The organism is Oceanobacillus oncorhynchi, assembly GCF_000821065.1.
In the GTDB taxonomy this organism is placed as follows: domain Bacteria; phylum Bacillota; class Bacilli; order Bacillales; family Amphibacillaceae; genus Oceanobacillus; species Oceanobacillus oncorhynchi.
Genome location: NZ_CDGG01000001.1, coordinates 4,552,399 through 4,608,004, shown reverse-complemented (window position 1 = coordinate 4,608,004; position 55,606 = coordinate 4,552,399). Strand labels below are relative to the sequence as shown.

The following is a 55,606-nucleotide window of genomic DNA, read 5'->3' as shown; positions in this document are numbered from 1 at the left end:
ATATTTTATTGTCTGGTGGCGAGAGCGAAGAGGTCACACCTGTTCCCATGCCGAACACAGAAGTTAAGTTCTTCAGCGCCAATGGTAGTTGGGGGCTTCCCCCTGCGAGAGTAGGACGTTGCCAGGCAGCATATTGAAAAAGAGTTAAGCATCATGCTTAGCTCTTTTTTTGTTTAGAAATATATGAAAGAATGTTACTGAACGAAAAATCGCTAGGATAAACATCGACCAAGCATTCTATTTATAAGCTAGCATTAATACAAGTTTTTAGTACTTCTATTTAGCTGTTATTATAATCATACATAAAAAATAGAATTTTATTGGTGTACTGTCTTTGAAATATACGTGCTGTATGGTGAACCTCTTCAAATGTGTATGTATTATTTGAAGACATTCATAAAAATCCACGATAAGAAACATATACAATGAAGGACTTTCTTTATATTGAATATATCTCATAAATCCATTCTATACCGATTATCCGGGAGAGGAAAATGAGTGTATTTTTTTGTGGCATAGGAAATTATAGAATTATTGCTTTGTGGATAACTATTTATAGAAAAAAGCCGCGTCCAGCTCCGGGCGCCAAACTTTAGAGACTTCGCGTTGTACCCTGCGATAAAGAAGACTCAGCGATTAGCGAAACGACAGACAGAGCTAAAGTCGCGCTTATGCTTCGAGGGTAAAAAAGAAATTCGCTTTTTTTCTGCGAGATCTTTGCCCTGGGCCCGGGACTGCGATTACTCGTCTCATCGAAAACCGTCGTAGCGGACATCTTCTTGGCAAGCACACCGAAGTTTTAAAGAACAAGCTGTATTCTTGTTTTTTTAACTTCGTTCCTCTTCGATATTTGAATTTTAAATTACATACTAAAAAGACGAGAAGTATCCAGGTTTAATGGTACTTCTCGTCTTTTTCCTTATTTAGATATATTCCATCGGTTATTAATGGAATCTGTTATACTTGTAATCGCTCCGTCTCCGGTAACATTACATGCTGTACCTAAGCTGTCTTGAGCAAGATATAGTGCAATCATTAAGGATACCATTGTCGGCCCGAAGCCTAACATGGATTCAAGCAGGCCGATAGAAGCCATAACAGCTCCGCCAGGTACCCCAGGCGCTGCAATCATCGTCACTCCCAATACAAGTAAGAAAGGAAAAACAGATCCAAATGTGATGGAGTCTCCCTGTAAAAATAAAACTGCAGTTGCACAGCTTAACAGGGTAATAGTGCTTCCTGATAAATGAATATTAGCAAGTAAAGGAATCGTGAAATCAGCAATATTGCTTTTTACCTTTAATTTTTTGGACTGTGCTAATGTAACAGGTATTGTAGCAGCGGAGGATTGAGTTCCAAGCGCTGTGAAATAAGCCGGCAGCATGGTTTTTAACATCCGGAAAGGATTCTGTTTACTCAATGCTCCAGCAACTGAATACTGAAAGATTAAATATAAAACATGTAACAGAATAATCATCACAAAGACAACTGCGAATACTTGTAAAATAGAAGCGACCTGTCCTGCATGTGTCATGTTGGCAAAGATTCCAAAAATATGAATTGGCAGTAATGGAATAATTGCTTTGCTGATAACTAATTCGACAATAGAGCGAAAATCAGTAAATACTTTTAATAACGTATCATTTTTTAATGCTGCCATTCCAATTCCTAAAATAAACGAAAGAATAAGTGCGGTAATTACTTCAAAAGGCGGATGAATCTCAAAATCCAAAAAACCTTCCAGCAGTGCGCCGCTTGGGTCATTAAACATTGTTAATGACTGTCCGCTTAAAATAGATGGATACAGATTGCTTGCAGCTGTATATGCTACAATACCAGCGAAGATAGTTGATACATAAGCAATTAAAGCTGTAATCGATAATAATTTTCCGGCTCCTTTTCCCATATAACCAATTCCGGGTGCGATAAACCCTAAAATAATTAGCGGGATGATAAAGCTGAGGAATCCGCCAAAAATATCATTAAATGTGGCGAACAATCGAATAAGCCAATCATTTGCAATTATTCCGACAATAATACCGAGAGCAATTGCAATAATAATACGAAATAATAAACCAAAGCGTTGCATAAGAAACTCTCCAATCTGGTTTGTAAATAATATGTAACGGACATAGTATAACTCAAAATTAAGACGATAGCCAGACTTTATTAAGTAAAACGAATGGAAAAAGAAAGGAAGTCAGCTATTTATTCATATGTTTCAAATGGTTTAGAAATGCAGCCCAAGATTATTATTTTTTGTAGAATATAGAAAAGAGAAGCATCCCGGAGGATACTTCCCAGTCTGAGATATTAACTCATTCCAAATGGTCCTAATGTTTCCGTCTCCTTGTTTCCTGAACCTGATTTTTGTTTAGAGCTGAAAAAAGGAGCTGCTTGCTGCAAAGCCTGACCTACATTTTGTTGTTGATTGGTCATAGAATAAAAAGTGGCTGCACCAATACCGACAGAGGCAACCAATGGAAGCCAAATTGAGTTTTTTTCCATACTAATCCTTCCTTTCAACATATGTGAAAAAGACAGTTAGTAAAAGCTGGCCAGTTGATAGATGGCCAGCTCAGACAGACTTATTATTTCCAGAGGAAAATAAATTATGAAAGACATTAATTAACAGCATCTATAGTTGTATCTAAGGCTGCATTCATGCCGGCTATTCTTCCGGTAACGAGTGCAGAAGTAATATTATACCCGCCTGTATAGCCATGTATATCTAAAATTTCTCCGCAAAAATATAGGCCATGCATGATTTTTGATTTCATGGTGTTTGGTACAATTTCTTTAATTGAAATACCTCCGCCAGTAACAAAAGCTTTTTCCATTGGAAGACTGCCGTGTACTTGGAAGGAGAAATTTTTAATTTCTTTTGTAAATTGAAGCATGGTGTTTTTCGAGATATTGGCACATTTTTGTTCAGAGCCGATGTCATGCGTTTCCATTAAATAGTCAAGAAGACGTTCAGGAATCAGTCCTTTGACTGCATTTTTAAACGCTTTTTTTGGATTATCTTCAAGGGTATGCATGATTTGTTTAAATAAATCATCTTCGGTTATTTCGGCTAAAATATCGAGATGCATTTCTACAGCATCTCTGCCCCGCATCAGCTCTTTAACGACAAACTGGGAACAGCGCAAAACGGCAGGACCGGAAATACCAAAATGAGTGAAAATCATATCCATCTGATGGGTGATAATTGGTTTTCCCCGTTTATTTAATACGCTTAAACGAATATCTCTTAGAGATAAGCCTTGAAGTTTTTTTTGCTTAATAAAGGCTTCTTTCGAGGTGAGCGCTACTTCTGTCGGGTAAAGTGTCGTTACCGTATGACCGGCAATTTTAGCCCATGGATAAGCATCACCTGTCGAGCCAGTGTGAGGTACCGCTTTTCCGCCGGCTGCCAGAACGATGGCGGCAGCTTCTATAGAAGGTTCTTCATCGAAGTGTACCTTGTGCAGATTCTCCCCATATTCTATTGCAGCTGCTTTTGTATTCATTTTTACGGTGACACCTTGTTCTTTTAATTGATTAATAAGTGCATTAACCACATCCATTGCTTTGTTGGATTCTGGAAACATTCTGCCATGATCTTCCTCCTTTAAAGCAATCCCGAGACCTTCAAAATAATCGATAATATCATAATTATTAAACACTGAAAAAGCACTATATAAAAATTTACCATTGCCAGGAATATGTTTTATTACTTCCTCCTGCGGTAAACGGTTTGTTACATTACAGCGGCCTCCGCCGGAGATGGCTAATTTCTTGCCCAGCTTTTTTCCTTTTTCAATCAGCAGTGTTTTGGCGCCGTGCTCTGCAGCAGATATAGCTGCCATTAATCCAGATGGTCCTCCGCCGATGACGACAACATCATAATCCAAGGTTTCTCATTCCTTTCTTTTCCTTCCGTATCGTAGCACTTTCTATAAAAATGTACAATCCTGATAAAAAATTTCTTCTATATATCATAAGGGAAATGAGGGCTGCTTAGGATGTAATAGAATGAAATGAAATTTATTTGTCGTTTTTTAGCAGATTAAATCAAGCAATGTAGACAAAAAGTATGCTAAAATTAATAGGAAGTGCTAAAATAAAGCAATCTATTTTATTAATCTAATTGTAGGTGAAAAAGTTACAATGTCAAATATGCTACGAGGAACGATGCTTTTATCAGGTGCGTCGTTCCTGTCCAAGTTTTTAGGAATGATTTTTGTTATCCCGTTTTTTGCAATCGTTGGTACGACAGGTAATGCGCTGTTTGTATATGCGTACACACCTTACAGTATTTTTATTAGTTTATCCACAGTCGGCATACCGGCGGCAGTATCAAAATTTGTATCCAAATATAACGCTTTAGGTGATTATCAAATTGGGATGCGGATGTTCCGTGCCGGCAGTGCATTAATGCTAGTCACTGGCGTTGTTGCATTCCTTGTGATGTTTTTATCAGCTGATTGGATAGGAGCACAACAAATTAAAGGAGAAGGCGGACCAATAACCCCGGATGATATCGCCTTTGTTATCCGTATGGTCAGCTTTGCACTGATTGTTATTCCGGCAATGAGTATTGTCCGGGGATTTTTTCAGGGGAATCAGTCCATGGGGCCGACGGCTATCTCCCAAACCATAGAACAAATTGTGCGCATTATAGCTATTCTGCTCGGCTCTTATATTATTGTAAATTACTTTAACGGGTCGATTACTTTAGCAGTAGGTTTTGCTGCATTTGCAGCTTTAATCGGCGCCCTGGCAGCTTGTTTGGTTCTTTTCTGGTATTGGAGAAAAAGAAAACCGTTTATTGATAAGAAAATTGCAAACCAGAAGACGACACATGATTTTCGCACGGTCGATTTATTTAAGGAATTATTTCGATATGCCGGTCCATTTGTATTAGTTGGTCTAGCTATCCCGCTATATCAGCTTGTTGATCAGTTTACATTTCAGCCTGCCATGGTTGCCAGCGGCAGAGGAGCAACATATGATACAGAATTGGCTGTTATCAATAACTTGGGACATAAAATAGTTATTATACCGATGACTATCGCTACAGGGTTATCTATGGCGATGCTGCCATCGTTAACGAATGCTTTTACACAAAACGATCAAACTACTTATACAAAACTAATTAACCAGGCTTTACAGGTTATCATGGTATTTGTCATTCCGGCAGCTGCAGGAATTGCAATTCTTTCCGATGAAATTTTTGGTTCGTTATTTACGCTGGAAGATATTGAGATTACAGGGAAATTGATGGCCTTATATGCTCCAGTGGCATTGCTCTTTGGCCTGATTACAGTAACAGCTGGGATGCTGCAGGGTCTTGATCAGCAAAATTATGCGGTTATCAGTTTATTGGCCGGTCTTTTGGTAAAAGTATTATTCAACAGTCAGTTTATTCATATGTTCGGCGGACAAGGAGCCATTTTAGGTACGGCAATTGCAGCAGGTATTGCTGTTTTGCTTAATTTAATCCGAATAAAAAGAAGTGCTGATTTTTCTTATAAACAAACAGTAAAGCGAACGATTTTAATTTTGATTTTTACAGGAATGATGTGCTTCGTTATTGCAGTGTTAAAATTTGGTTTCAGCTTCTTTCTGCCATATCAGGAGGAACGCTGGGCAACGACGATGATGCTTTTCATCGGTATATCTGCAGGCGGACTATTCTATCTATTTTTAGCGTATAAATCAACATTGTTAGAACATATCTTTCAAGGGAATATACCAGGCTTAAATCGATTGAAACGCAAAAAATAAGGAGTTCTCCTATGCGATTAGATAAATTATTGGCAAATATGGCTGTTGGAAGCAGGAAAGAAGTAAAACAGCTGTTAAAAGCGAAAAAAGTCACTTTAAATAATCATGTGGTCAAAGACGGTTCGATAAAAGTAAATCCAGATATAGACAATATCCATGTAGATGGAGAGCCTGTCATTTATCAGGAATTTATTTATTTGATGCTTCACAAGCCTCCCGGAGTTGTATCGGCAACGGTCGATGCAAAGGATAAGACGGTCATTGACTTGTTATCCGAACAGGAAAGACATTTCCAGCCTTTCCCAGTGGGGAGGCTGGATAAAGATACAGAAGGTTTATTATTAATTACAAATGATGGAGATTTAGGCCACCACCTGACTTCTCCGAATAAAAATATACCGAAAATGTATCGTGCCAAGGTGAAGGGGGATCTGCCTCGGGATGTAATCCAACAATTTGCTGATGGAGTTACGCTGGAAGATGGTTACTTTACTAAACCAGCTAAACTGGAAATATTATCTGTAGATGAAGAATCGGGGATTTCTGAAGTACAAATAGAAATTACGGAAGGAAAATTTCATCAGATTAAACGGATGTTTGAAGCGGTTCAGGGGAAGGTTATCTATTTAAAGCGACATCGAATGGGAGAATTAACCCTAGATGACCAATTGGCGCGGGGAGCTTACCGCCCGCTGACCGAGGAGGAAGTAGCTTATTGCTACAGTTTAAAGAAATAAGGAGTTATGACCATGTCTCATTATTTTATAGGTATCCAGGTAAAGCCATTGTTGGCAGAGCAGCTGACAGAATGGCAGAAGCATTTCATGCAGCATCTTCCTTATAAGCAATGGACGGATAAGGAAGATTTTCATATTACGCTTGCTTTTTTAGGAGAAGTAGATGAAAAGTCGATAGAAACTCTCCGGAATGAGCTTTATTCTATCACAGCTTACACAGCATTTAATTTAAACAGAACAGGCTTAGGTACTTTTGGAAATAAACATCAGCCAAGGGTTTTATGGCTGGGGGTGGAAAATAATCCAATGTTGAACCGCATACAGCAGCAAGTAGTACAGATTTGTGAAATTATCGGCTATAAAAATGAGAAGAGAGCGTATACTCCGCATATTACTATCGCTAAGAAATGGGCAGATCAAAAGAAAACCGTAACAGAAGACAGCTGGAATAAAATAATATCCAATATGCCTTCCTTAGCTGAAGCATTTAACGTGGATGCGGTGGAGCTATACAAGATACATCCTTCTTCCACTCCGAAATATGAAATCATTCAGCGTTTTCCATTGCGTCATGAGTCATTTAGCTGAATCTCATTTACAAATAAGTGTGTGAAGGGACAGTTTGCAGACCTTTCAATGGCAACTAGAAGCGTAGCAGGTTTTCTGATGAGAAAAAGGAGAGAATAGGATGGCACAGTTAATTAAGCTACAGGATTATATTTCCAGATATGAGTGGGATACCTATCGTTACCCCACTCAATATATCAGACAAAAGAAAGAACAGTGGGAACAGTTCCATTCGGAATGGCTTGATCCATCTCTGAAGGAGGAGACCAAACAAGAGGCACAGCCGGAAGCAGAAGAGGTAAAAGAAAAAAACTCACTGCTGCAAAAATGGAAAGAACGATTTATCAAATCACCGGTTGTTGTAGAGGATTTGACTCCAGACGAAGAAATCGTAAAACGGAATAAACCGTTATTAAAGCTCCCTGATACGGAAGAAGAATTAAAGCAGGTTTTTCTGGATCGCATATTGGAAATTCAGATGAAATGGGCATCATCCACTGTTTCGCAGGTTTCTGTCGTTGATTCGAATTATTATAATGATCCATTATTACGATTTTTGCTGCAGCGGTTTCCAGATACATATCTTGTGATGTACCGTCCTATATTTGAAGTGAAGCAAGCGGCAGTGGAGACAGATATTATACTTATCACACCAATTGGAGTAGAAATACTATCATTTGTTGAACTGGATACAGACGAAGTAATTATGGCTGGAGACGAACGTACCTGGACCATTACTGCTAAAAATAATGAAGAGCCGGGGCGGCTGGTCAATCCATTAATTTCGTTAAAACGGTCGGAAAAATGGATTGAACGTTTTCTGAAGGAAGAGAATATCGATATTCCGATTAAAAAAACAGTGATATCCAGAATTAATCGTATTTTATATGCCACCGCACCTTACCAGACAGAAATTATCGATAAGCTCTCCTTCCCGGAATGGTTTAAAGAGAAGCGATCTATTCATTTACCGCTGAAAAAGAGGCAGCTCAGTGTGGCTGAATCCTTGTTAAGAAACAGCTTATCGCATTCTTTTCTGAGACCGGAATGGGAAGCAGAGTAAGCTGACGATGTATTTATTGATTGTGAATCCCCATGCTGGGAATGGGAAAGCAAAGCAGGCCTTTGAGCGTATTCAAAAGATGGAAAGTTTTCACAGCATCGAGCAAAAAACTTTATTTACTGACGCACCTGGGGAGGGCAAAGTGATTGCTGCAAATTATTCCGGGGATAGAAGGATAAAGCATGTTATCGTTATCGGCGGAGACGGAACCATGCATGAAGTAATGAATGGCTGGGTGAACCAAGAAGTGCCGGTTTCTTTTATTCCGACCGGTTCTGGAAATGATTTTGCCAGAGGGACCGGTCAAAATCGGAATGCAGAGAAGCAATGGCAGAAAATCATTTCAAGTCCGGATAGGTACTGCTATTGGAATGGCAGGGTTCAACTGGACAACAGTGAGAACAAAAAATTTATCAATAGTATCGGTGTCGGGATAGATGCAATAACGACAGAAGCAGCAAATAAATCTCGATTAAAGGGCTGGCTCAATCGTCTGGGTTTGGGGAAGCTGATTTACCTGATTGCATTAATCCGGGTAATCTGGAGCTTTCAACCGATGAATATTCGTTTGAAATACGATGGAAAGGTAAGGACATTGCAAAATGTCTGGCTCATTTCTGCAGCAAATCATCCCTATTGCGGCGGAGGGTTAAAGGTAGTACCACATGCAGTCCTGCATCAGGAATATCTGTCCATACTGATTGTTCATCAGATATCCAGAAAGAAAATTCTATTATTATTCCTGCTGATTATTTTTGGCCTGCATCGTTTTTTAAAGGAAGTAGAATTATTTCGGACGAAGGAGCTGGTGATAGAGGCTGATTCACCAGTCCGCTATCAGGCAGATGGAGAAACTGGAAGGCTCCGTACTTGTCTGATTACAAAGGATCAACGGGCAGTACATATTATATAAATAGAAACTTCATTCAGTAGGAGATTTACAGACGATTCTCCATGATAAATAGTAGAAAAAGCAGATTGATTGAAATTTTATTATATTTTAATATTATTGATAATGCATGTAGATATTGTAATTTTGATCATTTCTAGATACAATAAAGACTTAACACATGAAAAAGAATCATATTATTTATCGGAAATAGAGAAGGATTGCTTGTCTATCTGATTTATAACCAGATAAAAAGCAAGAATGGTCTATTGATGAATAAAGATTTTTCGGATGTTTCTTGAACACGCACTTGAATGCTAATTTTGAAAGATGGGAAGACATTATGATTAACTGGCTCGAACATGCTTTAGGTACAGGATGGCTTGTCAGACCGGCTGGAGGTTTGACCGGCGAGGCATTTATAGCTGAAAAAAATGGAAAGCGATTGTTTTTGAAACGGAACACATCGCCTTTCTTAGCTGTACTCTCTGCAGAAGGAATTGTACCAAAGCTTATTTGGACAAAGCGAATAGAAAATGGTGATGTTATTACCGCTCAAGAATGGCTGGAAGGGCGTTCTTTGAATGAAGAAGAAATGAAGCAGCAATCTGTGGCTGATTTATTGTATAAAATACATCATTCCTCGGAATTAATGCATATGCTGTTAAAAATGGGGAAAAAACCGGTAACCTCAGATGAAAGCTTCACCCAGCTTTGTTTACAATTAGAAAATAATGGCTTAATGCATGAGCGGGAAGAGGTACTGGAAGCAATTGGTTTGCTGGAAATGATGCTTCCTTATACAAGGAACCAAAGGCTCGCTGTATGTCATTGTGACATGAACCATAATAATTTAATCTTAACAAAAGAAAACATCATTTATTTAATTGATTGGGATAATGGAACCATTGCTGATCCTGCAACGGATATTGGTATGCTCTTAAAATGGTATATTCCAAAGGAAGATTGGAAAGAGTGGCTTATCAATTACGGAATAGAGCCGGACAGACAATGGTTTATTCGTATGTACTGGTATCTCCTGCAGGACAACCTCCAATTCTTATGCTGGCACTTTGACCGTAATGAGAAAGGGAAAGTCCAGCAAAGATTGAAGGAATTACAGGAAATCAACCAATCGATTAAAGATTTTATTGTTTCTTAGCATATCGGGATACCAATCAGAGGTTTTGCTGGACCGTATTGATCCAATGCTGAAACTGATCTTGATGATCACCAATATGTTTTGTCAGATCGGATGCAGCAGCCCCATCTTTACCATATTGGTAAATGCGCGTCAGGACGTCCTGGATATCCTGATCAGATAATTCTTGTTGAGCTAATAGGGAAGCAGTGAGCCTTTCTAACTGAGCATGTTCATTCGGAGACACAGAGGAATCAGATTGATGCTCGTCTAAAATATCACACAGTAATTGCAATTTGTTTTGCAGAGATAGTTGCATCTAAATTCACCTCGTTCCTGAGCATAGTTTAAACGGATAATGCATTATTATTCACATCATCAAAAGCTATAAAAGTGAGGAAAGCGTATATGAGACAAAGATATAAACCATGGGCAGATGATTATTTAAAGGAAAAAAATTATATTGTATTAGAGAAACCGAGCTTACATAAAGGGGAATGGAAAAAAGTTTTTGGCAACAATAATCCGATTCATGTAGAAATTGGTTCGGGTAAGGGGCAATTCATTACAGGAATGGCAAAGCAGCACCCGGATATAAACTTTATCGGCATCGAGGTAGCGAAAAGTATTATTGTTTCTACAGTTCAAAAAGTGGATGAAGAAACGTTAGATAATGTTCGCCTATTGAATGAAGATGCGAATGATTTGCTTGCTATATTTGAAGAAAATGAAATCGGGCAAATTTATTTAAATTTCTCCGATCCTTGGCCAAAAAATCGTCATGAGAAGCGTCGCTTGACCTTTAGAAGCTTCTTGGAGCAATACCAGCATATTTTGCCGGATTCAGGTCAAATCGTTCTCAAAACCGATAATCGCGGATTATTCGAGTATTCATTAGTCAGCTTTTCCGACTATGGAATGAAGCTGAAAGAAGTGAATTTAGATTTGCATGCTATTGAGGATGAAGCGAATGTGAAGACAGAGTATGAAGAAAAATTCGCTTCCATGGGACATGTCATCTATCGCTGTACAGCACAATTTTCATCTTAATAAAGAAAGCTTGATGATTCGCAAGTCTTCCAGTGCGAGACGCGTTTAAGTTCCAGAGGATGAAAATAAATGATTGACAGTACTTCTGTTTATTTGTCATAATATATACGATATGAATGGATTTGATGAACCTTTAATTCAGTCCCGCGAGGCTGGTAAGGAAAACGGATGAAGCAAAATAAATATGTCCTTTAAAGAGACGTTTCCAAAGCTTAATAAAAATGATGTTTAAGATTCTATGGTCTTTTTTATCATCCTTTTGGAACACATATTTAATGGATAATGTTCCTTTGTGTATTCTGACACCTTACCCCGGACTGGTAAGGTGTTTTTAGCTAGAGAGCAATTGGATATAGAATACATACAGAAGGGACAGGTATTGATGAAATCAAGAGAAATACAAGTACATGAACGGCTGCCATTATTACAGAGCTTGCCTTTAAGTTTGCAGCATTTATTTGCAATGTTTGGTTCCACAGTTTTAGTACCGCTTTTATTTAACGTAGATCCAGCAACTATTTTAATGATGAATGGGTTTGGCACACTGCTGTATATTTTTATAACGAAAGGGAAAATTCCTGCTTATTTAGGATCGAGCTTTGCTTTTATCGCACCAGTTACGTTAGTTCTGACAGATGGAGGAGGCTATGGTGCCGCCTTGGGTGGTTTCTTCGTAGTAGGCCTTGTTTTGACTCTGATCGGGGTGATTGTGAAATATGCGGGTACAAGCTGGATTGATGTTATTTTTCCGCCGGCAGCGATGGGAGCTATTGTAGCCGTTATTGGGTTGGAGCTTGTGCCTACAGCAGCAGATATGGCTGGATTGTTGCCGGGGGCGGATGTTCCAAGAGATATGACTGCGATAACGGTATCTTTGCTGACGCTGGGGGCAACGATTGTTTATTGGGTGACTTTAAGAGGATTTCTGAAAATTATTCCGATTCTTCTCGGTATAGTAACTGGTTATCTGATTGCGGCGATGTTTGGAATTGTTGACTTTACAACCGTACGGGAGGCTGCCTGGATTCAAATGCCGACCTATTATCAGATTAAGTTCAACTGGTCTGACATCCTTATTATTTTACCGGCTGCGCTTGTTCTTGTGCCTGAACACATTGGACATTTAGTAGTTACAGGCAATATTGTGAAGAAGGATATGGTAAAGGATCCGGGCTTAGACCGTTCTTTATTTGGTAATGGTATTTCTACGATGCTTTCCAGCTTTTTCGGATCGACACCAAATACAACATATGGTGAAAATATTGGAGTTCTTGCGATAACAAGAGTATATTCTACATGGATTATCGGCGGAGCTGCGGTGTTAGCAATTATCCTTTCCTTCTGCGGAAAGCTTGCTGCTTTAATTTCATCTATTCCAACACCGGTTATGGGCGGTATTTCTTTACTGCTTTTCGGGATTATCGCGGTAAGCGGTTTGCGTATGCTTGTAGAGCAGCAGATTGATTATAATAATTCGCAAAATCTTATCCTGACCTGTGTAGTATTGGCAATTGGTGTCAGCGGAGCCAGCATTGAACTTGGTGCAGTAGAATTGACAGGAATGGGGCTGGCGACCATTGTTGCCATTTTAATCAGCTTATTCTTTAAACTGCTGGATGCTTTAAACTTATCGAATGAGGATAAGTAAATAAATATATGAATGAGGCATAGAAAGAAAACTGCACTCGAATGAAATTGGAGAGAATTTCATATAGAGCGGCAGTTTTCTTTTTCAAATAACAATTTTTGCAATAAGAAAGCATAAACAATGAAAAATAGAAAGCGATAACAACTCCTATACAGTCGTTGTTTGATATAAAAAGTAGAATAGAAACGCACCATACCAGCCTGGAAGCTGGTTAAATTTTTTATTGACGAACCATCTGTTTGGTGATAATATTTCGATTATCACTAAAATAGTTTCGTTATTGATAGAAGATTCGAAGCAGTTCCATACGCTTGTGGACTGCATTTTACACTATAGACTATGAATTTTCTTCAAAAGAATCATAAAAGTATGAAATCATTTAAAACTCTTTTAATAGTCTGAAAAATATGTGAATATATACACATCTATAGGCGTAATTCACAGAATCTTTCATATAACGGAACCATTTAAACAGTTAGCCGATTGTCTTTGGGCATAGAAATGTTCATAATCTCTTAGAGGACAGACAGCAGGAAAAACATAATTTAATTAATTGGAGGATGAATGAACATGGCACAAATGCTTGCATTAGTTCTTATTGTATTGATTTTATATATTGGAGACGTGGTTGCTGCCAAAACCAAGGCTTGGGTACCGTCGATTTTTGTCTGTGCCGTTCTGTTTTTAGCGGGTTATTGGACCTTTTTCCCGCAGGATATAGTTGAAATAGCAGGTATACCTCCTGTAGTTGCTACAGTGCTGATGTACATGCTGATTGTAAATATGGGGACACTATTATCCTTAAAGGAGCTGAAGCAGCAATGGCGTACGATTTTAATCGCTCTCGGCGGTGTTTTAGGTGTTGTTGCCTTTCTGCTTAGCTTTGGCACCTTACTTTTCGGATTTCAGGCTATGGTTGTCGCCGTTCCACCGTTAGTGGGAGGGCTGGTATCCTCACTGATTATGTCAGAAGGTGCTGCAGAAGCAGGTCTGGTAAGCTTATCTGTATTTGCAATCGTTATTTATGTGATGCAAGGCTTTGCAGGTTATCCTTTAACATCTGTGATGTTGAAAAAAGAAGGAAAGCAATTATTGAATAAAATACGCAGCGGTGAATTAAAAGAAGCTGATACATCGAATAAAACAGCAGCTGAAGAGTACGAAGGTGCAAAGTTATTTAGGAATCTCCCGGAACAATATAATACCAGTTATTTTATATTTTTTAGATTAGCTGTTACCGGGTTCCTTGCTTATCAGATATCTGCATGGCTGGAGCCAGTCGTATCTGTCAGTCCGATGGTCCTTTGTCTGTTATTCGGTGTTATCGGCAGAAGTGCCGGCTTCTTGGAAAAGCAGGCGCTGCAGAAGGCAAACGGGTTTGGTTTTGCGATGTTGGGGCTGATGCTTTATATTCTTGACGGATTAAGAAATGCTACCCCGGATATGATGCTTGACATTATCTACTTATTAGTCGGAAGTATTCTTTTAGCTGTAATCGGAATGTATATCTTCTCCTTTATTGTTGGCAGGCTGTTTAAGGTCAGCAAAGCAATGGCATATGCAATATCCTTAACTGCCTTTTACGGGTTTCCAGCGGATTATGTAATTACCAATGAGGTGATCACCTCATTGACGAAGGATACAAAGGAAAGAGAAATATTGACGAGCCATATGCTCCCTCCGATGCTGGTTGGCGGATTTGTGACCGTAACGATTGTTTCTGTTATACTAGCAGGAGTATTTGTCAGTTTCTTGTAGATTGAAGGAGGAATCATTACGTGAAAGCAAACCAGGAACGCATTGAAAAACATATTAAAGCATTAAGCAGATATACAGCGACGCCGAATGAAGGAACCACCCGCTTGACTTACAGTGAAGAAGATTTACAAGCCCGTATCTATATTAAAGAGCAGATGGAAGCATATGGGTTAGAAGTAAGAGAAGACGGTCTCGGCAACATTTTTGGCAAGCTGGAAGGTGAAAAGAAGGATGCGCCAAGTGTAATCGTAGGATCTCACTTTGACAGTGTTCCTCATGGCGGAGATTATGACGGTCCGGCTGGTGTGATTGCCGGTCTAGAAATCGCTGCATTATTCCAGGATAATCAAGTTAAGCCGGTATATCCATTAGAAATTATTGCGATGATTGAAGAAGAAGGATCAAGGTTTGGCGGCGGTTTAATGGGCTCCAGAGGAATTGCCGGATATCTTTCAAAGGATGATGTTCAAGAGACCAAAGATAAGGACGGTATCTCTGTCCCCGAGGCAATGAAAAAGATTGGTTTGGATCCTTCATTAGAGGTGAAACGAGATCCAGAAACAATCAAAGCATTTTTAGAAATGCATATTGAACAGGGGCCTATTCTAGAAGAAGAGCAGATTTCCGTGGGAGTGGTGGAATCTATTGTCGGATTAACACAATTAGAGGTAACGATTGACGGGAAAGCAGGACATGCTGGTACAACACCGATGGATCGGCGCTCTGATGCGTTAGTAGCGGCTGCCAATATCATTTCCAAGCTTCCGCAGATTGCAATGGAAGAAGGAGAAGGAGCGGTGACAACGGTAGGAAGACATCAGGTATTTCCAAACGGAGCAAATGTAATTCCGGATAAAGTTGTTTTCTCTGTGGATATCCGTTCCAGCAAAGAAGCACATGTAAAAAATGTCGTGCAGAAAGTAAAAAATCTGGTTCGCTCTTGGGAAGCCAATGGTATTCAGACTGCAGTAGAGCAGTCCTTATACATGCAGCCTAAGGAACTGAACAAGAAAATTCGTTCTATACTTGAAGCATCATGTGCGCAGTTAGGTACCTCTTTTATCAACATGCACAGCGGAGCGGGACATGATGCGATGGTCCTTTCCGATATAACGGATGTCGGATTGATTTTTGTGCCGAGTAAAGACGGTCTCAGTCACTGCCCGGAGGAATGGACCGCAATCCATGAGCTTGCTGCAGGCATCGAAGTATTATACGAAACTGCATTAAAATTAACGGAAAAATCCTAGTGTCGATTTGGCACTGGGATTTTTTTAATAGGTTATATCATATATGTTATGATAATAAAAAGAAGAAACGATGGAGTAAACATGGTCAAAAAAAAGCCTGCTGAAAAATTCAAGCCGGCTTTTGCAGATGTATTGATTAATTTATGTAATGATGGTAAAATATAAAAGTTAAAGATATACTGAATAATATATATCCATATATTATAATTATACATTATAATAATAAGTATGTCAACAGTTGTTTTCGGAAATAAAGGGGGAAGTTGATGGATAAGCAAAGGGATAGCCACGAATTTGAATATCAGCGACTAGAGAAGGTATTAGATATTATTGATAAGAAACAACATGCTTTGAAGGAACAATCCTCCAAGGTGAAGGAAGATGTCGTTGAATTACGTAAAACATTCTGGGATGATATTACCGTTAATATGGATGAAATGGATGACATTATTGAGACACAGGAAAGTATTAAGCAGCAATCCAATATCCTCGCACAGAAAGAGCGGCATTACGGGAAAAATTATCAGCGGATGAACCAATTAGAACGCCTGAAAAACCAGCCTTACTTTGGGAGAGTTGATTTTCAGGAAGAAGGCAGTGAAGAAATCGAGAAAATTTATATTGGTACTTCTTCGTTAATGGATGAAGAAGAGAAGGATTTTCTTATTTATGACTGGCGGGCTCCGATTTCCAGTATTTATTATGACTATGCTCCAGGCCCGGTAGAGTACCGGACGGAGGAAGAAACAGTGAATGGCGACATGAGCTTAAAACGACAATATATGATCCGGAATGGAAAAATGAAAGGAATCTTTGACACCTCCGTAACTATTATAGATGAGATGCTCCAGGAAAGCTTGAGCGGGGCGGCTGATACACAAATGAAATCGGTTGTTTCTACGATTCAGCAAGAGCAAAATGCCGTTATCCGTCATCGCGGCAGTAAGGTGCTTGTTGTACAAGGTGCAGCGGGAAGCGGAAAAACATCTGCAGCATTACAGCGCATTGCCTATTTGCTTTATCATCATCGGACTAATTTGACAGCGGACCAGGTGCTGCTTTTATCTCCAAATGATTTATTCTCAAGCTATGTAGCAAATGTGCTCCCTGAATTGGGCGAGGAGCCGGTCAACCAGCAAACCTTTCATCAATTCGTTCTCAAAGGAACAGATAAAGCATTACATGTAGACACCCCCTTTGAACAGATTGAAAAGCTGATGGGGTTAGAAGAAGAAAAACAGAAATCATTAAGGGATGCAATTCAGTATTTTTCCAGTACGGCTTTTATGGACACAATTAATCAGCATTTAGAGAAATTAAATCAAACAAATCTTGTTTTCCGCTCTATCCGTTTTCGAAATGAATTACTCATTGATAAGACGGAGATTGAAGATTATTTTGCATCCTTGGAGAAGGATATGCGTCTTCCAAATAAAATGGAGCAGTTAAGAAATTGGCTGCTGCAGCGCATTCGTGCATTTCAAAAGGAAGAAATCGAAAAAGATTGGGTTTTGGATCAAATCCAGCTGTTAACCAAAGATGACTATATGAAAGCTTATCATGAAGCAGAGAATGAACATGAAGAAAGCAGTATCCAGGATGAAGAAAAGGTTTTGAGAGAGAAAATTATTCGTAAAACATTTGCTCCATTGCAAAATATGATCCGTCAGAACCGTTTTATTAATACATTTAAAATGTATATGGACTTTATCGCAGAATTGAATGGAACCAGTGCGCTTCAACAATATAAAGCAGAAGCAATTAGGCAGCTCCGGAAAAAACAGCTTCCATGGGAATTGGCAACTGCTTATAACTACTTTAAAGGGGAAATGATTGGCCACCAGGTTAACCGGCCTGTGCATCTGATTGTAATGGATGAGGCACAGGATTATACGCCTTTTCAATTTGCTTATTTAAGGCATCTTTATCCGTATGCCAGTTTTACACTGCTTGGGGATGTAAATCAGGCAATTTATTCCTATGCATCGGAGGAAAATCCGATTCAGAAGAATATTTCGTTTAAGGAAAGTACGGAGCGGATCGTATTAACGAAAAGCTATCGCTCAACGAAGCCGATTGCAGATTTCACATCATACTTTTCACCGAGCAGTGAACCGGTTGAACCCTTTGAACGCAGTGGTTCACTTCCAGAGGTCATTCATTTGACAAAATCCATTTCTGAAAAGGATGCATTGCTTCATAAAATAGAAGAGAAGCAGCAAAATGGATATGAAACGATTGCCATTATTGCAAAGACGGCAGGCGCCTGTGATAAAATATATCAACAGCTGCGTAAAGAAATAGATATCAAACAGATTAATGAGCATACCAAAACCTATCAAAAAGGGATTGTGGTTGTTCCTGTCTATTTAGCAAAGGGGATTGAATTTGATGCGGTGATTCTTGCAGATGCTTCCAGTGAAGTGTATTCACACCCTACAGATAAATATTTGCTTTATACCGCGTGCACCCGTGCTATGCATGATTTGACCTTATTGTACTCTGATAAAATATCTCCTTTTTTAAGTGAGGTTCCTAAAGAGAAATACAGGTATGCGACGATTGTGGAAAGGTGAGAAAGAGTGTGAAGAAGGATTTCCGTACCTTGCGATAAAGGTTTGGAAATCCTTTTTTATTGCAGTGTAACTGACTGTGCGATTTTCAATATCGAGACACAAGGAAAATCCGAAGTTGCAGTTTTTTTTCTCTGGAGATTGGCAAATAATAAAAACGGAGACAGAATGATATCCAATCTTGTCTCCATTTTTTCTTATTGATAATTATTTGTCTCAAAAAGGTCAATCAGCTCAATATCTGGATTTTTATCTTTAAACCAGTTTAATGCAAATTCATTTCGGAACAGCACGAGCGGCTGATCATGACGGTCACGTACCAGCAGATTTCCAGAATCAAACAAGGAAGCATCTGCCTGCTCAGGATTTAGCCATCTTGGAATCCGTTCACCAATTGGCTCCATGATTACTTCGGCGTTGTACTCATTTTCCATGCGGTAGGTGAAGACCTGATATTGCAATTCTCCGACGGCGCCTAAAATAAAGGAATCTGTTAATTTGTCCCGGAACAGCTGAATAGCGCCTTCCTGAACAAGCTGTTCAATTCCTTTACGAAACTGCTTCGATTTCAATGCATTTTTCGCCATGACTTTTTTAAAGATTTCCGGCGGGAATTGCGGCAGTTCATCAAATTCATATTTTTCTTTGCCGGTCAGCAGTGTATCTCCAATTTGGTAGGCATTGGGATCATAAATACCGATAATATCGCCGGCATATGCTTCCTCGATGGTTTCTCTGGAAGACGCCACCATTTGTTGGGATTGAGCAAGTTTTAATTCTTTCCCGGTCCGTGCTAACGCAACACTCATCCCGCGTGTGAATTTTCCGGAACAAACACGTAGAAAAGCAATTCGATCACGATGGGCAGGATTCATATTGGCTTGGATTTTAAAAATAAATCCAGAGAAGTCTTCTTCTTCCGGTTTTACGGCACCTTTGGTCGACTTACGCGGTGTCGGACTCGGTGCTAAGCGGATAAAGGAATCAAAAAATGTTTGCACGCCGAATGGGGAAAGTGCGCTTCCGAAGAAAACAGGTGTAAGTTCGCCGTTTAAAATGGCTTCTTCAGAATAAGTATTTCCAGCTTCCTCAACAAGCTCCAGTTCATTGACTGCATCTTGGTAGGTTCCATTTTCAGTTAACTCTGGGTGATTTTCTAATTCTTTATAAGGGATATAGCTTTCCTCTGCTCCTGGATGATGCTGTACAAATTGTTCATTTTCCCGGTCAAAAATTCCGAGGAAGCCTTTTCCCATGCCAGCCGGCCAGTTCATTGGATACGTATCGATTTCTAATACCTCTTCTAATTCCTCCAATAAAGCTAATGGCTCTTTTCCTTCCCGGTCTAATTTATTCATAAAAGTAAAGATAGGAATTCCGCGCATCCGGCAAACCTTGAACAGTTTGATGGTCTGTGCTTCAATTCCTTTCGTAGAATCAATAATCATCACAACACTGTCAACAGCGGTTAAAGTCCGGTACGTATCCTCACTGAAATCTTCGTGTCCCGGGGTATCTAAAATATTGATATGAAAACCCTCATATTCAAAGTTCATGACACTGGATGTAACCGAAATACCACGTTGTTTCTCAATTTCCATCCAGTCGGATGTAGCGAATTTGCCGGATTTTTTCCCTTTGACTGTTCCTGCTGAACGGATAAGGTTGCCATATAACAGTAATTTTTCTGTCATTGTTGTCTTCCCGGCATCGGGATGCGAGATAATCGCAAATGTTTTTCTTTTCTGTACTTCTTCTTGAATTGACATAGTGAAATCCTTTCTATCATAGACTGATCCATCTTTTACAGCTTTATACGTGTTTGGTTATAGATCAGAAGCTAATGTTTAAAAATCATCATTTGTTTATTAGATGTTTGCCTATTGTTGCTTTATAATATGCAATAGATATATCATACTACAATTTAACCTCTTTCGTGAAATAGAAATCAGGTAATATAATAAAAAAGTCAATCAGATATTAATTCTGACAGCGTGAATTTAAAATATGTGAAATGAATGAAAAGGTCGTGCAGGAAATGGTATGGGTACCCAAACAAGAAATAAAAGAACGATGCGGAGAGTTGTCTTATAAATATGGAGAACGTCTGTGGAAAAAGGGAAATGTGCAGTTAACCTTTTTGGAACAGCAGCTGATTGGAACGGTCAGAACTACGGATGATTTTCATATTACAGTCACGTATCGAAATAATAAAATAGAGAGCACTGCGTGCAGCTGTCCGAAGCTCGGATCTTATACATTAGATTGTCAGCATATCGCTGCGGTCTTAATCGGTATCCACGAAACAGGAGAGCCGGAAGCTGCCACACCGTCGCTGACAGGAAAGCCGGATAAGGAATTTCGTCAGCGCGGCTATTTTGAGACAAGGCAGGCTATTCCGGTTCATTTTTACCTGCGTATTCCAGCAGAACCGGAACGGGCCGCATTGCAAATGGCTGTTCAAATCGATGGAAAAATTGTCCATGATATTATTGCTTTTTTAGAAGCATTGAAAAGCGGAAGGCATTTTTCAATTGCTGATAATCTATCCTTTGATGCAAGCAAATTTTATTTTGAAGATGATTGCAATCAGATTTTAGAACAGCTTATCCATATCTATGAGGACCAGCAGATGATTGGCAAGCTCTTTGAGGATAAAACAAGCTGGGTTTCGGTCCCGGCTTCAGCTTGGGACCGTATGGAGAAATTACTATCTGCAAGCCCGCTGGTATCCCTTTATATGGAGGCAAATGATTATCATAAGCAGCCATTACATTTTTATGATGCACTGCCTCCGCTTTCTTTTCGTGTCTATCAGTCAGATGCAGATTATTCCATCGCTTTTCGAGAAAGAAAAGCTACATTTTTTTTGCTTGCTTATCAGCTTATTTATCAGAGCGGATCCCTTTATTTATTAACAGAAGAAGAAAAGCAGCTGATTACTTTATGCGAGCAGCTATGGCAAAAGCAAACACAAACCATCGTTGTCAGCAGGGAGCAAATGGTTTCTATCTCAGCACTTTTAGAGCGGATTGGTGAAGTGGAGGATAGGACAGGAATGCTAAAGCATCTTAATACTCCGCTGAAAGCTGGTGTTTATATAGATCGGGTCCATAATCGTCTTCTGGCTGGTGTGGAATTCCAATATGGAGATAAAAAGATAACGCCATTTGAGAAAACAAGTCTGATTCGCCGGGATAAAGAAAAGGAAGCAGAAATTATTGCTTTTCTGGAAAGAAGTGGATTTGCGAATACGGGAGGCAGTTTTATTCTGCAAAATGAACAGCTGGAATATGATTTCTTATATCATCATTTACCAGTATTGTATAAGATGGCCGATGTTTTTGTAACGAATGCCGTTCGTAATCAAATCAGCAAGAAGCGGTTTCAGCCAATTGTACGTGTGAAGCATAAGCGTGACAGAACAAATTGGCTTTCCTTTGCCTTTCAAGTGAAAGGTTTTTGGGAGCAGGAGGTTCGACAGATTCTGGAAGCGATAGAAGAAAAGCGGCCTTACTATCGCTTAAAGGATGGTTCTTTTCTGACATTGGAAACAGAGGAGGTAAAAGAATTAGAAAAATATCTGCTTTCCGTTTCGATGACCCCTTCTGAAATTCTGGAGGAAATTGAGCTGTCGCTGAAGGAGGGTTTGTCATTTGCGCATCGGATGGAGGATAACGGTTATCTGGCTGATGGAGCAGCTGTGAAGGAAATGATTCATGCTATTCAGGTACCGGCAAAGGAGAAGTATCCAATCGCAAAAGAAATTAAGCCGATTTTAAAGCCTTATCAGCAGGACGGCGTGCGCTGGATGCTGGCGGTGGCTGAATCTGGTCTGGGCGGCGTGCTGGCAGATGAAATGGGGTTAGGGAAAACCGTGCAGGCTATCGCTTTTTGTATCACGAAATTTCAGCAGCAAAAGAAAAAAGCATCTATTCTGATTGTCTGTCCGACCTCGCTGAGCCATCAGTGGAAGCAGGAATGGGAATTATTTGCCCCGGCTTTTTCCGTTGATATATTGGAAGGTACCGTTAAGGAAAGAAATCAACAAAAGAAAGCATTTAAAGAACAGGATGTATGGATTGTTTCCTATGGTGTATTGAAAAATGAAATCGATTGGCTGAAGAAGGCTGCTTTCCAGACGATTATTTTTGACGAGGCGCAAACCTTTAAAAATCCTGCGACACAGGTTTTCCGTACAGTAAAGAAATTAACAGCCGATTATCAGTTTGCGTTAACAGGTACGCCATTAGAAAATAAAGTAGAGGATGTATGGGCGATTTTTCATGTTATATTTCCTGAATTGCTCGGCGGCTTGAAGGATTTTTCCTGGCTTACTAATGATCAGGTGCTGAGAAGAGTTCACCCATTTATGCTGCGGAGAGAGAAAAAGGATGTGCTCCAGGACTTGCCGGCCAAAACGGAATATATTGAACGTGTTCCGCTGACGGAAGAACAAAAACAAATCTATATTTCCTATTTATCCAAGTTAAGACATCCGAAATTTAAACATTTGGATCGTGCAACGATTCGTAAAAATCGTATTCGTATCTTAGCGGGACTGACCCGGTTAAGACAAATTTGTTGTGACCCGGCATTATTTGTACGGGATTATCATGGAGAGTCAGCTAAACTTAAGCGGCTGATGGAAATTGTGAAGGATGCCAAACGTTCCGGAAAACGGCTGTTGATTTTTTCTCAATTTACGCAAATGCTGCAGCGAATAGGTGATTTATTAAGGGCAGAGGAAATTTCCTACTTTTATTTGGACGGGCAAACACCTGCTGAGGAACGGATCCAACTTTGCCGCGCTTTTAATCAGGGGAAGAATGATATTTGCCTGATATCGCTGAAAGCTGGCGGTACTGGATTAAATTTAGTGGGTGCTGATACGGTTATTTTATACGATACATGGTGGAACCCGGCAGTAGAAGACCAGGCAATCGATCGTGCACACCGAATCGGACAAACAGATGATGTTACCGTTATTAGGATGCTGGCCGAAGGAACCATTGAAGATAAAATGTTCGAGCTCCAGCAGAAAAAAAGAAATCTGATTGAACAGATGGTACAGACGAAGGACTTATGGAATAATCAGCTGACAGATGAAGACGTAGAGAAACTGCTCCTGGGAACGCTGGAATAAAAGAAATGGCTTAAAAAGAAGAGGTAAGGCCTCTTCTCTTTTAAATTCTTAAAAATATAGTTGGAAAATATAATTAAATGTGATATAAGCAGCTGGCTAGCGTAGTGTATTTCCGTAGCGGCCGCTTACAGCAAATTTATATCTATTATGTTACCCATGGATTTTGGTGAAGTGAAAAAAAGAAAATAAATATATCTAATCAAAATGAAGCTTGACGTTTTGTTAAACAAATGATTATGCTTAAGAAGAGAACGAATAACTTTGCATGAAATCAAGGGAGGCTGCTTATTATGGTGACATCAAAAGAAGTCATGGAACTTACCTCTGCCTATGGTGCAAATAACTACCATCCATTGCCGGTAGTTGTTGCAGAGGCAGAAGGAGTCTGGGTGAAGGATCCTGAAGGAAATAAATACATGGATATGCTAAGTGCATACTCTGCTGTCAATCAGGGACATCGGCACCCAAAGATTATTCAAGCACTGAAAGATCAGGCAGATAAAGTCACACTTACTTCAAGAGCTTTTCATAATGAATTATTAGGGCCTTGGACAGAGCGCCTTGCGAAATTAACCAATAAAGATAAAGTCCTGCCGATGAATACCGGAGCAGAAGCAGTAGAAACAGCGATAAAAGCAGCGCGCAGGTGGGCATATGAAAAAAAGGATGTTGACGCGAATCAAGCGGAGATTATTGCAGCAAAAGGAAATTTCCATGGCAGAACAATGAATGCGATTTCATTATCGAATGATCTGGATGCAACTACAAATTATGGCCCCTTTGTGCCAGGGATATATAAGATAAATTATGGAGATATTCAAGCGTTAAAAGAAACCATCACACCAAATACAGCAGCAATTATTATCGAACCGATTCAAGGAGAAGCAGGTATTCTCATCCCGCCGGAAGGCTATTTGCAGGAAGTTCGAAAAATATGTGATGAAGAAAATATATTATTTATTGCCGATGAAGTACAGACTGGTTTTGCCCGCACTGGAAAAATGTTTGCCTGTGAATGGGAAAATGTAGAGCCAGATATTTATGTGATGGGGAAAGCATTAGGCGGAGGTGTGCTCCCTATCTCTGCCATTGCTGCTAATAAAGCGGTTATGGATGTTTTTACGCCCGGTTCACATGGCTCAACATTTGGAGGTAATCCATTAGCCTGTGCTGTTTCGATGGCAGCATTGGATGTAATTGAAGAAGAAGAACTGGTTGATAAATCACTTGAACTGGGCGAATACTTTGCAATTGAATTATCTGCTATCAGCCACCCTGATTTGAAGGAGGTCCGGGCTAGAGGATTATTTATCGGTGTAGAATTTACGAAGCCTGTCCGGCCGATTTGTGAAGCATTGAAGGAAAACGGCATTTTGTGTAAAGAAACCCATGAAACCACCATTCGTTTTGCACCGCCGTTAGTGATTACAAAAGAAGAGCTTGACTGGGCACTGGATAAAATAAAGAAAGTGCTCCAGGCGAATTAAATATATTCTTTACGTCCCAATGAATTTTCATTGGGGCTTTTTTTATGGTGTGCCGGCCTTCTCTGAGGCAGTACGTTATTAATTCCCAAACAGTGCCAGTATGGAAATAAATCATTAGGCAAAAGATAAGCTGTGAGGAGGTGAGAAACAGTGAAAACACTACATGCAATTGCAGTTACGTTATTGATTATTGGTGCTATTAACTGGGGACTGATTGGATTTTTTCAATTTGATCTAGTATCCGCAATTTTTGGCGGACAGACGGCTGTTCTTTCTCGAATTATTTATGGACTCGTTGGAATTAGTGCTATTTATTATCTTACCACTTTATTCTCTGGAGTTGGTGAACCTGTTCAGGATTCAGATCATTTGCAGACCGGCTTCCAAACAGAGTTCAGTGAAGAACATGGCATTGAAGAAGAAATTGACGATAAATAATGAAACAAAAATAACCTTTTGAATAAATAAAATACGGCTGCCTTTTCACCCATTACTGTTTTTTTCGCTTTAAAACAGCTTAAAGCGGTAATTGGATAGGGCAGCCGACATTATCAGGAAGTGGGGAAGAACCTCCGGAAATGATGTTTTATTTTATTCGGAAGGTTTTTTTTCCTCTAAATCCTCGATTGTTTCAGCAAATTGCTTTCTTTCTTGCGCGGTAGGCAGGCGGCAGCTTTGTTTTTTCTCAAACCATTTATGCCTGTTGCGTGCCACAAAATCATAGAGAGTATCCCGGATAAAATATGGAAGAAATTTACCAGCTGTCAGCATTCTCCAGGGAAACGATATATATTTTGCCACTTGTAAAGCAGCGTCTGATTTGATAAAAATTTTCTCCCCATCGATCAGCAGTACACTGTCGATGTCATCCGGCACCCGATATTTCCTTCTTATAAATTCTCCTGCCTCACTTTGCAGAGAAATAAAAAGAAATTGATTTTCTTTATCTTTATTTAAAATAAACTGCACGAAGCTGTCGCAAATATGACATTCTCCATCAAATACGATAAGTTTCACTTGCATCACCTCACACAATCCTTCTTTACAAATATCCTACAACTTCACTGTAACATAGAAAAATTGTTTTTATAAAGCATTAACGATAAGTCCTTTCTGTATAAACTCCATAGAGACTGTGATATGATAGCATTTGTATATTTTTTGTGTACTGAAGGAGTAGAAAATTTTGGAAGGGTTTCAGCAGCAATTTATTATTTCTGTATTTATTATTTTACTTGGTTATTTCTTTAAAAGGACAAAAATTTTAAAGGAATCGGATGGACAGACGATAGCCAGAATCGTTTTTAATATTACTTTGCCTGCGTTAGTGCTTGTTACTTTTAATCAAATGGAGATAACGCTGCCGCTTGTTTCTCTTATTGTCATTGCGATTTTATTTGGACTTGTCGCTGCTGCGGCCGGTTTTTTTGTCTTTCGCTCTGCAGATACTGATTTAAAAGGAATGGCAATCATGATGATGCCAGGTGTCAATGTCGGCTTATTTGCCTTTCCTCTTGTAGAAGCTATCTGGGGCAGAGAAGGTATCCAATATTTTGGTATGTTTGATGTAGGTAATGCTGTGATTGTATTCGGATTATGTTTCTTTATTGCCAGTTATTTTGCAAATGGATCATCGAAATTTTATTTGCGGGAAACAGTCAGTCCATTACTGCGGTCTATTCCATTTTTAACCTATATGTTTGTCGTTGCTTTAAACATATTTGATTTTCATTTGCCAACGTTCTTATTGGATACCGCAGAAATTATATCTGGGGCGAATATGCCCTTGTCCTTATTGTTACTGGGTCTTTATTTAAACTTTTCCTTTGAGAAATCATGGTTTCCTCTGATAGGGAAGTATTTAGCTGTGAAGTATGGAACTGGACTGGTTCTCGGTCTCAGCCTCTTTTGGCTGTTTTCAGATTATCCGATGCTTGCAAATACGGTTTTAATCGGTTTTATTCTGCCAACATCCACAACAGCTGTGGTGTATGCAATAAGATACAGATATAACGCAAAAATAGCCGGAACTATAGTGAATATAACGATCATTTTAAGCTTTCTGCTGATTTGGGTGCTTGCAAGCTTTGTGGCATATCATTAGTTTCTTATAATGCTTTTACATCCAATGTCTGAACAAAATCAACAAACGCCCGGACAATATTCATTTGTAAGGTATCTTCCTGATAGTACATCCAGGTTTGTCTCTTTAAAGGCTCACCGGACGCCCCTGTAATTGGTTTAATAAACAGATCGGAGTGGGGGCGGACGACCAGATTAGCGACAATCGCATAGCCGAGTCCATGAACAACCATCTCTTTGCAAGTCTCTACTTGATTGACATGGATGGTAATATTCGGCTGTTCGATGTAATTTTGATGCCACCAGTCATCTAATAGCATACGCATATGCTCATCTGTGTAATAGTCTACTCTTGGGAGCTTGGGGAGTGTATCCCATGCAAAATCCCAAGGAGAGGCAACACAGATTTCCTCCTCATATAACAGCGCTTTCTTTTCCTTCCAAGCATAATTTCCTTTAATAAAGCTGATATGTACATCATGATTTAATAAAAGGCGGTGCATATCACTGCTCCATCCAGTAACAACTTGGCATTCTACCTCCGGATATTTTTCTTTAAACAGCTGCAGCAGCTTCGGCATTTTATTTGCTGCAAAGAAATTAGAAACACCGACCCGTAACGTTCCCTTCACTTCCTCCTGCATGTTGCTGAGTTTTTCCTCCATTTTACGCTGTTCCAGCAGCATTCTTTTTGCGTGCTGTGCCAGTTCTTCCCCTTCTGGAGTAAACATGATGCCTCGCCGCTTCCTTAGAATAAGCGGGACGCCATAATGATTTTCCAGCTTTTGAATTCTTGCAGTTAAGGTTGGCTGAGATAAAAATAATTGATGTGCTGCCAGTGTGATATTTTCTGTTTCGTAAAGGGCGGCAAGCATTTTCCAGTCTTGTAAATTCAAGGCTTCTCCTCCTATTATTAAGATATAGAAAAAATCTATCGTTATTAATTTGAATTATATATTTTTCTAATATTCTATTCAAGGTTATACTGGATATAGGAAAACGTTTTATTGGGGATTTTTATTCAACACATGCTTCTCTATGCTTTGCTACCTGCATAAGTGAACCAATGGCTTGGCAACTATAAGCTCTGTTTATCTCAAAAGAATAAATGATGACGCTTTCAAATTGAAGGAGGAGAAATAATGCGTACAAGTGAAGGTTTTGTTCCTGGTTTAGATGGTGTGATTGCGGCGCGAACAGAAATTTCTTTTTTAGATGTTGATCGGGAAAAAATAGTTATTCGCGGAGAGGATTTAATTGCATTAGCGAAAGATAAAACGTATTTTGATGTCGTCCATTTATTACTGGAAGGATATATTCCAAGCCAGGAGGAAAAGAGCAGTCTGGAAGATAATATTAAAGGGTATTATAGCCTGCCTGAAGATACCTTGCCTGTATTTAATCTGCTGCCAAAGGGCATGCATCCAATGGATGGGATGCGTACGGTTATCTCATTATTAGCCGGATACGATACGGACCTTGAAAACCGTTCGAACAAGGAAAATAAACAGCGGGCCTATGAATTGTTAGGTCAATTGCCTTTTATTACGGTAAACAGCTATTTTGCTACAGAGGGCAAAGCGATTGCCAGCTCGGATGAAAGTCTCGGCTATAGCGCCAATTTCCTCTATATGATTACAGGAAAAAAACCGTCCAATCTGGAGGTGGAAATTTTTGATCAGCTCTTATTACTCTACAGTGAGCATGAGATGCCTAATTCAACCTTTGCCTCCCGTGTGATTGCTTCTACAAACGCTGATATGTACGGCGCGCTGACTGGAGCTATATCTTCCCTAAAAGGACATTTACATGGCGGAGCAAATGAAGCAGTCATGTATATGCTGCAGGAAGTCGATTCTGTAGACGGGTTTGAAGCGCTCATTCGCCATAAGCTTCAAAATAAGGAAAAAATCATGGGGTTTGGGCATCGGGTGTATATGAAGAAAATGGATCCCCGGGCAACAATTACAAAAGAAGCGCTGCGGAAACTATGTGAAAGAGATAATGATGATACGCTTTTAAAGATGTGTGAAGCTGGGGAAGAAATCATGAGGGAAGAGAAGGGGCTATATCCTAACTTAGATTATTATGCAGCTCCGGTTTATTGGAAGCTGGGTATTCCAATACCGCTTTATACACCAATTTTCTTCAGTGCCAGAACAGCAGGGCTTGCGGCACATATTATTGAACAGCATGATAATAATCGGATTTTCAGACCGAGAGTAGAATACACAGGAAAAAGTTATTAGAGGGAGGACATTCAAATGGAATCAGTAAAAACAAATCAGACCGATCAACTTTTAGAAGAAATTGCGGACTATGTATTAAATAAGGAAATTACAAGTGAAGAGGCTTATAAAACAGCGCATCATGTACTGATTGATACGATTGGCTGCGGTATTCTTGCTTTAAATTACCCGGAATGTACGAAGCTGTTAGGACCTATTGTTCCAGGCACTGTAGTTCCAAATGGCGTGAGAGTACCAGGAACACCGCATGTTCTTGATCCTGTGCAGGGAGCATTTAATATCGGGACAATGATACGCTGGCTGGACTATAATGATACTTGGCTTGCAGCGGAGTGGGGGCACCCTTCCGATAACTTGGGAGGCATTTTAGCTGTGGCTGATTATGTGAGTCAGCTGCGGCGGCAAAAAGGAGAAGCTCCCTTAACTGTAGAAGAGGTTTTAGAGATGTCGATTAAAGCACATGAAATACAAGGTATCCTTGCTTTAGAAAACAGCTTGAACCGTGTTGGCCTGGACCATGTCTTATACGTTAAAATTGCAACAACCGCAGTAGTGACTAAAATGCTGGGCGGCGGAAAAGAAGAAATTGTCAATGCATTATCCAATGCCTGGATTGATAATTCCAGCTTGCGGACGTATCGTCATTTTCCGAATACAGGTTCCAGGAAATCGTGGGCAGCAGGAGATGCGACAAGCCGTGCAGTTCGCCTGGCATTAATGGCCATTAAAGGAGAAATGGGCTATCAGACTGCTTTGAGTGCAGAAGGATGGGGTTTTCAAGACGTGCTTTTCAAAGGGAAGGATATCGTATTAAGCAGACCGTTTGAAAGCTATGTCATGGAAAATGTATTGTTCAAGGTATCTTTTCCGGCAGAATTTCATGCGCAGACAGCAGCAGAAGCAGCTGTTCAATTACATCCTGAAGTAGTTGACCGCATGGATGAAATTAAAGAAATTACGATAGCTACACATGAATCAGCTATCCGTATCATCGATAAAAAAGGACCGCTGCATAATCCGGCGGACAGAGACCATTGTCTGCAGTATATTACTGCGGTTGGGTTATTAAAAGGAAATATTGTAGCGGAGGATTATGAGGATGATGCGGCAAAAGACCCGCGTATTGATGAACTTCGTGATAAAATGACGGTAACCGAAAATAAACGTTATACGGAAGAATATTTAGATTCGGAGAAGCGTTCCATTGCAAATGCGGTACAGGTTCATTTTACAGATGGCACTTCCACAGATATGGTGGATTGTGAATATCCTTTAGGTCACCGGTTCCGTCGAGAGGAAGCATTTCCGCAAATAATCAAAAAATACGAAGCGAATGTAGCAACTCAATTTACAGAAAAACAAACCGCGCACATCAAGAAACAAAGTGTTAATTATGATACGATAAAACAGATGCCGATTACAGATTTTATCGAATTATTTTTAGATTAGAAGGGTGAGGAAAAAATGGCTTGGATCGTAGATAGCCCAATACCACAGCATGAATTAGCTGAGAAATTTCGAAAGATGGCAGAAGAGAAGGGGATATTGCAAATACCTGGAGCACATGATGCGATGGCTGGTTTAGTAGCCAAACAGGCTGGATTTCAGTCACTGTATTTATCAGGAGCTGCCTATACAGCAAGCAAGGGATTGCCGGATTTAGGCATCGTTACTTCTACAGAAGTAGCTGAGAGAGCAAAGGAAATCGTAAGCGCAACAAATTTACCGCTGCTGGTAGATATTGATACCGGTTTTGGCGGCGTCTTGAATGTTGTTCGGACAGCAAGAGAAATGGTGGAGGCAAATGTGGCTGCCGTTCAGCTGGAGGATCAGCAGCTTCCCAAAAAATGCGGACATCTAAATGGGAAGAATGTGGTTGCCAAGGAAGAAATGATGCAAAAGATAGCTGCCATTAAAAAGGTAGCACCAGCGCTTTTCGTGGTAGCAAGAACGGATGCCAGAGCGGTAGAAGGGTTAGAAAGCGCTATTGACCGTGCCAAAGGTTATGTTGATGCCGGAGCAGATGCTATTTTTCCAGAAGCATTGCAGAATAATGAAGAATTTCAGGCTGTTGCTAAAGCGATAGATGTACCATTATTAGCAAATATGACAGAGTTTGGGAAAACACCTTATTTAACTGCAAAGGAGTTCGAGGACTTAGGGTATGGCATGGTCATTTATCCGGTAACCTCTTTACGTGTTGCTGCCAAAGCGTATGAGCGTATTTTCGGACTTATCCGGGATGAAGGTACGCAAAAAAATGGCTTAGAGGATATGCAAACGAGAAAAGAGCTGTATGAAACAATTCAATACGATGAATTTGAAGAACTGGACCAAGGCATTGCAAAAACGGTGATTGAGGATTATTTCAAATAGTAAAAGAGGCATTTGCACAATCAGATAACTGATGTGCAAATGCCTCTTTTTTATTGTTTACCGCATTTTATCGCAGTGTCACTGGCTGGGACTGGGGCTGGGACTGCGATTACTCGTCCCGCCGAAGCACTTTTGTAAGACTCCCACTTCAAGAAATGAAGGAAAATGCTTATTTCTAAGTGAGAGATCCAACAGCCAGTAACGGTCCGATTCGTTCAACTAACAGCTCTTTACGATGAGGGGAGTAATCGCAACCCCAATCAGTGGGGGATGAAAAGAACCCCCCCGCTGATTGAAGTTTCATTTTATCCCAAAGCAACATCCAGCACCATCATAAGTGCAAAGCCAATCATCAGGCTGATTGTCGCTAAATCTCGATTGCCATTTTCTTGAGAGCTGGGGATAACCTCTTCGGCAACAACGAAGATCATCGCACCGGCAGCAAAGCTGAGGGCGTATGGAAGTAACGGCTCAATATGAGCAACTGCCAACGCACCGATAACCGCTGCAATCGGCTCGACGAAACCGGAAAACTGCCCATACATAAAACTTTTCATCCGTGACATCCCCTGCCCGCGTAATGGCATGGCAACAGCAACACCTTCGGGAAAGTTTTGAATTCCTATTCCGATGGCTAATGTAATTGCTCCAGCCAAGGCAGCTTCTGTACTATGATTAGCCAATGCGCCAAAGGCAATTCCAACCGCCAGTCCTTCTGGAATATTATGAATCGTGATAGCGAGCACAAGCAAGGTGCTGCGTTTTCTTTTATCAGCTGCAAGCCCCTCAGCCTGTTTTTTTTCTGCGTTAGGGTGAAGGTGGGGGAGGATTTTATCAATAATCCATAAAAATCCGCCTCCCAATAAGAAACCGACTAACGCAGGGAACCAGGGACCAACAGCATTATCTGTCGATGCTTCAATAGATGGTCCGAGCAATGACCAGTAGCTGGCTGCTATCATAACCCCTCCGGCAAAGCCTAACATACTATCTAACAGTTTTTGATGTACTGTTTTCGTTGCAAAAACAATCGCCGCCCCGAGTGCAGTCATTCCCCATGTGAAAATGGTTGCTGTCAATGCCTGCATGACAGGGCTAAGATTTTGGAAAAACTCTAACATTATATATCCCTTCTTTTTTTCAATCAATTATAATTTAATATATGCCAACTTAATCACTTTATCATTAAAATAAGAAAAGATGAAATAATTTTCACTTTTTAAGAGGAAAATAATCAACTGAAAAAATGTGTCTCCCCTTTGTTATTGGTTTTACTTAATTATTCCACACCTTAAATGCATTTCATAAGTATAATAAGATTTAGAAAATGAAAGAAAGATAAGGTTGGTGAGATAAAGATGTATGTCATTAGTCTGTTAGGAATGAGCAAAGTAATCCAAGCACCCATATATAAAATTTGGGAATGGCTGGATGCTTTTAAAGGATATATACCAACAAAAACAATGGATCAAATAACGTATTTTGAAATTGAGGCAATAGATGTGTTGATATTTATAAAAGAGAAATTAGAAGAAGAATATGATTTAATGGAGATTAGAGAACTGCTAGGTAAAAAAAGCTTTGCATAATGTCGTTCAAAAAAGAAGGGAAAGCATTTGATTCCAAGAAAAAAATAGAGGAAAGAAAATCAGAGGCTTCCTCATCATTTTCTTTCCCCTATACCATTAAGCGTTATTGAAAATCCAATATCGTTTCGAAAAACATCACGGAAATCATCGCATAGATATCAACAATAGGCTCACCTGTTAAAAGGGGAGTATTGAACATATCGGCAGTGAAATCTGTATTTTCCCCAAAAATATCATCTTCCTCCCATAGATCATCATCTTCCCATCCATCGGCTTCGGATGCGGAGCTATCTTCCGTTGCATAGTATTCTGCTGCGTATTCAACGTCCAAAAGAGAAGTATAATTATTGATGCTGTCCTCATAGGAATTGAAAAGCTCTTCTAATTCTTCAATTGAGTTCAAATCATGCTCTGAAGCAAGAGCTTCTAGATGTTCGTCGGTAATTTCTTCTTCCTCGAAGGAGCTAAAAGAATCCTCTGATTCGCCCAAGTCTTCATTCAAAAGGAATTCTATTAAAATATCAGTGGTTTCCATAAATACAAATACAGCGCTATCTGTAATTTCCTCATCCTCTAAAAGTAATCCTTCTTCACGAAGCATCTCCTCTAATTCTTCGTAAGTCAAATCATACTTTTCGATAAGTTCATCCATTCCTTCTTCGGTAACGGGTGTACCAAGCTCAGAAACATCGTCAAAATCAGCTAACCCCAAATAAAAATCTGCCAGATAGTCTTCATAATCCTCCACTTCCCATCCAATGGATTCAATAAATTCTTCCACTTCAGGATCATCTGCTTCCAATGCAAAAGCGTGGGAAGGTAAAAGACCAATCATAAGTATCAGTGCAAAACAAATAGATAATAATTTCTTTCTCATCTTCATACCTCCTATGTATATCGTATGACTTTTGAAACATCATCTTTAAGTATAAAGTGTTTTCAGATGAAATTCCATGAATATAGGATTGTCTTCAGGAAAATAAATCAAAAGTCACGGGTCAAGGGAGAAATCGCTTGTTCAATAAATTGACACAAACTTATTGACAAATTATTGAACGAAAGGCATAATATAATTAAAGGAGATGAGATAGATGAAAATCAATAAAAAATTATTAAAAGGCTTGTCTCTAGTTTGTGGGACATTAATTACAATTGGTGCGATTATGTTTATATACGGTTATATTGTAAGCGCTACACCTATTGTGACAGCAATAGGCATAGGCTTGGCAGAAGGGGCGGCATTTATTTTTATTATGGGATTGTTCCTTGTTGCTGTAGAAGAGAATTTTCATGGGAAGAAGCATAAACAACAACAATCATAGGTAATGAAAAGAGAAAAAAGCTCAAGCAGTTCATAAACTGCTTGAGCTTTTTAGATGCTTTAAATCATATATCCCCATATCATTGCAAGCAATGAACCAAGGATGGTTAAGATAGCAACTGCTACACCATAAATTGTGTGAAGATAAATACCGCCTTTATCTTCACTTTCTCCGGCGTGCATAAATACAACGAGCTGTACTCCTGCTTGAATAAATGCTGTAACAATCAGAATGGTTAATCCCATTGCAAAAGACATGTCAAAGAAATAGACACTTAATGCAACAACAGTCAGGAGTAGTGAAAAGATATATCCGTTAACCTGTTTTAGTGGAAAAAGTTCTTTCATGTTACATCATTCCCTTCAAGTAAATAAAGCTGAAAATAAAGATCCACATAACGTCTAGGAAGTGCCAGTAAAGAGAGAAAATAAATGATTTATTCGCTGTCCGCGCATTTAAACCGCCGCGCAGAACTTGAACAATAATCATAATTCCCCAGAACAGCCCGAAGGTTACGTGAGCTCCATGTGTTCCGAGCGTTGTTAATAGGGTAGCAGTAAAACCGCTTGTCTGCAATGTTGCTCCAATATGGTAAAAATGAATAAATTCATATATTTCTACGCTAAGGAATCCTGCACCTAACAGGAGCGTAACTACCATAAAGCCAATCATTGCCTTCACACGACCAATACGCATCGCATGAACTGCTAATCCAATTGTAAAACTACTTGTCAGTAAAAGGAATGTCTCAATCAAAACCGGCGGTAATTCAAAAATCTCTGCGCCAGCCGGACCGCTGCCAACGCCACGGTCTACATAAACAAAATATGATGTAAACAGCGTGGCAAACAGCATAATTTCCGCACTTAGGAAAATCCAGAATCCCAAAATATTCATTTTATTGGTTTCGGTGCTATATTCAAGAGGCAGATTTTGAGAATCAAGTTTCATTATTTAGCACCTCCGAATTTGTTTTCTGTTTCTTCAATTTCTTCTTTATGAATATGATGTCCGTCGTCTTTTTCAAATGAACGGTAAATCAGACAGCCGATAATTCCAAGGAAGGCGATAATGACTCCAACCCATACATGGAAGACAAAGAAAAAGCCAAATACAAAGAAGAAACCTGCAAGAATAATCGACCAGCCGCTGTTATTCGGCATATGAATGTCTTTAATTTCCCCTTTAAATAAGTCATGTCCATTCTTTTTATAATCCCAGAACGCTTCTTCAGAATCCACATTTGGTGTGATAGCGAAGTTGTATTCTGGAACCGGATTATGCGTAGCCCATTCAAGAGAACGTGCATTCCAAGGATCGTCACCGACATTTCTTGGTGCATAACGGAAGCTGTAATAAACGTTATATACAATTATTACAAACCCGACTGCTAACAGCAGCGCTCCAAAGAAGGATACCATGCTTAAAGGTCCGAAGCCGGATGCTTCTGAATAAGTGTACATTCTGCGTGCCTGTCCGTTTAACCCGGTAATATACATCGGGAAGAAGGATAAACAGAAGCCAATAACAATATTCCAGAATGCCCATTTGCCAATACGCTCATTCAGCATGAAACCGAACATTTTTGGCCAGTAATAAATGAGGCCCGCAATCATCGCAAATACCACACCAGGGATGATTACGTTATGGAAGTGAGCTACTAAGAACATCGTGTTGTGATATTGATAGTCTGCACTTGCCATTGCAAGCATGACACCAGTTACTCCGCCAATTGTAAACAGCGGAATAAATGCCACGGAATACATCATTGGGGTCGTAAATCGTATTTTACCTCGCCACATCGTCAGAAGCCAGTTGAATATCTTAATTCCCGTCGGTACGGCGATTGCCATGGTTGTAATCGAGAAGATACTGTTGGCAACAGCTCCTTGTCCCATCGTAAAGAAGTGATGGACCCATACCATAAAGGATAGCAAGGAAATAATAACCATGGACGCAACCATTGATTTATAGCCATATAAATTACGCTGTGAGAACGTAGCGATAATTTGAGAGTAAATCCCGAATGCAGGAAGTACCAGAATATATACCTCAGGATGTCCCCAGACCCAGAACAGGTTCGCCCACATCATATCCATACCGCCGTCTCCAGTTGTAAAGAAGTTGGTAAAGAATTGACGGTCTAACGTTCCCATTAATAAAGCAATGGTCAGTACAGGGAATGCAAACACAATAATAAGGTTTGTGATTAATGCAGACCAGGTAAACATCGGCATTTTCATCAATTTCATGCCAGGCGCACGCATTTTCATGATCGTAGCAATAAAGTTAATCCCTGTCATCAATGTTCCGATACCGGAAATTTGCAGTGCCCAGTTATAGTAGTTTACCCCAACATGTTCACTGAATTCTGTTCCTGCCAGCGGATAATAGTTTGTCCATCCGGCATCCGGTGAACCTCCGACAACAAAGGAAACGTTAAACAGCATTGCTCCGGCAAAATATAACCAGAAGCTGAGCGCGTTCAAGCGCGGAAAGGCAACGTCTCTTGCCCCAATTTGCAGTGGGACAACGAAGTTCATCATACCGATAATAAATGCCATTGCCATGAAGAAAATCATAACAACACCGTGTGTCGTGAAAACCTCGTTATAGTGCTGTGCGTCTAAGAAGCTGTTATCTGGAACAGCTGTCTGCAGACGCATCATCACAGCATCTGCTCCACCTCTGAAAAGCATAAGCAATGCTGAAATGATATACATAATACCAATTCGTTTGTGATCAACCGTTGTTAACCAATTATTCCAAAGATATCCCCATTTTTTGAAATAGGTAACACCAAAAACAATCGCAATACTTACAAGTCCAATCGCAACGATGGATGCATAAAGCATTGGATCATCATGGGGCGGAATAGAAAATCTATCTAAAAAATCCATTATGTCGAAACTCCTTTCTAGAGCTCAGAAATTTTCAGGCGCCTCAAATTTGAGTGCTGTTGTAAAGCTGATTAATGATGATGGTGTCCGCCATCTTCATCTGAATCAGATGGTCCATGATTATGCGGACTGTTCTCTCCCTCAGGTGCAGGTTTAAATTCCTGATGTGTACCAGTGAAAGTCATTTGTCCTAAATGTCCAGGCTCTAATAATTCTTCAAATTCTTCTTCGGTCAGCGGATCCGCAGTATTATGAATATCTTCTACCCAGGAATCGAATTCACTTGGAGGCATTGCTGTAACAGCAAATTCATTTTCTGCAAAACCTTCTCCGTTAAAGTTAGAGTTTCTTCCCATATATTCCCCAGGCTCATCTGCAACAACGTTCAGATAGTTTGTCATATCTGCCATCGCATATTTCTGTCCTGCCAATTGAGGAATCCAGAAACTTGAAATCGTTCCATGAGAATATAAACGGAATTCAACGTTTTGATTTGTTGGGATGAAAACATAATTCACTGTTTCAATGTCCTGTTCCGGATAACTGAAATGCCATTTCCAGTTAGAAGAGGATGCATAGATAACGAGCGGCTCGTCTTCAGCATAGCCTTCTGGAGGGCTCTCCACTTGATGTGTCGAAATGGTAGAAACCACGGATAAAAAGGCAACAATTAAAATTGGAACAGCGACAATAATTCCTTCTACATATTTATTACCCTCAATATGAGGCGGCTCGTAGTCAGGATCTTGTTTTGACGCTCTATATTTAAATAAAATAACTGCCAGCATTACTAAGACAACAATTACAATGAATGACATTGTAAAAATCGATATCCAAATCACAGTTGCAGTTGTATCTGCTTGAGGACCTTTTGGATCAAGTACAAGTAATGGTTCACAGCCTGCCAGAAAAGCAGCAATGCCTGTTAATAAGGCTAAGTAGGTCCACTTTAACTTCATGTTGATACCCCTTCCTTTGATGTTTAATAAGATGGATTACTATGATTAAAAGGTTGTTCACAAAATGAACACACAATTAACTTAGTATTGGTTTATAGCAGAGATAATATTAATACTGATGTAAGGAAATTACAAGAGATTGAAAAACACTTCACAAAATGTTCATGAAAACTTCTACATCTTTTTGAATTTTGTCGGTAAATGTCGAAAAAGGCTTGACAATATTAATAAATGGTAGTAATAGGGCTTTTAACATTAAATTGAAACTTCCTTTAGTGAGGGGTTTTCGACGCACAAAGGTTCCTCGATGGGGGAGTAACCGCAACCCCAGTTCCGGAGTTATACTGCGATAAACTGATTTATGCCGGTATATATCTGAAAATAAATTTAAGAAGGGCTTCTGAATAAGATTATGAGTTATTTTTTGATATTATAAGAGGAAAATGTAAATCAAATAAGTGTAAAGTGGAATATGCTATAATGAAACGAAGGGGGAGTCAGCATGGATCCATTAGATATATTGATAGATTTAGAACAATTACTTCCTTATTATAAACCGATTGTCCGGGCAGATAAGCAGCTGGTAAGCGGTTATGAAGTAATTGCTTACTACTTAGATGAAAATAATAAAGAGCAGCGTTTAGATTGGCTCTTCGATGATACCTCCATTCCAGATGAATTCCGGCTGGAGGTAAACCAGTATATCCATCAAAAAGCAATTGAGAAAAAATTACAAGAACATTTTACAGGGCACCTTACTTTATACTATGATGCAGAATTATTGGTACGTGATAATGGAGAAGTATTTATTGATTTATTGCATGAGTATCAAGAAAAAGGATTAAATCTGAATGAAATCATTCTCGAAATCAAGGATACCTGTCTGCCAATTAATACAGATCAGCTAGGTCATATCATTAAATACTTAAAGACACTGGGAGTAAAAATCAGCATTGAATTAGCCGACCCAAATGGCAGTCTGAATCAACTAGCCGTCTTGCATCCTTCCTTTATTAAAGTAGATACATCGTTTTTAAAGGATGATCTGCTCCCGCATCTGTATAAGGATGTTTATTTTGGCGTGTCGATGTTATCGAGAAAAATAGGTGCTTCTTTGTTATTTAAAGGCATCCGTTCTTATAAACAATTGAATTTTGCATGGCAAAGCGGCGGTGAATATTATCAGGGCAGCTATCTGACTTATCCGCAGCAGGATTTTATTGAGGAAGATGCATGTAAAAATAAATTAACGGAGTATTTTAGAGAATTTGTAACCTATGAACAAAAGAAAGCGAAGGCACAATTTGAATTATTAGATTCCGTTTATGCAATAATTGACCGTCTTCTTTCCCAGACAAAACAAACAAACGACGACAGCTGGCTGCTGAAGCTTGCTGAGGGCTGTGAAGATTTTGTATTTCGTATCTATGTTTGCAACAGCGTCGGCCTGCAAATCTCGGCGAACGTGGAAAAAGATATGCAGGGGAGCTGGACCTTGATTGAGGAGGGGATGCATAAAAACTGGAGCTGGCGTCCATACTTTTTCGAGAATATAATGCGGATGAATATTGAGAAAAAAGGAATTTTATCGGATTTATACACAGATATCGAGCGTTCCGAGCTGATACGAACGTACGCTTATCCGCTGTCTCAGGAACGATATATATTTTTTGATATTCCATACAGTTATTTGCTAGAAAAAGAAGGCTTACTATAAGAGAATAGTAATGAAAGGGGAATGAGTACCTTTCAAAGCTTGATTTGTCCGTTTTTTCGTCTTTGATGAATTTCCGGATAGAAGGAGGTTTTTAAATGAAATTGATTCATACAGCAGATTGGCATCTGGGTAAGCTGGTTCAAGGCATTTATATGACTGAAGACCAGGCCTGCATCCTGGATCAGTTTGTTGAAGCGGTGGAAAAAGAAAGTCCGCACGCTGTTATTATTGCAGGAGATTTATATGATCGTGCGGTACCTCCTGTAGAAGCAGTTGATTTATTAGATAAAACATTAGACCGGATTGTTAATCAATTAGGAATTCCCGTCATAGCGATTGCCGGTAACCATGACAGTCCGGGCAGACTTCATTTTGGCAGCCGCTTAATGAAGGAAAAAGGTTATCATATCATTGGCCAGCTTTCGGAAAGCATACAGCCTGTTGTTCTTTCAGATGAATTTGGGGAGGTGCATTTTCATCTTATTCCGTATGCAGATCCAAGTGTGGTCAAAGCCTTATTTCAAGAAAAAGATATTCGTAATCATCAGGATGCCAATGCTTTTCTTGTTAAGCAGATAAAGGAAAACATGGACGAGGCAGCACGCCATGTTTATGTTGGACATGCTTTTGTAACTCCTTTTGGCGAGACGGAAGAAAATACGAGTGATTCAGAACGTCCGCTGTCTATTGGCGGAGCAGAGCATGTCGATGCACATTTATTTACAGATTTTCATTACACAGCGTTAGGGCACCTCCATCAGGCACATCATGTGCTGGATGAAAAAATTCGCTACTCCGGCTCCATCCTAAAGTATTCCTTATCGGAAGAACATCATCAAAAAGGGTATTTAGTAGTTGAACTGGGTGAAGAAGGAAACGTCCAGGTTGAGAAAAAAAGGCTTATCCCCAAACGTGAAATACGTTCTATCAAAATGAAAATGGAGGATATTTATAGGGAGCCTCGAAGCGAAGATTATGTATTTGTCCAGCTGCTTGACGAGCTTCCTGTTTTATCGCCGATGGAAAAGGTACGTTCTATTTTTCCGAATGCCATGCATGTGGAGAGAGTAAGAACTACGTCAGGAGTCACGCAACAAAAAGAAAATCAGGCCCCCAAGACGAGCTTAAGTGAAATGGAATTATTTGATGCCTTTTATCAGGAAGTAACGGAAAAGGAAGCTTCCGAAGAAATGAACGAGATAATGAAGGAGTTATTTCAAGAAATTCAGGATGCAGATAACGAACGGAAAGCATCTAAATAAGAAGCAGGTGAAAAGAGAATGCAGCCTTTACAATTAACATTACATGCTTTTGGGCCCTATAAGGAAAAAGAAGTAATCGATTTTTCTAAACTGCAAGGGAACACATTATTTGTCATTTCCGGAAAAACCGGGGCAGGAAAGACGACGTTATTTGATGGGATAGCCTTTGCATTATATGGAAAAGCAAGCGGATCTGACCGGGAAGACCAGCGTATGCTTCGCAGTGATTTTGCAGATGAAAACGTACATACTTCTGCGGAGCTTATTTTTCAAATACAAGATAAAACGTATCGTATTTTCCGGCAGCTGGGTCATGTGAAAAAAGGAAATAAGAGTAAAACAGGAGATAAATGCGAATTTTACGAAGTGCGGCCAGATGGAGAATCGCCGTGCGTAGACAGACAAATGGTAAGCGAAATTGACCAAAAAATAGAAGATATTATTGGTTTGACTCCAGATCAATTTAAGCAGATTGTAATGCTTCCACAAGGGGAGTTTCGAAAACTGTTAACTTCTGATACAGAAAATAAAGAAGAAATCCTGAGACGTTTGTTCCGAACCGCGCATTATAAATATATGAATGAACTGCTCCGGGAGAAGAAAGCAAAATTAGAAAAAGAAAATCAGCGTATTCTCAACCGTATGGAGCAGCTGCGGACGCAAATATTTTCCTTAGACCTTCCAGATGACGCCGAAATCCGTGAGTTGGCAGATAGAGAGCATGTCAATACGAATCAAATTATAGAAGCTTTAGAAACAGAGCTTAAGAAAAATGAAGCAGTGTATACAGAAGAAGATGCTCATTATAAAGAAGCAACAAAGCAGCAGGAGCTCACGCAAAACCATTTGTTCCAAGTCAAACAGATCAATGAGCGTTTTTTGGAATTAGAAACCTATCAAAAGAATCTTGCCATATGGAAAGAACAAGCGCAGGAAATGGAAGCTTTAAAGAAAGGTTTGTCTGCTGCTGAACAGGCGAAGCTGATTATTCCTTATGAGCAGCAAAAGGATGAAGCTTGGAAAGAACTCGAAGAAGGAAACAAACACCTGCAGCAGCTGGAAGCGCAGAAGGACACCATGGAAAAGCAAAAGCAGCAGGCAGAAGCTGATTTTAAAAAAGAACAGGAAAATGCAGGAAAGCGCGAGAAGCTTTCGATTGAAGTAAACCGCTTAGAACAATTTCTTCCTGTTGTTAAAGAATTAGAAGGGAAAAAGCAGGAGATTCAAAAGCTTGCGGCACAATTAAAGCAAGGGAATGAACAGCTGGAAAAATTAAAAGCGCTACGTGAAACAAAAAGTAAACAAATAGATCGTTTAGAGCAGGAAGAACAGGTACTAGATAAAGAGGCAGACAAGCTGGACACCGTAAAAGAAGCGTTAAGAATACTTCGTGAACAAGCAATGCTGATGAAAAAATATAAAGAAAAAACGGCACAGGTGCAAAAAAGTGAGACAGAGGTTAAGCGTACAGAGGATGTTTATCTGCAGGAAAAAGAAGCTTACAATCGGCTCGAACAGGCTTGGTTTGCTAACCAGGCGCATGTATTGGCAGTGCACCTGCATGATGGAGAAGCCTGTCCAGTTTGCGGCAGCTCAGAGCATCCGTCACCAGCAGCAACGAAGGAAGCGGAAGTCAGTAAAGAAGAGCTGGAACAAGCGAAAAAGCTGATGGAGAAGAAAGAAGCAGACTGGCGGGAACAAACAGCAAACCTGAAAGCGTATCAATCAGAAAGAAAAGGGTTAGAAGAGGAGCTCACGCAGCATGAATTAGCATTTTCTGATCCGGAACAGAGCTATCAGGACATCGTTGAGAGAGGGAAAAGGAAAAAAGCGGAAGAGGATTGCCTCAAGCAGTCTAAAAACCGTTTATCGGAATGTAAAAAAGAATTAGCGAAAGAGCGTCAGGAACAAAAGCAAAGGGAAATGGAATGGAATGAAAAGACCAATCAGGTCAGCCAGCTTCAATCGGATTATCACAGTAAAGAGGCTGTCTATCAGCAGCAATTGATGCAAATACCGGAAAACTTACGCGTTCTTTCCCAATTAGGAGCTGAAATAACCCATTTAAAAACAAAAAAACAGCAGCTTGAACAACGCTGGGTAGAGGTGCAGGAGAATTATCAGAAAGTCCATGAAGCATTTACAAAGTGGACGGCTGATGTGCACCACCTTAGAGAAAATCAAGCAAAAATGAAGCAGAAAATAGAAAGTCTGGAGAAGACCTTTCAAGAGAAATTAGAGCAGGCAGATTTTACTGAACAGGGGTATCAAGAAGCAAAATGGGAGGAAGCAACGTATCAATCCGTTAAACAGAGGCTCTCTGAATATGAAAAACAGGGCTATCAATTAGATAAGCAAATTTCCGAGCTTCAGCAGAAGCTGGAAGGTCAGTCGAAGCAGGATGTGTCCGAAATCGAAGCGGTGTTAGAAAAATGGAAGCAGAAAACAACAGCCAGTCTTGAAAAACTGCAGCGGCTGCAGCAGGAGAAAAAGGATATGACATTCTACGTGGATCAGCTGCAGGAGTTCCATCATCAATCGGCGGATATAGAACAGAAAAGAATGCTCGTTACAGATTTATATGATACGCTCCGGGGACAAAATCCTAAAAAGGTATCTTTTGAACGATATCTGCAAATGGAATATTTAGATCAAATTATCGAGGCTGCTAATTTACGCTTAAATGACCTATCGAATGGTCAATTTTATCTGACAAGAAGTGATCGCCAGGAAGCACGTGGGAAACAGAGCGGCTTAGGGTTAGATGTCTATGATCAGTACACAGGGCAGACCAGGGATGTAAAAACATTATCTGGAGGAGAGAAATTCCATGCCTCTTTATGTCTTGCTCTGGGAATGAGCGATGTTATCCAAAGCTTTCAGGGGAATATTGTGATCCAAACGATGTTTATCGATGAAGGATTTGGGTCGCTGGATGAAGAGTCCCTGCGGAAGGCAATTGACGCGCTGATTCAGCTGCAGCAATCCGGAAGAATGATTGGCATCATTTCGCATGTTCAGGAGCTGAAGGATGTCTTTCCGGCAGCAATTGAGGTTCATAAAACAAAAGAGGGCTGCAGCAAAACGGAAATCGTCGTGAAATAAAAAGCTGCCATGGTATTTATCTGTGTGACTTCTATAATGGATTAGCTAAAAATAACTATATTATTTGCTATTTAAACAACCCCTGTATTATCATTTAATTATTATATTTTTCGACAATAATTTTTATAGTACCTCTAAAAATATTTTAGTATAGGGCTTTTAAAGAGCCTGAATGAACAGCAGGGAGAAAGGTAGGAATCATCGTGAAGATTGGAATTGATAAGCTGGGGTTTTATGCACCACATCTGTATGTAGATATGAATGATTTAGCAGAAGCGCGGGGAATCGACCCGGGGAAATTTACAATTGGTCTGGGACAAGACGAAATGGCTGTCCCGCCAATCACACAGGATCCTGTTTCTTTGGCAGCTAATGCGGCAGAACAAATCTTGGACAGGGAAGATAAAGATGCAATTGATTTAGTCATTTTTGGAACAGAATCTGGCGTGGACCACTCCAAGTCGGCAGCTGTGTATGTACATCAATTATTAGGTCTGAATCCCAAAGCTCGTTCTGTAGAAATGAAGCAGGCCTGCTATGGCGCAACAGCAGGAATACAAATGGCAAAGGGGCATATTGCACTGCATCCGGATAAGAAAGTACTTATTTTGGCATCTGATATTGCCCGCTACGGTTTGAATACACCTGGCGAATCAACACAAGGCGCCGGTGCAGTTGCTATTTTGGTAAGTGCTGAGCCAAGATTGCTGGAGCTGGAAAGTGAAAGCACGTATTACACAGAGGATATTATGGACTTTTGGAGACCGGTATATTCTTCTACGGCTTTTGTAGATGGAAAATACTCCAACGAACAATATATAGCTTTCTTCCAAAAAGTATGGAAAGATTATCAAGAGCAAACAGGAAGAAGCCTGGAGGATTTTGCAGCTATCGCTTTTCATTTACCATATACCAAAATGGGCTGGAAAGCACTGCGTACAGTGATTGAAGACGCGCCTGAAGCAGTACAGGAACGGTTGAAAAACAATTATCAAATCAGTACAAAATACAATCGTAATGTAGGAAATATCTATACAGGCTCTCTTTATCTCAGTCTGATTTCATTATTAGAAAATCAGGATGACTTAAAAGAAGGAGATACCATCGGCTTGTACAGCTATGGATCCGGAGCGGTTGGCGAATTCTTGTCCGGCAAGCTTCAGAACGGCTTTAAAAAGCACTTGCAGACAGCGTCGCATCAAGCAATGTTTGACAACAGAGAATGCATTTCTGTGGCAGCATATGAAAAAGTATTTGAAGAAGCACTTCCAACAGACGGAAGTGAAAAACAGTTAAATGTGGATGAAGATCCGGCAAAAATCTGTTTAGCCGGTGTGAAAGATCATATCCGCAGCTATGCAGTTAAATAATACAAAAAACTCCTGGACAAAATAAAACCTGTTCAGGAGTTTTTTCGTGACAACTTTAAGACATTTTCAGCATGAATTATGTGAAATGAATGACTTTAAAATGTATAATCGGGGTAGAGTTAAACATATCATGAAAGTTAGAGGGTGTTTTAATGACGAAAAATAATGAAGTTATTGAAGTAACAAATCCAGCAACAGGCGAAGTAGTCGATACGGTCTTAAAAGGAGGCAAGAAAGAAGCAGTGGAAGCCGTTGATAAGGCATATCAAGCTTTTCAGGACTGGTCGAAGCAATCTGTCTATGAAAGAAGTGCTTTGTTGAATAAATGGTATGCACTTGTGGAAGAGCATGAAGCAGAGCTGGCTAGAATCATGACAATAGAGCAGGGAAAACCGTTGAAGGAAGCAACAGGTGAAATCCGGTATGCGAATAGCTTTATCTCCTGGTATGCAGAAGAAGGAAAAAGACTTTACGGTGAAACAATCCCGGCAACGGCAAGTGATAAACGCATCGTAGTTAGCCGGCAGCCGGTAGGGGTTATCGCAGCGATTACACCATGGAACTTCCCGGCAGCAATGATTACACGGAAAGTTGCTCCGGCATTAGCGTCCGGCTGTACAGCGGTAGTAAAACCAGCCAGTGCCACCCCTCTAACCGCTATCCGCCTGAGAGAGCTTGCGGTAGAAGCAGGTATTCCAGAAGGTGTACTGCAAATCGTTACTGGAAGCTCAGGTGAAATCAGTGATGCGTGGATGGCAGATGAGCGTGTTCGAAAAATATCGTTTACGGGTTCTACAGAGGTAGGAAAATCACTCATGCAAAAATCAGCGAAAACGGTGAAGAAACTCTCTCTGGAGCTTGGCGGTCATGCACCATTGATTGTTATGGGCGATGCGGATATTGAAAAAGCGGTAAGCGGGGCGGTTGCTTCTAAATATCGCAATGCCGGGCAAACCTGTGTATGTGCCAACCGGATTTATGTTCACGAATCGATTGAACAAGAATTTGCCAAGGCATTTAAAGAAAAGGTTGCACAGCTTAAGGTCGGAGACGGCTTAGAAGAAGGTGTGGATATTGGTCCTTTGATTGACAAATCTGCAGTTGAAAAAGTAAAACATCATATAGAGGATGCACTTGATAAAGGGGCAGAAAAGCTGTTAGGTAACGAAATAGAAAAGGAAGATTTATTTTTCGGTCCGACTATTTTAACCAATGTAAACGATGAAATGGTATGTATGCAGGAAGAAACATTTGGACCGTTAGCGCCGATTACGACATTTCAAACGAAGGAAGAAGTCGTTAAACGCGCGAATAATTCACCTTATGGATTAGCAGCCTATTTATTCACAGAAAACCTTACGACTGCAATTGAGGTCAGTGAACAGTTAGAGTATGGAATCGTCGGTATTAATGATGGTGCTCCATCAACAGCACAGGCCCCATTCGGAGGATTTAAAGAAAGCGGCCTTGGACGGGAAGGCGGTCATCACGGAATTGATGAGTATGTTGAAGTAAAATATTTATCGATTCAGCTGTAAGGCATGCAGACAGCTGCTTATCTAAGGTTTGATAATGAAAAGAAGTAGTTGTCACATGTTTTTACCAGAATATCCTGGGGCTGGGATAGCGGTTATTCGCCCCGCCGGAAATATTTATGCAGAGAAAGGCGGAGCAGATAATCTGCTTGCCTTTTTCTGATGACATGTTTGAAGGAAACCTGTATACTACTTCTAGAGAGGTGCAGATGAATGGAATTTAATATTGGTCCCAGGATGTTAAAAACAGGGTTGGCAGTAACCTTAACGTTATTGATTACACGTATATTCGATATGGAATATGCCGTTATTGCAGCAATTGCATCTGTAATAGCAATGCAGCCGTCTATCATGCGATCATTTAATTATATTAAAGAAGTAGTTATTGCAAACTCTGTCGGTGCAACACTCGCCATATTGGGAGTATTTTTGCTTGGCAGCCATCCGATTTCGGTTGGAGCAGTAGTTATTTTATCGATTGCAATTAATATAAAACTGGGATTGACCAAAACAGTAAATTTAACCGTATTAACCATCGTCAGTATGATGGTGGCCAGCCAGGGCGATCATATTAATTTTGTATATATTTTATCTCGAGTATCACTTGTTGCAATCGGGGTGGTTTCCGCATTTATCGTGAATGTATTTGTTAATCCTCCGAATCATCAAAAGATTTTGTTTCAGATGATTAAGGAAGCCAGTGAAAGTTCTCATTTTCTTCTGCGAGTTATCCCGAGTAATACGATGAGTGTCCCGCAAATCCGGGACGAAGAAAGAAATGTGGAGAAACAAATTAATAAAATAAGAGATTATTTTGATATCATTACGGATGAGAAAAATAGACTGTTTATCCGGAAGCGCAGATCTTTTTTCCGCAGCATTGTCATTTATAAGCAAATGATACAGGTATTGCGAAAGAAGCATACGCTGATCGTAGAGCTGGAAAAAAATTTAAAAGAAATTGAACAAATGGCTGCCGGCAAGTCTTTCTTAATTAAAAAGCTGGTCAGTGAGATCAATAACTATAGTGAAAATGTCTTTCTTATGTATGAAGATCGCATCGTCCTGGACAGGGACCTGCAAAAAGAGACGAAAAATGCGATGAGCGTAACGATCAATAATTTAATTGATGCACTGCAAGGTACAGACTATGAAAAATGGCATTATGTTTTTCCTGTTGCGAATAGTATTGTCGAGCTTTTCTATGAGTTGGATAAGTTAGAAAAGTATGTGCGTAAAAAAGGATTACATGAAGAAGAGGAATAAGTAGAAGCAAAGGAGATTGTGGCAGCACAGTCTCCTTTGCTATTTTGTCAAGAGCCACATAAAACAGGTATAAAACCTCCCTTTTTTGCATATAGTAGTAATAGTATACAGAGAAAAGGGGAGGATGGAATTGGTCCGTTTTTTATCTCATCATGAATTAGAAAATTTATATTATATGTATGAAAAATATGAAAATGCGTATCAAACGCTCCTGGAAAGTAAACAAAAGTATATGCAGGAAGAAACACAAAAACAAATAGAAGAACAAATGGAGATTGTGAAGGAGCAGCAGCGTCAAATGCTTGCTTCATTAACATAAAACAGCGTGTAGGTTCGTGTCTACACGCTGTTTTATTATTTTTTACGATGAAGATTTTCCATAATATAGCCAATAAATTCGTTTGCTTTTTCTTCAGGGGCTTTCGTGAATATACTGACACCGACAAATAGCAGGGAGGACAGGCTCAGTCCCCATAAACCAGAAGCCATTCCTAACGGCTTTGTCTGCAGCAGTTCTAATATCAGAACAAGTGCGCCGGGAATAATGGTGCTTGCCAATACAGCAGCGGCGGTGCCTCTTTTCCAAAAGAAAGCGCCGATAATTGTCGGGACAACAACAATTAAGCCGGCAGAAGAAGCAACGGACAGAACGGCGATTAAATCTAATTGTAATTCTGCAAATAGGTAAGCCAGCAGAGCAATAACAGGTATAATAAATTTCCCGATGCGAAGCTGGACCTGATCTGTTGTCCCTTTGCGAATATTTCCGTAAACATCCTTCGCGAACATTGAGGATAATGTAAGCAGAATCGAGTCTATCGTCGAAACAGCGGCAGCAATAATACCTACCATGACAATAACAGCTAAAACAGAAGGTACAGCTGATGAGGTCAGTACAACGGGTGTAGCTAAATCAGCGTTGTCTAGACCAGGCTCTAATAAGAAAGCGGAATACCCCCAAAATATAGATACCAGTGTATAGATACAGCCAAAAATCATAAAGCCTAATAACATACGCCGCATGCTTTTCAAAGAAGCTGGCATAAACAGACGCTGACTGACCTGCGGATTTGAAATACTAAAGAAAAACCAGGGAATGGTTAACCCGATAAATGTTAAGAAGCTGAAATATCCATTGCCAGGCACTGTCAGCATTTCTGGATGATGACCTTCCAGCTGCTCAAAGAAGCCCGAAAATCCGCCAAGTTCGCGGACTAAAAAGAGTACAACTAAGGTTGAACCGATAATCATAAATAAGGACTGCAGCGAGTCTGTCCAGGCCACAGAGCGGATTCCGGCTATGTATGCAAAAAAGAGTGCTAAAACAACAGCGATAATAACGCCGGTGCTGAAAGAGATTTGCTGGTTTGATACGCCCTGCAGCAGATATCCTACTCCAGCTAACTGTACAGCACTGTAGGGTATTAAAAAAAGACAGTTGCTGACGGCAATCGCAATGGCAGAAGCCCTGCTTTGATAACGGTCGCCAATCATTTGAGATGGTGTAATATAACCATATTTTTTTCCGACAATCCAAAAACGGGGACCAAAAAATGCAATTAACGACACACCCATTAAATAGATCAGTTCAAAACCAAGCGCGCCAACTCCGCCACGATAGGTAAGCCCTGCTAAGCCGACCAGCATAAATGCGCTGTATGTTGTAGCGCTGTAGCTTAATGCGGAAACAAAACCGCCCAGCTTACGATCGCCAAGAAAATAAGCGCCCATATTTGTCTGTTTGCCAGTTCGCGATAAAAAAGCGATAAAAAGAGAGATAACAATATAAATTCCTAATCCCCACCAAATCAGTGATACATTCATTCTTCATTGCTCCAATCTTTTGTTAGTATGGCATTAAGTCCGATGACGATGAAAGTTAACATCAGCCAGAACAGAAAGCTCCCATACCATTTTTCAACATGACTTAAAAGTACAAAAGGGATGGTAAAAGCGGCAAGAACGATAATGCCGATAATAATTGCTGCGTTTTTTTCCTTCATAAGCCTGCCTCCATATATTTTAATGTGATATAATTCACAATAGAAAGAATGTGAATTCGCTAACAATCATAGCAGATTGTTCATAAATTTGCCACATTATTTAAGACGCAAATAATAACCTATTTTTGGAAACGATTGCAACAAAGCTTTTTATCAGCTAAACTTAAGAAAAAGGAGGGAAAAGATGGAAACCTTACAGATCGGCAGTGCGAAACTTACCTGGCTAAATGGGGGCGTTACACATTTGGACGGAGGCTCAATGTTTGGTGTCGTTCCCAAGGCTTTATGGGCGAAAAAATATCCGCATAACGATAAAAATCAAATTGAACTTCGAACAGACCCGATTTTAATTGAATTAGATGGGTCTAATTTACTTATTGATACAGGAATCGGCTTAAATAAATTATCTGATAAACAAAAAAGAAATTTCGGAGTATTGGAAGAAACAAATATAGAAGCATCCTTATCTGAATTAGAGCTTACAGTGAACGATATTGATATCGTATTAATGACACATCTTCATTATGATCATGCGAACGGTTTAACAAAACTAGTTGGTGAGGAAAAATACGAATCTGTCTTTAAAAATGCAAAAATTTTTGTTTCCCAAATAGAATGGAATGAGATGCAGCAGCCGAATATCCGTTCAATAAATACATACTGGGAGAAGAATTGGAGGCCGGTAGTTGATCAGGTTTATCCGTTTCGTGAAAAAATTGAGGTATTGCCGGGTTTAACAATGGTTCATACCGGGGGCCATAGTGAGGGGCATGCTATCATTCGTTTCCGGGAAGGAGAGCAAGGCTTCATACATATGGCAGATATTATGCCGACACATGCACATCAAAATAAATTATGGGCGCTTGCATATGATGATTATCCAGTTCAATCTGTATTACAAAAAGAATATTGGATGGAAGCGGGTTATAAGGAAAAGGTCTGGTTTACGTTTTATCATGATGCTTATTACCGGGCAGTCAGGTTTAATGAGGCTGGAGAGAAAATAGATCACGTGGAGAGGTTGCGATATTCTTATGATTAAGAAAAAGCAGCCTTCTCCAAAAAGGAAGGCTGCTTATTAACAAAGTATATTATACTGCTGCTTCTGTATCTATAACAGCACCAGTTTCTATGTCTACATAGAAATCATATTGTTTATTCGTACCATCGATATTTCTAGTTACACCACCGCGGTATACATCATAAAGCAGTCCGTTTCTTTCTAATTCTTCCGGTTTCATATAAATCCAGGAGCCACTGATAGGACCTTGGCGTTTAAACATTTCTTTGGCATGATTCAATGCTTTTTCAGGAGTAACTTTCATTTGATTGTTAACCTGTTGACGTGCGATATAACCGATTGCAATACCAAATGCAGCTGCAAGTAATACCTTTCTTTTGCTCAATTTATTCACCTCTGTTTAGTAAGATTCAATGTCTGCTTTGTTTGTAGTATATCGCATACGGTGAGAGAAATACAAATAATTGAACACCGGTACTGGAAAGGATTGGGCTTTTTCGGGTATACTTGCAATATTGAAGATCTATTTTTACGGATATACTAACTGTATATAGGAGGCTTTACATGAATAAAGAAACACTGGCATTATTTAAGAATTTAACGGAATTACAGGGAGCTTCAGGGAATGAGCATGCCGTTCGCCAATTTATGAAAAAGGAATTGGAGAAATATTCGGATGAAATCATTCAGGATAATCTGGGGGGCGTATTTGGAGTAAAGCACGGTAAAGGTCCTACTGTCTTGGTGGCTGGACATATGGATGAGGTCGGCTTTATGGTAACACAGATTACAGATAATGGCATGCTCCGTTTTCAGACTTTAGGCGGCTGGTGGAGCCAGGTTATGCTGGCTCAGCGTGTTCAGGTAATGACAAAAAATGGACCGGTTACGGGAGTGATTGCTTCTGTTCCGCCGCATTTATTAACTGAAGCACAGCGCAGCAAACCGATGGAAATAAAAAATATGCTGATTGATATTGGGGCGGATGATAAAGAGGATGTCGCAAATATCGGCGTTCGTCCGGGAGATACCATTGTTCCGGTTACACCGTTTGAACCGATGGCCAACGAGAAAAAGATCTTGGCAAAAGCTTGGGATAATCGCTACGGCTGCGGGCTGGCTATCGAGCTTTTAAAAGAACTGCAAGGGGAAACCCTGCCAAATCAGCTTTATTCTGGTGCAACAGTACAGGAAGAGGTTGGATTACGCGGAGCACAGGTAGCGGCCAATATGATCAAACCGGATATTTTTTACGCATTAGATGCTTCACCGGCTAATGATGCTTCCGGGGATAAAAAGGCATTTGGCCAGCTGGGAAAAGGAGCTTTATTGCGTATTTTTGACCGCACAATGATTACGCATAAAGGCATGCGCGAATTTGTTCTGGACACAGCGGAATCAAATGATATCCCGTATCAATACTTTGTTTCTCCAGGCGGTACAGATGCAGGGCGTGTTCATATAACAGGCGATGGCGTTCCTTCTGCGGTTGTAGGGATATGCTCCAGGTATGTTCATACATCAGCATCGATTATTCATGTAGATGATTATGCCGCAGCAAAAGAATTAATTACAAAACTTGTTAAAACAACAGACGAAACAGTTGTTTCCGCATTGCATCAGGGTTAATGAAATGCAGAAAACAGTTATTGTCGGCTCGAAAAACCCAACTAAAATCCAGGCTGTCCGAAATGTTTTTCCAGAACTGGAGCTAAGCTCGAGGGAAGTCCCGTCTAAAGTGTCTGCCCAGCCTTTTTCAGATGAGGAGACGCGGATTGGCGCGGTGAATCGTGCGAAGGCATGTGCTGCAGGAAGTGCTGATGCTATTGGAATTGGCTTAGAAGGAGGCGTCATGTATGTGGACGATACATTATTTCTCTGTAACTGGGGAGCGCTGGCTGCAGCGGATGGCACATTATATACTGCCAGTGGTGCAAGGATTGCCCTCCCAAAAGAAATTGAGGAAGCACTTAAAAAAGCCGGGGAATTAAGTACGGTGATGGATGCCTATACCAAGAAAGAAAATGTCCGCAGCCAGGAAGGAGCTATTGGTATCTTTACGAATAACCTGATATCAAGAGAAAGTATGTTTACACATGTTGTACAGCTTCTGAAAGGGCAGTATGATTTTGCGGGGCAAAAATAATCAAACAAAAAACAGGCGATAGAGCCTGTTTTTTGTTTGAGAAAATCATTATTCGTAGATATAACCAATAACATCTAATGCTTGTTCCACGGTTTCCACTGTAATATTTGCTTTGTTGGAAAGTTCTTTTAAAGGATGAATTAATTTTTCCGGACGAATAATAATCGTCGGCTTTCCTAAAGCTATGGCTGTACTTGCATCCATCGCTGTATTCCATTGTTTATATTCTTCGCCGAATAAAGCAATCACAATATCTGATTTCTGCATTAATACCTGTGTCCGAAAATTGTTAACACTGGAAGCAGCATCGTCACGATAAAAATTACCGGGCTGTTTTCCTAAGATTGCTTCTCCGATATCATCTGAACGGTCATGATTTGTCTGCGGAGATACAAATGTCAGCGGCAGCTTTTTTTCTTCCGCAAGCTTTTTAACATCTTCTCTCCAATTATCATGAATTTGTCCAGCAAGATAAACTGTTAAATTCATTCCAATCCCTCCCAATCAATGGTATCTTTAATAGTAAATGTTTTTCCTAAACTTGTTAAGTTATTTGATTATTGTATAGAAATGATTTATAGCTACCGCCCTAATGGATTTTATGGGGTGCGTTCGCAACCTCAGAAATACACTGCGCTTCCCACGACGGACAGGACGTTGTAGTGCCGGTTGTTGACCACAGACCACAGGACGTGACGTTCTTAGCTGACCAGTAGTCTCTGTGTGTTACCTATGGGAATGTGATTACCAATGTTTTCAGGTTAATGAGTTTATAAAAATTATATTTGATTCTAGTAGATAGTAATAAGACTAACTAGCGAAGGAAAAACACGGAGACTCCTGGAGCGACCGAGCATAGGTCGTGATATATAGCGGGTGGGATTCCCGCCGAGAAAGAACTAGCCATTCACTCGTAGCGAGTCTTGGAGGGTTTGTGGTAACACAGGCTTTTAAGCGTAGACAGTGAGGTAATGAGCGGAAAGCCAAGAGCGGTTGAAGGGATAGAGCTCCGAAATTTCGTGAATAAACAGGAAGGTCGATAAGCTCAGGAGTTTAGAAGACAACACTGGGGTTTTCAATAAACGGCAAGAAAATCTCAGCTTCCTCGGAGTCAATGACCTTGGCACGTTACACATGGATATATTACGGCAACTCGGGAGAACCTTTATGGTCTTTCCTGTACAAACAGGAAGGTAATGGTGAACAAGCGATAATAAAGTGAGGTAGCCAGATGCCTAAAGGTAGTCGGATGGTGACATAGTACCAATGAAGTCGGGTAACGCTGATGGAGGAAAGGTCACCACCTGTCAATGCCCTTCAAAGGGACACATGGACCACACACGGAGGTGGAGAATCAATGGAAACTGAACTGCGAAGGATAGCAGAATTAGCAAAAGAAAATAAGGATATGGTTTTCACATCCTTAGCTCATCTACTAAATGAAGAAAATCTGAAACAATGCCACAAGGAACTTCCGAATAAGAAAGCAACAGGTATTAATGAGGTAACCAAAGGAGAATATGAAGCCAATCTGGACGATAATATCAAGGATTTAGTGATGCGCATGAAAAGGAAAAAGTATCGACCTGTGCCAGTAAGAAGAACGTATATTAACAAAACGGG

48 protein-coding genes and 1 rRNA gene (1 of these 49 cut by a window edge) are annotated in these 55,606 nt (G+C 40.0%); 32 read left to right on the top strand and 17 right to left on the bottom strand.

Translation table 11 applies throughout. The annotated features are described in order from the left end of the window. Positions 1–11 precede the first annotated feature (11 nt). Positions 12–127, top strand: a 5S ribosomal RNA gene (gene rrf / locus BN997_RS22035). Positions 128–919: 792 nt separating this feature from the next. On the opposite strand, the gene BN997_RS22030 is transcribed toward rrf, so the two are convergent. The 3 genes from BN997_RS22030 to BN997_RS22020 all read right to left on the bottom strand — a co-directional run bounded on the left by BN997_RS22030 (position 920) and on the right by BN997_RS22020 (position 3,896). Beyond that, positions 920–2,089, bottom strand: a complete 1,170-nt coding sequence (locus tag BN997_RS22030; RefSeq protein ID WP_042535595.1) for a dicarboxylate/amino acid:cation symporter — start codon at positions 2,087–2,089, stop codon at positions 920–922. A gap of 224 nt (positions 2,090–2,313) precedes the next feature. Further along, positions 2,314–2,508 (bottom strand): hypothetical protein, encoded by a 195-nt coding sequence (locus tag BN997_RS22025; protein WP_042535593.1) that lies wholly within the window; start codon positions 2,506–2,508, stop codon positions 2,314–2,316. A gap of 116 nt (positions 2,509–2,624) precedes the next feature. Then, positions 2,625–3,896, bottom strand: a complete 1,272-nt coding sequence (locus BN997_RS22020; protein WP_042535592.1) for a BaiN/RdsA family NAD(P)/FAD-dependent oxidoreductase — start codon at positions 3,894–3,896, stop codon at positions 2,625–2,627. 256 nt (positions 3,897–4,152) lie between these two features. Between BN997_RS22020 and BN997_RS22015 the strand changes: the two genes are divergently transcribed. The 6 genes from BN997_RS22015 (at position 4,153) to BN997_RS21990 (ending at position 10,190) form a co-directional block, all read left to right on the top strand. Then, complete coding sequence (locus BN997_RS22015; protein WP_042535591.1) at positions 4,153–5,772, top strand: putative polysaccharide biosynthesis protein; 1,620 nt, start codon at positions 4,153–4,155, stop codon at positions 5,770–5,772. A gap of 11 nt (positions 5,773–5,783) precedes the next feature. Beyond that, positions 5,784–6,509 (top strand): pseudouridine synthase, encoded by a 726-nt coding sequence (locus tag BN997_RS22010; RefSeq protein WP_042535590.1) that lies wholly within the window; start codon positions 5,784–5,786, stop codon positions 6,507–6,509. A 12-nt stretch (positions 6,510–6,521) separates the two neighbouring features. Then, entirely contained in the window at positions 6,522–7,097 is a 576-nt protein-coding gene (gene thpR / locus BN997_RS22005; protein ID WP_175297075.1) for an RNA 2',3'-cyclic phosphodiesterase, read from the top strand. 100 nt (positions 7,098–7,197) lie between these two features. Beyond that, a complete protein-coding gene (locus BN997_RS22000) occupies positions 7,198–8,139 on the top strand; it encodes a nuclease-related domain-containing protein (RefSeq protein ID WP_042535588.1) in 942 nt (313 codons plus the stop codon). Between the two features lie 7 nt (positions 8,140–8,146). After that, on the top strand, positions 8,147–9,052 hold the full coding sequence (locus BN997_RS21995; RefSeq protein WP_042535586.1) for a diacylglycerol/lipid kinase family protein: 906 nt from the start codon (positions 8,147–8,149) through the stop codon (positions 9,050–9,052). 319 nt (positions 9,053–9,371) lie between these two features. After that, complete coding sequence (locus BN997_RS21990; protein WP_042535584.1) at positions 9,372–10,190, top strand: phosphotransferase family protein; 819 nt, start codon at positions 9,372–9,374, stop codon at positions 10,188–10,190. A gap of 16 nt (positions 10,191–10,206) precedes the next feature. On the opposite strand, the gene BN997_RS21985 is transcribed toward BN997_RS21990, so the two are convergent. After that, positions 10,207–10,488, bottom strand: coding sequence for a YtzH-like family protein (locus BN997_RS21985; protein ID WP_042535581.1), 282 nt, complete (start codon positions 10,486–10,488; stop codon positions 10,207–10,209). Positions 10,489–10,577: 89 nt separating this feature from the next. On the opposite strand from BN997_RS21985, the gene trmB reads away from it, so the two are divergent. From trmB to helD, 5 genes are all read left to right on the top strand, one after another. Further along, positions 10,578–11,219: a tRNA (guanosine(46)-N7)-methyltransferase TrmB gene (gene trmB / locus BN997_RS21980; protein ID WP_042535580.1), complete on the top strand. Its 642-nt coding sequence runs from the start codon at positions 10,578–10,580 to the stop codon at positions 11,217–11,219. 382 nt (positions 11,220–11,601) lie between these two features. Then, entirely contained in the window at positions 11,602–12,867 is a 1,266-nt protein-coding gene (gene uraA / locus BN997_RS21975; protein ID WP_042535578.1) for a uracil permease, read from the top strand. Positions 12,868–13,437: 570 nt separating this feature from the next. Beyond that, complete coding sequence (locus BN997_RS21970) at positions 13,438–14,625, top strand: hypothetical protein (RefSeq protein WP_042535576.1); 1,188 nt, start codon at positions 13,438–13,440, stop codon at positions 14,623–14,625. Positions 14,626–14,645: 20 nt separating this feature from the next. Then, positions 14,646–15,875 (top strand): Zn-dependent hydrolase, encoded by a 1,230-nt coding sequence (locus tag BN997_RS21965; protein ID WP_042535574.1) that lies wholly within the window; start codon positions 14,646–14,648, stop codon positions 15,873–15,875. Between the two features lie 266 nt (positions 15,876–16,141). Continuing rightward, entirely contained in the window at positions 16,142–18,451 is a 2,310-nt protein-coding gene (gene helD / locus BN997_RS21960; RefSeq protein ID WP_042535572.1) for an RNA polymerase recycling motor HelD, read from the top strand. 194 nt (positions 18,452–18,645) lie between these two features. Here the strand turns inward: helD and BN997_RS21955 are convergent, their stop codons facing one another. Further along, positions 18,646–20,217, bottom strand: coding sequence for a peptide chain release factor 3 (locus BN997_RS21955; protein WP_042535570.1), 1,572 nt, complete (start codon positions 20,215–20,217; stop codon positions 18,646–18,648). A 269-nt stretch (positions 20,218–20,486) separates the two neighbouring features. On the opposite strand from BN997_RS21955, the gene BN997_RS21950 reads away from it, so the two are divergent. From BN997_RS21950 to BN997_RS21940, 3 genes are all read left to right on the top strand, one after another. Further along, the gene (locus BN997_RS21950) at positions 20,487–23,594 is read left to right on the top strand and encodes a DEAD/DEAH box helicase (protein WP_042535568.1); all 3,108 of its coding nucleotides are present in this window, start codon (positions 20,487–20,489) and stop codon (positions 23,592–23,594) included. A 290-nt stretch (positions 23,595–23,884) separates the two neighbouring features. Beyond that, positions 23,885–25,081 carry an ornithine--oxo-acid transaminase gene (locus BN997_RS21945; RefSeq protein ID WP_042535566.1) on the top strand — a complete coding sequence of 399 codons (1,197 nt, stop codon included), beginning with the start codon at positions 23,885–23,887 and terminating at the stop codon, positions 25,079–25,081. Between the two features lie 150 nt (positions 25,082–25,231). After that, positions 25,232–25,519, top strand: a complete 288-nt coding sequence (locus BN997_RS21940; RefSeq protein ID WP_042535564.1) for a DUF378 domain-containing protein — start codon at positions 25,232–25,234, stop codon at positions 25,517–25,519. Positions 25,520–25,672: 153 nt separating this feature from the next. On the opposite strand, the gene BN997_RS21935 is transcribed toward BN997_RS21940, so the two are convergent. Then, positions 25,673–26,104: a thiol-disulfide oxidoreductase DCC family protein gene (locus BN997_RS21935; protein ID WP_042536366.1), complete on the bottom strand. Its 432-nt coding sequence runs from the start codon at positions 26,102–26,104 to the stop codon at positions 25,673–25,675. Positions 26,105–26,267: 163 nt separating this feature from the next. On the opposite strand from BN997_RS21935, the gene BN997_RS21930 reads away from it, so the two are divergent. Then, entirely contained in the window at positions 26,268–27,185 is a 918-nt protein-coding gene (locus BN997_RS21930; RefSeq protein ID WP_042535562.1) for an AEC family transporter, read from the top strand. 4 nt (positions 27,186–27,189) lie between these two features. Here BN997_RS21930 and BN997_RS21925 read toward each other — a convergent pair whose 3' ends face one another. Beyond that, entirely contained in the window at positions 27,190–28,059 is an 870-nt protein-coding gene (locus BN997_RS21925) for a LysR family transcriptional regulator (RefSeq protein WP_042535561.1), read from the bottom strand. Positions 28,060–28,305: 246 nt separating this feature from the next. Here BN997_RS21925 and mmgD point away from each other — a divergent pair, with 246 nt between their 5' ends. Genes mmgD through prpB form a run of 3 tightly spaced genes read left to right on the top strand, consistent with a single transcriptional unit; the run spans position 28,306 to position 31,788 of the window. After that, complete coding sequence (mmgD, locus tag BN997_RS21920; protein ID WP_042535558.1) at positions 28,306–29,412, top strand: citrate synthase; 1,107 nt, start codon at positions 28,306–28,308, stop codon at positions 29,410–29,412. Between the two features lie 15 nt (positions 29,413–29,427). Continuing rightward, a complete protein-coding gene (locus BN997_RS21915; RefSeq protein ID WP_042535556.1) occupies positions 29,428–30,861 on the top strand; it encodes a bifunctional 2-methylcitrate dehydratase/aconitate hydratase in 1,434 nt (477 codons plus the stop codon). A 15-nt stretch (positions 30,862–30,876) separates the two neighbouring features. Beyond that, positions 30,877–31,788 carry a methylisocitrate lyase gene (gene prpB, locus BN997_RS21910; protein ID WP_042535554.1) on the top strand — a complete coding sequence of 304 codons (912 nt, stop codon included), beginning with the start codon at positions 30,877–30,879 and terminating at the stop codon, positions 31,786–31,788. 305 nt (positions 31,789–32,093) lie between these two features. Here prpB and BN997_RS21905 read toward each other — a convergent pair whose 3' ends face one another. After that, positions 32,094–32,909, bottom strand: a complete 816-nt coding sequence (locus BN997_RS21905) for a ZIP family metal transporter (RefSeq protein WP_042535551.1) — start codon at positions 32,907–32,909, stop codon at positions 32,094–32,096. A gap of 237 nt (positions 32,910–33,146) precedes the next feature. Between BN997_RS21905 and BN997_RS21900 the strand changes: the two genes are divergently transcribed. Then, on the top strand, positions 33,147–33,377 hold the full coding sequence (locus BN997_RS21900) for a hypothetical protein (RefSeq protein WP_042535550.1): 231 nt from the start codon (positions 33,147–33,149) through the stop codon (positions 33,375–33,377). Positions 33,378–33,480: 103 nt separating this feature from the next. Here the strand turns inward: BN997_RS21900 and BN997_RS21895 are convergent, their stop codons facing one another. Continuing rightward, positions 33,481–34,254 carry a processed acidic surface protein gene (locus BN997_RS21895; RefSeq protein WP_052485100.1) on the bottom strand — a complete coding sequence of 258 codons (774 nt, stop codon included), beginning with the start codon at positions 34,252–34,254 and terminating at the stop codon, positions 33,481–33,483. Positions 34,255–34,468: 214 nt separating this feature from the next. On the opposite strand from BN997_RS21895, the gene BN997_RS21890 reads away from it, so the two are divergent. Continuing rightward, positions 34,469–34,699 carry a hypothetical protein gene (locus BN997_RS21890; protein ID WP_042535548.1) on the top strand — a complete coding sequence of 77 codons (231 nt, stop codon included), beginning with the start codon at positions 34,469–34,471 and terminating at the stop codon, positions 34,697–34,699. A 59-nt stretch (positions 34,700–34,758) separates the two neighbouring features. Here the strand turns inward: BN997_RS21890 and qoxD are convergent, their stop codons facing one another. From qoxD to qoxA, 4 genes are all read right to left on the bottom strand, one after another. After that, on the bottom strand, positions 34,759–35,046 hold the full coding sequence (gene qoxD, locus BN997_RS21885; RefSeq protein WP_042535546.1) for a cytochrome aa3 quinol oxidase subunit IV: 288 nt from the start codon (positions 35,044–35,046) through the stop codon (positions 34,759–34,761). Between the two features lies 1 nt (position 35,047). After that, positions 35,048–35,650, bottom strand: coding sequence for a cytochrome aa3 quinol oxidase subunit III (gene qoxC, locus BN997_RS21880; RefSeq protein ID WP_042535544.1), 603 nt, complete (start codon positions 35,648–35,650; stop codon positions 35,048–35,050). Further along, positions 35,650–37,599 (bottom strand): cytochrome aa3 quinol oxidase subunit I, encoded by a 1,950-nt coding sequence (gene qoxB / locus BN997_RS21875; RefSeq protein ID WP_042535541.1) that lies wholly within the window; start codon positions 37,597–37,599, stop codon positions 35,650–35,652. The genes qoxC and qoxB overlap by 1 nt, the downstream gene beginning before the upstream one ends. A gap of 71 nt (positions 37,600–37,670) precedes the next feature. Continuing rightward, complete coding sequence (gene qoxA / locus BN997_RS21870; protein WP_042535539.1) at positions 37,671–38,558, bottom strand: cytochrome aa3 quinol oxidase subunit II; 888 nt, start codon at positions 38,556–38,558, stop codon at positions 37,671–37,673. 502 nt (positions 38,559–39,060) lie between these two features. Between qoxA and BN997_RS21865 the strand changes: the two genes are divergently transcribed. The 7 genes from BN997_RS21865 to BN997_RS21835 all read left to right on the top strand — a co-directional run bounded on the left by BN997_RS21865 (position 39,061) and on the right by BN997_RS21835 (position 49,132). Continuing rightward, on the top strand, positions 39,061–40,275 hold the full coding sequence (locus tag BN997_RS21865) for an EAL domain-containing protein (protein WP_042535537.1): 1,215 nt from the start codon (positions 39,061–39,063) through the stop codon (positions 40,273–40,275). A 95-nt stretch (positions 40,276–40,370) separates the two neighbouring features. Beyond that, the gene (locus BN997_RS21860; protein ID WP_042535535.1) at positions 40,371–41,537 is read left to right on the top strand and encodes an exonuclease SbcCD subunit D; all 1,167 of its coding nucleotides are present in this window, start codon (positions 40,371–40,373) and stop codon (positions 41,535–41,537) included. A gap of 18 nt (positions 41,538–41,555) precedes the next feature. Next, the gene (locus tag BN997_RS21855; protein WP_042535534.1) at positions 41,556–44,642 is read left to right on the top strand and encodes an AAA family ATPase; all 3,087 of its coding nucleotides are present in this window, start codon (positions 41,556–41,558) and stop codon (positions 44,640–44,642) included. 203 nt (positions 44,643–44,845) lie between these two features. Beyond that, the gene (locus BN997_RS21850; RefSeq protein WP_042535532.1) at positions 44,846–46,012 is read left to right on the top strand and encodes a hydroxymethylglutaryl-CoA synthase; all 1,167 of its coding nucleotides are present in this window, start codon (positions 44,846–44,848) and stop codon (positions 46,010–46,012) included. 152 nt (positions 46,013–46,164) lie between these two features. Beyond that, a complete protein-coding gene (locus tag BN997_RS21845; RefSeq protein WP_042535531.1) occupies positions 46,165–47,550 on the top strand; it encodes an NAD-dependent succinate-semialdehyde dehydrogenase in 1,386 nt (461 codons plus the stop codon). Positions 47,551–47,760: 210 nt separating this feature from the next. After that, entirely contained in the window at positions 47,761–48,813 is a 1,053-nt protein-coding gene (locus BN997_RS21840; protein WP_042535529.1) for an FUSC family protein, read from the top strand. A gap of 130 nt (positions 48,814–48,943) precedes the next feature. Then, positions 48,944–49,132 carry a hypothetical protein gene (locus BN997_RS21835; protein WP_042535527.1) on the top strand — a complete coding sequence of 63 codons (189 nt, stop codon included), beginning with the start codon at positions 48,944–48,946 and terminating at the stop codon, positions 49,130–49,132. 35 nt (positions 49,133–49,167) lie between these two features. On the opposite strand, the gene BN997_RS21830 is transcribed toward BN997_RS21835, so the two are convergent. Continuing rightward, complete coding sequence (locus tag BN997_RS21830) at positions 49,168–50,637, bottom strand: sodium:solute symporter family protein (RefSeq protein ID WP_042535525.1); 1,470 nt, start codon at positions 50,635–50,637, stop codon at positions 49,168–49,170. After that, the gene (locus BN997_RS21825; protein WP_042535524.1) at positions 50,634–50,816 is read right to left on the bottom strand and encodes a hypothetical protein; all 183 of its coding nucleotides are present in this window, start codon (positions 50,814–50,816) and stop codon (positions 50,634–50,636) included. The genes BN997_RS21830 and BN997_RS21825 overlap by 4 nt, the downstream gene beginning before the upstream one ends. Positions 50,817–51,000: 184 nt before the next feature. Between BN997_RS21825 and BN997_RS21820 the strand changes: the two genes are divergently transcribed. Beyond that, complete coding sequence (locus BN997_RS21820) at positions 51,001–51,858, top strand: YtnP family quorum-quenching lactonase (RefSeq protein WP_042535522.1); 858 nt, start codon at positions 51,001–51,003, stop codon at positions 51,856–51,858. Between the two features lie 49 nt (positions 51,859–51,907). On the opposite strand, the gene BN997_RS21815 is transcribed toward BN997_RS21820, so the two are convergent. Continuing rightward, positions 51,908–52,222: a PepSY domain-containing protein gene (locus tag BN997_RS21815; RefSeq protein WP_042535520.1), complete on the bottom strand. Its 315-nt coding sequence runs from the start codon at positions 52,220–52,222 to the stop codon at positions 51,908–51,910. 179 nt (positions 52,223–52,401) lie between these two features. On the opposite strand from BN997_RS21815, the gene BN997_RS21810 reads away from it, so the two are divergent. Next, positions 52,402–53,466 (top strand): M42 family metallopeptidase, encoded by a 1,065-nt coding sequence (locus BN997_RS21810; RefSeq protein WP_042535518.1) that lies wholly within the window; start codon positions 52,402–52,404, stop codon positions 53,464–53,466. Between the two features lie 4 nt (positions 53,467–53,470). Then, a complete protein-coding gene (locus tag BN997_RS21805; RefSeq protein ID WP_042535516.1) occupies positions 53,471–53,983 on the top strand; it encodes a DUF84 family protein in 513 nt (170 codons plus the stop codon). A 48-nt stretch (positions 53,984–54,031) separates the two neighbouring features. Here the strand turns inward: BN997_RS21805 and BN997_RS21800 are convergent, their stop codons facing one another. Then, positions 54,032–54,472: a YtoQ family protein gene (locus BN997_RS21800; RefSeq protein WP_042535514.1), complete on the bottom strand. Its 441-nt coding sequence runs from the start codon at positions 54,470–54,472 to the stop codon at positions 54,032–54,034. An 868-nt stretch (positions 54,473–55,340) separates the two neighbouring features. On the opposite strand from BN997_RS21800, the gene ltrA reads away from it, so the two are divergent. Next, positions 55,341–55,606, top strand: the beginning of a protein-coding gene (gene ltrA, locus BN997_RS21795; protein WP_042535512.1) for a group II intron reverse transcriptase/maturase. Its footprint extends 1,063 nt past the window's final position; only the first 266 of its 1,329 coding nucleotides appear in the window; its start codon is at positions 55,341–55,343; its stop codon lies beyond the right edge, outside the window.

Coding starts and splice junctions, on each gene's coding strand:
- BN997_RS21825 (WP_042535524.1), bottom strand. CDS start 50,816: ATGAAGGAAAAAAACGCAGCAATTATTATCGGCATTATCGTTCTTGCC.
- trmB (WP_042535580.1), top strand. CDS start 10,578: ATGAGACAAAGATATAAACCATGGGCAGATGATTATTTAAAGGAAAAA.
- BN997_RS21950 (WP_042535568.1), top strand. CDS start 20,487: ATGGTATGGGTACCCAAACAAGAAATAAAAGAACGATGCGGAGAGTTG.
- BN997_RS21890 (WP_042535548.1), top strand. CDS start 34,469: ATGAAAATCAATAAAAAATTATTAAAAGGCTTGTCTCTAGTTTGTGGG.
- BN997_RS21840 (WP_042535529.1), top strand. CDS start 47,761: ATGGAATTTAATATTGGTCCCAGGATGTTAAAAACAGGGTTGGCAGTA.
- BN997_RS22030 (WP_042535595.1), bottom strand. CDS start 2,089: ATGCAACGCTTTGGTTTATTATTTCGTATTATTATTGCAATTGCTCTC.
- qoxA (WP_042535539.1), bottom strand. CDS start 38,558: ATGAAGTTAAAGTGGACCTACTTAGCCTTATTAACAGGCATTGCTGCT.
- BN997_RS21945 (WP_042535566.1), top strand. CDS start 23,885: ATGGTGACATCAAAAGAAGTCATGGAACTTACCTCTGCCTATGGTGCA.
- BN997_RS21895 (WP_052485100.1), bottom strand. CDS start 34,254: ATGAGAAAGAAATTATTATCTATTTGTTTTGCACTGATACTTATGATT.
- qoxB (WP_042535541.1), bottom strand. CDS start 37,599: ATGGATTTTTTAGATAGATTTTCTATTCCGCCCCATGATGATCCAATG.
- helD (WP_042535572.1), top strand. CDS start 16,142: ATGGATAAGCAAAGGGATAGCCACGAATTTGAATATCAGCGACTAGAG.
- mmgD (WP_042535558.1), top strand. CDS start 28,306: ATGCGTACAAGTGAAGGTTTTGTTCCTGGTTTAGATGGTGTGATTGCG.
- BN997_RS21800 (WP_042535514.1), bottom strand. CDS start 54,472: ATGAATTTAACAGTTTATCTTGCTGGACAAATTCATGATAATTGGAGA.
- BN997_RS21905 (WP_042535551.1), bottom strand. CDS start 32,909: ATGTTAGAGTTTTTCCAAAATCTTAGCCCTGTCATGCAGGCATTGACA.
- BN997_RS21830 (WP_042535525.1), bottom strand. CDS start 50,637: ATGAATGTATCACTGATTTGGTGGGGATTAGGAATTTATATTGTTATC.
- BN997_RS21805 (WP_042535516.1), top strand. CDS start 53,471: ATGCAGAAAACAGTTATTGTCGGCTCGAAAAACCCAACTAAAATCCAG.
- prpB (WP_042535554.1), top strand. CDS start 30,877: ATGGCTTGGATCGTAGATAGCCCAATACCACAGCATGAATTAGCTGAG.
- BN997_RS21995 (WP_042535586.1), top strand. CDS start 8,147: ATGTATTTATTGATTGTGAATCCCCATGCTGGGAATGGGAAAGCAAAG.
- BN997_RS21985 (WP_042535581.1), bottom strand. CDS start 10,488: ATGCAACTATCTCTGCAAAACAAATTGCAATTACTGTGTGATATTTTA.
- BN997_RS21810 (WP_042535518.1), top strand. CDS start 52,402: ATGAATAAAGAAACACTGGCATTATTTAAGAATTTAACGGAATTACAG.
- BN997_RS21855 (WP_042535534.1), top strand. CDS start 41,556: ATGCAGCCTTTACAATTAACATTACATGCTTTTGGGCCCTATAAGGAA.
- BN997_RS22015 (WP_042535591.1), top strand. CDS start 4,153: ATGTCAAATATGCTACGAGGAACGATGCTTTTATCAGGTGCGTCGTTC.
- BN997_RS21845 (WP_042535531.1), top strand. CDS start 46,165: ATGACGAAAAATAATGAAGTTATTGAAGTAACAAATCCAGCAACAGGC.
- BN997_RS22010 (WP_042535590.1), top strand. CDS start 5,784: ATGCGATTAGATAAATTATTGGCAAATATGGCTGTTGGAAGCAGGAAA.
- BN997_RS21900 (WP_042535550.1), top strand. CDS start 33,147: ATGTATGTCATTAGTCTGTTAGGAATGAGCAAAGTAATCCAAGCACCC.
- BN997_RS21990 (WP_042535584.1), top strand. CDS start 9,372: ATGATTAACTGGCTCGAACATGCTTTAGGTACAGGATGGCTTGTCAGA.
- uraA (WP_042535578.1), top strand. CDS start 11,602: ATGAAATCAAGAGAAATACAAGTACATGAACGGCTGCCATTATTACAG.
- qoxC (WP_042535544.1), bottom strand. CDS start 35,650: ATGAAACTTGATTCTCAAAATCTGCCTCTTGAATATAGCACCGAAACC.
- BN997_RS21820 (WP_042535522.1), top strand. CDS start 51,001: ATGGAAACCTTACAGATCGGCAGTGCGAAACTTACCTGGCTAAATGGG.
- qoxD (WP_042535546.1), bottom strand. CDS start 35,046: ATGAAAGAACTTTTTCCACTAAAACAGGTTAACGGATATATCTTTTCA.
- BN997_RS21955 (WP_042535570.1), bottom strand. CDS start 20,217: ATGTCAATTCAAGAAGAAGTACAGAAAAGAAAAACATTTGCGATTATC.
- BN997_RS21970 (WP_042535576.1), top strand. CDS start 13,438: ATGGCACAAATGCTTGCATTAGTTCTTATTGTATTGATTTTATATATT.
- BN997_RS21860 (WP_042535535.1), top strand. CDS start 40,371: ATGAAATTGATTCATACAGCAGATTGGCATCTGGGTAAGCTGGTTCAA.
- BN997_RS22025 (WP_042535593.1), bottom strand. CDS start 2,508: ATGGAAAAAAACTCAATTTGGCTTCCATTGGTTGCCTCTGTCGGTATT.
- thpR (WP_175297075.1), top strand. CDS start 6,522: ATGTCTCATTATTTTATAGGTATCCAGGTAAAGCCATTGTTGGCAGAG.
- BN997_RS21935 (WP_042536366.1), bottom strand. CDS start 26,104: ATGCAAGTGAAACTTATCGTATTTGATGGAGAATGTCATATTTGCGAC.
- BN997_RS21915 (WP_042535556.1), top strand. CDS start 29,428: ATGGAATCAGTAAAAACAAATCAGACCGATCAACTTTTAGAAGAAATT.
- BN997_RS21865 (WP_042535537.1), top strand. CDS start 39,061: ATGGATCCATTAGATATATTGATAGATTTAGAACAATTACTTCCTTAT.
- BN997_RS22000 (WP_042535588.1), top strand. CDS start 7,198: ATGGCACAGTTAATTAAGCTACAGGATTATATTTCCAGATATGAGTGG.